The organism is Mesorhizobium sp. WSM4820 (assembly GCF_055811075.1).
In genome coordinates, this window is record NZ_JBVVQN010000014.1 from 1 (window position 1) to 56782 (window position 56782).

General features: G+C 63.2%; 51 protein-coding genes and 1 pseudogene (1 of these 52 cut by a window edge). 22 read left to right on the forward strand and 30 right to left on the reverse strand.

What is annotated here, in order from left to right:
- Window positions 1-261: 261 nt before the first annotated feature.
- Window positions 262-1125, reverse strand: coding sequence for a DMT family transporter (locus AC0L2R_RS21805; RefSeq protein ID WP_473511480.1), 864 nt, complete (start codon window positions 1123-1125; stop codon window positions 262-264).
- A gap of 106 nt (window positions 1126-1231) precedes the next feature.
- Here AC0L2R_RS21805 and AC0L2R_RS21810 point away from each other — a divergent pair, with 106 nt between their 5' ends.
- Window positions 1232-2635 (forward strand): aminotransferase-like domain-containing protein, encoded by a 1404-nt coding sequence (locus AC0L2R_RS21810; protein WP_473511481.1) that lies wholly within the window; start codon window positions 1232-1234, stop codon window positions 2633-2635.
- 21 nt (window positions 2636-2656) lie between these two features.
- On the opposite strand, the gene AC0L2R_RS21815 is transcribed toward AC0L2R_RS21810, so the two are convergent.
- From AC0L2R_RS21815 to AC0L2R_RS21825, 3 genes are all read right to left on the reverse strand, one after another.
- Window positions 2657-3157 (reverse strand): MaoC family dehydratase, encoded by a 501-nt coding sequence (locus AC0L2R_RS21815; RefSeq protein ID WP_473511482.1) that lies wholly within the window; start codon window positions 3155-3157, stop codon window positions 2657-2659.
- Between the two features lie 223 nt (window positions 3158-3380).
- Window positions 3381-3809: a phasin family protein gene (locus tag AC0L2R_RS21820; protein ID WP_473511483.1), complete on the reverse strand. Its 429-nt coding sequence runs from the start codon at window positions 3807-3809 to the stop codon at window positions 3381-3383.
- 95 nt (window positions 3810-3904) lie between these two features.
- Window positions 3905-5200, reverse strand: coding sequence for a DUF445 domain-containing protein (locus AC0L2R_RS21825; RefSeq protein ID WP_473511484.1), 1296 nt, complete (start codon window positions 5198-5200; stop codon window positions 3905-3907).
- Between the two features lie 198 nt (window positions 5201-5398).
- Between AC0L2R_RS21825 and rirA the strand changes: the two genes are divergently transcribed.
- A complete protein-coding gene (gene rirA, locus AC0L2R_RS21830; RefSeq protein ID WP_091598109.1) occupies window positions 5399-5860 on the forward strand; it encodes an iron-responsive transcriptional regulator RirA in 462 nt (153 codons plus the stop codon).
- A 219-nt stretch (window positions 5861-6079) separates the two neighbouring features.
- On the opposite strand, the gene AC0L2R_RS21835 is transcribed toward rirA, so the two are convergent.
- The 5 genes from AC0L2R_RS21835 to hemP form a co-directional block, all read right to left on the reverse strand.
- On the reverse strand, window positions 6080-6868 hold the full coding sequence (locus tag AC0L2R_RS21835) for a heme ABC transporter ATP-binding protein (protein ID WP_473511486.1): 789 nt from the start codon (window positions 6866-6868) through the stop codon (window positions 6080-6082).
- Between the two features lie 259 nt (window positions 6869-7127).
- Window positions 7128-8222 (reverse strand): FecCD family ABC transporter permease, encoded by a 1095-nt coding sequence (locus tag AC0L2R_RS21840; RefSeq protein ID WP_473511487.1) that lies wholly within the window; start codon window positions 8220-8222, stop codon window positions 7128-7130.
- An 11-nt stretch (window positions 8223-8233) separates the two neighbouring features.
- Entirely contained in the window at window positions 8234-9136 is a 903-nt protein-coding gene (locus AC0L2R_RS21845; protein WP_473511488.1) for a heme/hemin ABC transporter substrate-binding protein, read from the reverse strand.
- 11 nt (window positions 9137-9147) lie between these two features.
- Window positions 9148-10227: a hemin-degrading factor gene (locus tag AC0L2R_RS21850; protein ID WP_473511489.1), complete on the reverse strand. Its 1080-nt coding sequence runs from the start codon at window positions 10225-10227 to the stop codon at window positions 9148-9150.
- Window positions 10228-10238: 11 nt separating this feature from the next.
- On the reverse strand, window positions 10239-10460 hold the full coding sequence (gene hemP, locus AC0L2R_RS21855; protein WP_473511490.1) for a hemin uptake protein HemP: 222 nt from the start codon (window positions 10458-10460) through the stop codon (window positions 10239-10241).
- A gap of 205 nt (window positions 10461-10665) precedes the next feature.
- On the opposite strand from hemP, the gene AC0L2R_RS21860 reads away from it, so the two are divergent.
- The 4 genes from AC0L2R_RS21860 to hmuQ all read left to right on the forward strand — a co-directional run bounded on the left by AC0L2R_RS21860 (window position 10666) and on the right by hmuQ (window position 14812).
- A complete protein-coding gene (locus AC0L2R_RS21860; RefSeq protein WP_473511492.1) occupies window positions 10666-12900 on the forward strand; it encodes a TonB-dependent hemoglobin/transferrin/lactoferrin family receptor in 2235 nt (744 codons plus the stop codon).
- Window positions 12901-12905: 5 nt separating this feature from the next.
- Complete coding sequence (locus tag AC0L2R_RS21865; RefSeq protein ID WP_128166777.1) at window positions 12906-13349, forward strand: hypothetical protein; 444 nt, start codon at window positions 12906-12908, stop codon at window positions 13347-13349.
- Between the two features lie 93 nt (window positions 13350-13442).
- Window positions 13443-14429, forward strand: coding sequence for an energy transducer TonB family protein (locus AC0L2R_RS21870; protein WP_473511493.1), 987 nt, complete (start codon window positions 13443-13445; stop codon window positions 14427-14429).
- Between the two features lie 68 nt (window positions 14430-14497).
- Window positions 14498-14812 carry a heme-degrading protein HmuQ gene (gene hmuQ / locus AC0L2R_RS21875; RefSeq protein WP_473511494.1) on the forward strand — a complete coding sequence of 105 codons (315 nt, stop codon included), beginning with the start codon at window positions 14498-14500 and terminating at the stop codon, window positions 14810-14812.
- 278 nt (window positions 14813-15090) lie between these two features.
- Here the strand turns inward: hmuQ and putA are convergent, their stop codons facing one another.
- The gene (gene putA, locus AC0L2R_RS21880) at window positions 15091-18702 is read right to left on the reverse strand and encodes a bifunctional proline dehydrogenase/L-glutamate gamma-semialdehyde dehydrogenase PutA (protein WP_473511496.1); all 3612 of its coding nucleotides are present in this window, start codon (window positions 18700-18702) and stop codon (window positions 15091-15093) included.
- Between the two features lie 162 nt (window positions 18703-18864).
- Here putA and AC0L2R_RS21885 point away from each other — a divergent pair, with 162 nt between their 5' ends.
- Window positions 18865-19317, forward strand: a complete 453-nt coding sequence (locus AC0L2R_RS21885) for an Lrp/AsnC family transcriptional regulator (protein WP_023803583.1) — start codon at window positions 18865-18867, stop codon at window positions 19315-19317.
- 232 nt (window positions 19318-19549) lie between these two features.
- Here the strand turns inward: AC0L2R_RS21885 and AC0L2R_RS21890 are convergent, their stop codons facing one another.
- Window positions 19550-20752, reverse strand: a complete 1203-nt coding sequence (locus AC0L2R_RS21890) for a cytochrome-c peroxidase (RefSeq protein ID WP_473511497.1) — start codon at window positions 20750-20752, stop codon at window positions 19550-19552.
- Window positions 20753-20765: 13 nt separating this feature from the next.
- Window positions 20766-21230 carry a FixH family protein gene (locus tag AC0L2R_RS21895; protein WP_473511498.1) on the reverse strand — a complete coding sequence of 155 codons (465 nt, stop codon included), beginning with the start codon at window positions 21228-21230 and terminating at the stop codon, window positions 20766-20768.
- Between the two features lie 209 nt (window positions 21231-21439).
- Between AC0L2R_RS21895 and AC0L2R_RS21900 the strand changes: the two genes are divergently transcribed.
- Window positions 21440-22360: a sugar kinase gene (locus tag AC0L2R_RS21900; protein WP_473511499.1), complete on the forward strand. Its 921-nt coding sequence runs from the start codon at window positions 21440-21442 to the stop codon at window positions 22358-22360.
- A gap of 56 nt (window positions 22361-22416) precedes the next feature.
- On the opposite strand, the gene AC0L2R_RS21905 is transcribed toward AC0L2R_RS21900, so the two are convergent.
- Window positions 22417-23451 carry a class I SAM-dependent methyltransferase gene (locus tag AC0L2R_RS21905; protein ID WP_473494561.1) on the reverse strand — a complete coding sequence of 345 codons (1035 nt, stop codon included), beginning with the start codon at window positions 23449-23451 and terminating at the stop codon, window positions 22417-22419.
- 334 nt (window positions 23452-23785) lie between these two features.
- Here AC0L2R_RS21905 and AC0L2R_RS21910 point away from each other — a divergent pair, with 334 nt between their 5' ends.
- The 10 genes from AC0L2R_RS21910 to AC0L2R_RS21955 all read left to right on the forward strand — a co-directional run bounded on the left by AC0L2R_RS21910 (window position 23786) and on the right by AC0L2R_RS21955 (window position 32752).
- Window positions 23786-25759 carry a putative bifunctional diguanylate cyclase/phosphodiesterase gene (locus AC0L2R_RS21910; protein WP_473511664.1) on the forward strand — a complete coding sequence of 658 codons (1974 nt, stop codon included), beginning with the start codon at window positions 23786-23788 and terminating at the stop codon, window positions 25757-25759.
- A 222-nt stretch (window positions 25760-25981) separates the two neighbouring features.
- On the forward strand, window positions 25982-26317 hold the full coding sequence (locus tag AC0L2R_RS21915) for a hypothetical protein (RefSeq protein ID WP_473511501.1): 336 nt from the start codon (window positions 25982-25984) through the stop codon (window positions 26315-26317).
- A 91-nt stretch (window positions 26318-26408) separates the two neighbouring features.
- A complete protein-coding gene (locus AC0L2R_RS21920; RefSeq protein ID WP_473511502.1) occupies window positions 26409-27890 on the forward strand; it encodes a multicopper oxidase family protein in 1482 nt (493 codons plus the stop codon).
- Window positions 27891-27916: 26 nt separating this feature from the next.
- On the forward strand, window positions 27917-28357 hold the full coding sequence (locus AC0L2R_RS21925) for a DUF411 domain-containing protein (RefSeq protein WP_473511503.1): 441 nt from the start codon (window positions 27917-27919) through the stop codon (window positions 28355-28357).
- Window positions 28358-28392: 35 nt separating this feature from the next.
- Window positions 28393-28527 (forward strand): hypothetical protein, encoded by a 135-nt coding sequence (locus AC0L2R_RS21930; RefSeq protein WP_287219350.1) that lies wholly within the window; start codon window positions 28393-28395, stop codon window positions 28525-28527.
- Window positions 28524-28973: a c-type cytochrome gene (locus AC0L2R_RS21935; RefSeq protein ID WP_287219349.1), complete on the forward strand. Its 450-nt coding sequence runs from the start codon at window positions 28524-28526 to the stop codon at window positions 28971-28973. The genes AC0L2R_RS21930 and AC0L2R_RS21935 overlap by 4 nt, the downstream gene beginning before the upstream one ends.
- Window positions 28970-29515 carry a TlpA family protein disulfide reductase gene (locus tag AC0L2R_RS21940; RefSeq protein WP_473511505.1) on the forward strand — a complete coding sequence of 182 codons (546 nt, stop codon included), beginning with the start codon at window positions 28970-28972 and terminating at the stop codon, window positions 29513-29515. Before AC0L2R_RS21935 ends, AC0L2R_RS21940 begins: the two co-directional genes overlap by 4 nt.
- The gene (locus AC0L2R_RS21945; protein WP_473511506.1) at window positions 29512-30156 is read left to right on the forward strand and encodes an SCO family protein; all 645 of its coding nucleotides are present in this window, start codon (window positions 29512-29514) and stop codon (window positions 30154-30156) included. The genes AC0L2R_RS21940 and AC0L2R_RS21945 overlap by 4 nt, the downstream gene beginning before the upstream one ends.
- A gap of 260 nt (window positions 30157-30416) precedes the next feature.
- Entirely contained in the window at window positions 30417-31544 is a 1128-nt protein-coding gene (locus tag AC0L2R_RS21950; protein WP_292601920.1) for a multicopper oxidase domain-containing protein, read from the forward strand.
- A complete protein-coding gene (locus AC0L2R_RS21955; RefSeq protein ID WP_473511507.1) occupies window positions 31541-32752 on the forward strand; it encodes a ZIP family metal transporter in 1212 nt (403 codons plus the stop codon). Before AC0L2R_RS21950 ends, AC0L2R_RS21955 begins: the two co-directional genes overlap by 4 nt.
- Window positions 32753-32957: 205 nt before the next feature.
- Here the strand turns inward: AC0L2R_RS21955 and AC0L2R_RS21960 are convergent, their stop codons facing one another.
- The 3 genes from AC0L2R_RS21960 to AC0L2R_RS21970 all read right to left on the reverse strand — a co-directional run bounded on the left by AC0L2R_RS21960 (window position 32958) and on the right by AC0L2R_RS21970 (window position 36131).
- A complete protein-coding gene (locus AC0L2R_RS21960) occupies window positions 32958-33152 on the reverse strand; it encodes a DUF411 domain-containing protein (protein WP_419693617.1) in 195 nt (64 codons plus the stop codon).
- Between the two features lie 288 nt (window positions 33153-33440).
- Window positions 33441-35597, reverse strand: a complete 2157-nt coding sequence (locus AC0L2R_RS21965) for a heavy metal translocating P-type ATPase (RefSeq protein WP_473511509.1) — start codon at window positions 35595-35597, stop codon at window positions 33441-33443.
- Between the two features lie 51 nt (window positions 35598-35648).
- Window positions 35649-36131 carry a methyltransferase family protein gene (locus tag AC0L2R_RS21970; protein WP_473511510.1) on the reverse strand — a complete coding sequence of 161 codons (483 nt, stop codon included), beginning with the start codon at window positions 36129-36131 and terminating at the stop codon, window positions 35649-35651.
- Between the two features lie 75 nt (window positions 36132-36206).
- Here AC0L2R_RS21970 and AC0L2R_RS21975 point away from each other — a divergent pair, with 75 nt between their 5' ends.
- Complete coding sequence (locus AC0L2R_RS21975; RefSeq protein WP_287342711.1) at window positions 36207-36620, forward strand: MerR family transcriptional regulator; 414 nt, start codon at window positions 36207-36209, stop codon at window positions 36618-36620.
- A 203-nt stretch (window positions 36621-36823) separates the two neighbouring features.
- On the opposite strand, the gene AC0L2R_RS21980 is transcribed toward AC0L2R_RS21975, so the two are convergent.
- The 10 genes from AC0L2R_RS21980 to nanR all read right to left on the reverse strand — a co-directional run bounded on the left by AC0L2R_RS21980 (window position 36824) and on the right by nanR (window position 47676).
- On the reverse strand, window positions 36824-37612 hold the full coding sequence (locus tag AC0L2R_RS21980) for a DUF899 domain-containing protein (RefSeq protein ID WP_473511512.1): 789 nt from the start codon (window positions 37610-37612) through the stop codon (window positions 36824-36826).
- 411 nt (window positions 37613-38023) lie between these two features.
- On the reverse strand, window positions 38024-40003 hold the full coding sequence (locus tag AC0L2R_RS21985; protein WP_473511514.1) for a D-apionate lactonase family protein: 1980 nt from the start codon (window positions 40001-40003) through the stop codon (window positions 38024-38026).
- Window positions 40000-41094, reverse strand: a complete 1095-nt coding sequence (locus tag AC0L2R_RS21990; protein ID WP_091598167.1) for an ABC transporter ATP-binding protein — start codon at window positions 41092-41094, stop codon at window positions 40000-40002. Before AC0L2R_RS21990 ends, AC0L2R_RS21985 begins: the two co-directional genes overlap by 4 nt.
- A gap of 11 nt (window positions 41095-41105) precedes the next feature.
- Window positions 41106-41954, reverse strand: a complete 849-nt coding sequence (locus tag AC0L2R_RS21995; protein WP_473511516.1) for a carbohydrate ABC transporter permease — start codon at window positions 41952-41954, stop codon at window positions 41106-41108.
- A complete protein-coding gene (locus tag AC0L2R_RS22000) occupies window positions 41954-42895 on the reverse strand; it encodes a carbohydrate ABC transporter permease (protein ID WP_287242094.1) in 942 nt (313 codons plus the stop codon). The genes AC0L2R_RS21995 and AC0L2R_RS22000 overlap by 1 nt, the downstream gene beginning before the upstream one ends.
- A 112-nt stretch (window positions 42896-43007) precedes the next feature.
- On the reverse strand, window positions 43008-44663 hold the full coding sequence (locus AC0L2R_RS22005; protein ID WP_473511518.1) for an extracellular solute-binding protein: 1656 nt from the start codon (window positions 44661-44663) through the stop codon (window positions 43008-43010).
- 114 nt (window positions 44664-44777) lie between these two features.
- Complete coding sequence (locus AC0L2R_RS22010; RefSeq protein WP_473511519.1) at window positions 44778-45830, reverse strand: NAD(P)-dependent oxidoreductase; 1053 nt, start codon at window positions 45828-45830, stop codon at window positions 44778-44780.
- Window positions 45831-45907: 77 nt separating this feature from the next.
- Entirely contained in the window at window positions 45908-46594 is a 687-nt protein-coding gene (locus tag AC0L2R_RS22015) for an HpcH/HpaI aldolase family protein (protein ID WP_473511521.1), read from the reverse strand.
- A gap of 69 nt (window positions 46595-46663) precedes the next feature.
- A complete protein-coding gene (locus tag AC0L2R_RS22020) occupies window positions 46664-46969 on the reverse strand; it encodes a putative quinol monooxygenase (RefSeq protein ID WP_473511522.1) in 306 nt (101 codons plus the stop codon).
- Window positions 46969-47676, reverse strand: a complete 708-nt coding sequence (gene nanR, locus AC0L2R_RS22025) for a transcriptional regulator NanR (RefSeq protein ID WP_473511523.1) — start codon at window positions 47674-47676, stop codon at window positions 46969-46971. Before nanR ends, AC0L2R_RS22020 begins: the two co-directional genes overlap by 1 nt.
- Window positions 47677-48284: 608 nt before the next feature.
- On the opposite strand from nanR, the gene AC0L2R_RS22030 reads away from it, so the two are divergent.
- The 3 genes from AC0L2R_RS22030 to AC0L2R_RS22040 are packed head-to-tail and all read left to right on the forward strand — an operon-like array spanning window position 48285 to window position 52633.
- The gene (locus tag AC0L2R_RS22030; protein ID WP_473511666.1) at window positions 48285-49271 is read left to right on the forward strand and encodes an ABC transporter substrate-binding protein; all 987 of its coding nucleotides are present in this window, start codon (window positions 48285-48287) and stop codon (window positions 49269-49271) included.
- A gap of 2 nt (window positions 49272-49273) precedes the next feature.
- Window positions 49274-51556, forward strand: coding sequence for an ABC transporter permease (locus AC0L2R_RS22035; RefSeq protein ID WP_473511528.1), 2283 nt, complete (start codon window positions 49274-49276; stop codon window positions 51554-51556).
- Window positions 51557-52633 carry an ABC transporter ATP-binding protein gene (locus AC0L2R_RS22040; protein ID WP_091598197.1) on the forward strand — a complete coding sequence of 359 codons (1077 nt, stop codon included), beginning with the start codon at window positions 51557-51559 and terminating at the stop codon, window positions 52631-52633.
- On the opposite strand, the gene AC0L2R_RS22045 is transcribed toward AC0L2R_RS22040, so the two are convergent.
- The 4 genes and pseudogenes from AC0L2R_RS22045 to AC0L2R_RS22060 form a co-directional block, all read right to left on the reverse strand.
- A complete protein-coding gene (locus tag AC0L2R_RS22045) occupies window positions 52623-53393 on the reverse strand; it encodes an inositol monophosphatase family protein (RefSeq protein WP_091598200.1) in 771 nt (256 codons plus the stop codon). The genes AC0L2R_RS22040 and AC0L2R_RS22045 overlap by 11 nt on opposite strands.
- A gap of 110 nt (window positions 53394-53503) precedes the next feature.
- Window positions 53504-54076: a histidine phosphatase family protein gene (locus AC0L2R_RS22050; protein WP_473511530.1), complete on the reverse strand. Its 573-nt coding sequence runs from the start codon at window positions 54074-54076 to the stop codon at window positions 53504-53506.
- Between the two features lie 116 nt (window positions 54077-54192).
- A pseudogene (locus tag AC0L2R_RS22055) lies at window positions 54193-54477 on the reverse strand (aldose epimerase family protein); the annotation flags it as partial.
- Between the two features lie 80 nt (window positions 54478-54557).
- Window positions 54558-56782: the 3' portion of an adenylate/guanylate cyclase domain-containing protein gene (locus tag AC0L2R_RS22060; protein WP_473511532.1), read on the reverse strand. Its footprint extends 244 nt past the window's final position; only the last 2225 of its 2469 coding nucleotides appear in the window; the start codon falls outside the window, past its right edge; its stop codon occupies window positions 54558-54560.

Genomic DNA, 56782 nt, shown 5'->3' on the forward strand with positions numbered 1-56782 from the left:
ACACGATCGACCATCCGAATCATCTCCCTCTCTTCCTTACCCCCGGAATCATCAATCCGATTCTGTGCAAAGGCCTCCTTGTGGGAGAAGGGGGCCGCCCACGGGTCTTGCCTCCGGCAAGCCCGAGGACAGGCTCCGCGGCCGGATGAGGGGTGCTCCAGCTTGGCACCAACAGCACTCCGGCCAGCACCCCTCTTCCGTCTTGGCGCTGCGCGCCAATCCACCTTCTCCCACAAGGGGAGAAGGAAGAAAGGCCGCCGCCTACCGCGCATATTTCTTCGCACCGACCACGCAGAGCACGACGGCGGCGGTGACCGCGATCATGGCGGGGCTGACTTGCTCGTGCAGCAGCATTGCCGCCAGCCCGAGGCCGAAGAAAGGCTGCAGAAGCTGCAACTGCCCGACCGCGGCGATGCCGCCTTGCGCCAGCCCGCGATACCAGAACACGAAACCGATCAGCATGCTGAACAGCGAGACATAGGCCAGGCCGATCCAGGCGGCCTTGCCTACGTTTTCGAGCGACGGTGGCATGGTGACGAGCGTCAGCGCCAGCATGACCGGCAGCGACAACACCAGCGCCCATGAGATCACCTGCCAGCCGCCAAGCTTGCGCGACAGCGTGGCGCCTTCCGCATAGCCCAGTCCGCATACGATGATTGCCGCCAGCATCAGCATGTCGCCAAGCGGCGACACCGAGACACTTTGGGTCACCGCAAATCCGGCAACCAGGGCGCTGCCAAGGCATGAAAACAGCCAGAAGGCCGGTTTGGGGCGATCGCCGCCGCGAATGACGCCGAAGATCGCGGTCGCCAGCGGCAACAGGCCGATGAAGATGATGGAATGGGCCGAGGTGACGTGCTTGAGCGCCAGCGCGGTCAGCAGCGGAAAGCCGACCACGACGCCGAGCGCGACGATGGTCAGCGACAACAGATCCTGCCGTTCCGGACGCTTCTGGCGAAAGACGAGCAGAAGCGCCAGGCCGAGGATGCCTGCCGTGGCAGCGCGGGCGACGGTCAGGAAGGCCGGATCGAAATCCATCACCGCAACCCGCGTTGCCGGAAGCGATCCGCTGAAAATCAGTACTCCTACGAATCCGTTGATCCAACCGCCCGCCGTCTTGTCCATCGCATGCCCCTGATGTTCTCGCCCTCTATCGGGCCGGACCTATGGCGCCGCCAGAGACAATGAGGTACAGTTTGATGAAACTGTCATGGCAAATTGAGCAGTACGGATGGACGAGCAGACGACGGCAAATGTGGGCAGCGGGACGCTTGTCGAAAGCGTGATGGCGACGATCAGGCACAGGATCGCCGCGCGCAGCCTGACACCCGGAACACGATTGCCTTCGATCCGGGCTTTCGCGAAAACCATGCAGGTTTCGAAATCCACAGTGGTCGAAGCCTATGAGCGTCTTGCCGCAGAAGGCGTCATCCGCTCGCGTCCAGGTTCGGGCTTTTATGCCGCCGGACCGTTGGCTCCCTTGTCGCTGGCCGAGATCGGCCCCACGCTTGACCGTGCCGTCGATCCGCTCTGGGTTTCGCGCCAGTCGCTGGAAGCCGGCGACGGCGTGCTCAAACCCGGTTGCGGCTGGCTGCCGGCCGCGTGGATGCCGGAGGCCGGATTGCGCCGGGCGCTGCGGACAATGGCACGCGGCGATGATGTCACGCTGACCGATTACGGCACTCCGCTCGGGCTGCCGCCGCTGCGGCATCTGCTCGCCCGGCGCATGGCAGAGCACGGCATCGAGGCGTCTCCCGACCAGATCATGCTGACGGAATCGGGCACTCAGGCCATCGACCTCCTGTGCCGGTTCCTGCTCGAACCGGGCGACACGGTGCTGGTGGACGACCCCTGCTATTTCAACTTCCATGCCCTGTTGCGCGCTCATCGGGCCAAGGTGGTCGGCGTTGCCTATACGCCGTCGGGACCGGATATCGAGCTGTTCGCGCAGGCGCTGCTCGAGCACCGGCCGCGCCTCTACATCACCAATTCCGCGCTTCACAATCCAACGGGTGCAATTCTGTCGCCGGTCGTCGCCCACCGATTGCTCAAGCTCGCCGACCAATCGGATCTGACGATCATCGAAGACGATATCTTTGCCGACTTCGAACACACCCCGGCACCCAGGCTGGCGGCGTTCGACGGTCTTGGTCGCGTCGTCCATATCGGAAGCTTCTCCAAGACGCTTTCGGCGTCGGTGCGCTGCGGCTTCATCGCGGCTCCGCGCGACTGGATGGAAGGACTGACCGATCTCAAGATCGCCACGTCATTCGGCAGCGGCAGGCTTGCCTGCCAACTGGTGCTGACGCTGCTGAAGGACGGCAGCTATCGCAAGCACGTCGATCTGCTGCGCACGCGGCTTTCCCGCGCCATGGCTGAGACAAGCACCCGCCTGAAGGCGATCGGCATCGTGCCGTGGATCGACCAGCCGACCGGCATGTTCTTGTGGTGCAGACTGCCGGAAGGCGTCGATGCAGCTGATATAGCCCGCCGCGCCTTGCCGGCCAATGTCGTTCTGGCGCCCGGCAATGCGTTCAGCCTGTCCCAAACCGCCAGCCGTTTCCTGCGCTTCAACGTCGCGCAGTCGGCGGACGAGAGAATTTTCAGGACGCTCGAAGAGGCGATGTCGCGTTGATTTTTCGCGGCGCTTCGCCCCTCACGGCCCTGCCCGCCTGCGCCGCCGCTCATAGAGCATGACCAGCGTTTCGGCGGTCAGCGCAGGCTTCTTCTCACCTTCGATCTCGATGATGTTGGCGGCCTTCATCAGATACTGGCCGGGGCCCTTGTCCTCCATGGACAACAGCGTGATCCGCAGCCTGATGCGCGCGCCGGCCCTGACCGGCGCCAGGAACCGCACCTTGTCAAAACCATAATTGAAGACGGCTTGCGTGTTTTCCGGCACGATGCCCATGTCGAGCGCCAGCGCGCCGATGATCGACAGCGTCAAATAGCCATGCGCGATGGTGGCGCGGAACGGGCTCTGCCGCTTCGCCCGCTCTGGATCGACATGGATCCATTGGCGGTCGCCGGTGCATTCGGCGAACTGGTCGATGCGGCTCTGGTCGACCGTCGTCCAGTCCGACACGCCAAGCTCCTGCCCTGTCATCGTCCTGAGCTGTTCGTAGGTCGGCGGCGGCCTCAGCCGTATTTGCGTCATTCCTGCTTTCCCGATCGCTTGCCTTGCCTCCGGACCACGAACCGGCCGCCTCTGTCAATTCGCTCAGTGTGTTCCGCCGCGATATCCTCGGCCGGATCGCGCCAGTGGCGGTGTAGAGCTGAATTATCGAGCAAGAGGAACTTTGTGCGCCTCGGCGGGACCAACACCAAGGCTTTCGCCAGCCGGGATGACGACAGAAAAGTCCAGCGGCTTGGGAAACAGCCTACTCCTTGTCGTAGCCGCTGCGGATTTCCTCCATCGCCTCCTTGATGCGCTCGCGCAGGATCTCGACCGATTCGGTGCCGGATTTCCTGGCCAGCTCGGCCACCTCGCCGGCATTCTTCAATGCGGTTTCGAAGGATTTCCTGGCGAACGCCGTTTGCTTGGCCATCAGCTCCCGAGGATCGCCCGGCGCCCTGTAGTCCTGCGCCATGTCGGCGATCTCGTGCAGCGTGTCTTGCAGCATCTCGCGTTGCCTGGAGAGCATCGACGACGCTCCGGCAGCACTTGCCCTGGCCGACTTTTCGAGTGCCTCGAGGTTCTTGCGATGATGGCTGAGGATCGCCTCGACATCGACGTTCGGCAGCTTCAGGTCGCGGCCGAACCTGCCGAACATGTCGATGAAGGTGTCGGATTCCGGTCGCTTTGCCATGGTGGTTTTCCTCTGTTGCTGCGAATTCGGCAGCTGAAGAGAAACAATAGAACAGCGGAGCTTCGCGGTCCATTCGGCCGCGCACACATCGCGCCTCAGCCGACGAGGAACAGCCGTTCCAAAGTGTGGAGCACGACGCCGGCCAGGCCGCCGATGACCATGCCGTTGAAGCGGATATATTGCAGGTCCCTGCCGATGTTCATTTCGATCAGCCTGGTCAGTTGCGCAAGGTCCCAGCGCTTGACCTGATCGGCGATGAATTTCGAGACGCCGCTCTTCTGGCTTTCGACGAACGACGACAGCGCAACGATAAACCCCTGGTTCATGTCGGCCCTGATCTGGGCGTCGCCGGCAAGATGGCGGCCGACCTCGACGAACATGCTGGCGAGATGGGCGCGGATCATCGAACTCGGCGCCTTGGCGTCCTGCTCGATGAACACACTCAGGCTTTCCCACATGTCGCCGGCCAGCGCCTTCAGCTCCGGCCGGGCGAGGAAATCGCGCTTCAGTTTCTCGGCGCGCTTGGCGTATTGCTTGGATGTCCTCAGCCGCTCGACGAAGCTCAGGACAAAACGGTCGAATTCGGCGCGCATCGGGTGATCGGGATCGGCCCGCACCTCGTCGAGCAGCGATCCAGCCGAGGCGACGATCTTCTTCAGCAGATAGGCGTCGGCGCGAAACAGGTTGAACAGCGACGGCAGTTCCTCGCGGATCTTCTCGCGCATCGTCGCCAGCGCCTGCTCGTCGCTCAGGAAGCGGCCGACGACCTTGGTGAATTCGTCGAACAGTCGTTGGTGGCGGCGGTCGTCGGTCAGCGCCGACAGCAACTCGGCGGCGAGCGGTGCCAGCGGCACCTTTTCGATCTGCTCCAGCATGCGGCTGGTGACGAAGCCGCGCAGGCCGGATTGCTCGATCGCCGCCAGTGTCTGCGGCACCAGCCTGCCGACGAAATGCGACAGATCGGCGGCGCGGTTGGGGTCGGCCAGCCAGTCAGCGACGAGTGCGGAAAAATCGACCTCGGCAAGCTTTTCGCGCACCGGCTCGGGCGCCAGGAAATTGACCTCGATGAAGCGGCCGAGATTGTCGGCGATGCGGTTCTGGTTCTCCGGGATGATTGCGGTGTGCGGGATCGGCAGGCCGAGCGGTCGCCTGAACAGCGCCACCACCGCATACCAGTCGGCCAGCCCGCCAATCGTCGCCGCCTCGGCGAAAGCAGCGACGAAACCCAGCCACGGATAGTGGCCCTCGAACGACTTGGCCACCGCAAAGATGAGGACGCAGAGCGCGAGCGTTGCGGTGGCGACGAACTTTGTGCGCCGAAGCGCCGAAAGCTTGGCCTCCGCGTCGGCATCGAACCGGGCGGATGCCAAAGTCGGTGCTGATTGTGACATGGATGAACTGCTCCTGGTCGATGTCGCGGAGTTAACTTAGTGATCCGCCCACCCGAATGCGCGCCATATCAGGGTCATGGTCCGCACGACCGCCCACACAAAGCTGACAGAAATATTCAACTATCATGCGATGCTTGTCTGGAATTATTCCAAGGTATAGGCCATATTAGGGTTGAGCTACTGCTTCGTGAGGACACAATGCGGCTGACACGCCAGACCAACTACGCCATGCGCATCCTGATGTATTGCGCCGCGAATACCGACCGGCTGAGCCGTATCCCGGAGATCGCTGCCGCCTACTCGGTGTCCGAGCTCTTTCTCTTCAAGATCCTGCAGCCTTTGGTCGAGCATGGTCTGGTCGAGACGGTGCGCGGCAGGAACGGCGGCGTCAGGCTCGGCCGGCCGGCCGAATCGATCACCCTATTCGACGTCGTGCGCGTGACCGAAGAGAGCTTCGCCATGGCCGAATGCTTCGAGAACGACGCCGCCGAATGTCCGCTGGTCGACAGTTGCGCACTGAATTCGTCGCTGCGCGAGGCGCTGAACGCCTTCTTCGCCGTGCTCGAGCGCTATACGATCGCCGACATGGTGGCAGCGCGCCCGAACGTGCGCCACCTGCTCGGCATCGACATGCTGGTGCAAAGGGCGCCGGCCGCCTGATCCGGGTCGAGCCATAGCCGAACAGCGCTTGCAACTCTCCCTTCTCCCCTTGTGGGAGAAGGTGGCCTCGCGAAGCGAGGTCGGATGAGGGGTGTTCCAGCTTGGCACCAACAGCGTCCCGTCCAACACCCCTCAACCGTCTTGGCGCTGCGCGCCAATCTTCCTTCTCCCACAAGGGGAGAAGGAAGAAGGGGCGGCGCCGATCTTGCCAGCTGGAACTTACGCCGCTGACTGCGGCAGGACGAACGGCATGTCTCCAGCCGGCAGCACGCCGACCCTCAGCCGGCAATCGAACACTTTTTCGATCAGATCGTCGCTCAGCACGTCCTGCGGTGAGCCGGTGGCGGCAAGCCTGCCGCGGTGCATGACGAAGATCCGGTCGGCATACATCGCCGTCAAATTGAGGTCATGCAGGATCGCGACAACGCCGCCGCCCCGCCTAGTGAAATCGCGGGCGATGTTCATGATGATCAATTGGTGCTTGATGTCGAGGCTGGAAACCGGCTCGTCGAGGAAGAGGTAGCGCGGTTTGCCGTCGAGGACCGGCGCCCAGACCTGGCAAAGCACACGGGCCAACTGCACGCGCTGCTGCTCGCCGCCCGAAAGCTCCTGGTAGAAACGGCCGGCAAAGCCGTCGAGATCGACGCGCGCCAGCGCCCGTTCGGGCAGGCGCGCGTCCTCGCCGGGCGGCGCGCCCGAGCGCCCGCCGAGCAGGCCAAGCTTGACGATCTCGCGCACCGTGAACGGAAACGACAGCGTCGTCGCCTGCGGCAGCACGGCGCGCAGCATGGCGGCCTCGACCGGCTTCATCACCGACAGGTCGCGACCGTTGATGGTGACCTCTCCCGAATAGGCAAGATCGCGGGACAGCGCCCTCAGGAAGGTCGTCTTGCCCGAACCGTTGGGACCGACGATGGCCGCGATCTCACCGGGCCGCATGTCGAAATCGACATTGGCGACGATGCCCTTGCCGCCGATCGCTACCGAGACATCCCGCGCTTCGATCATGCAAACCCCTCTCACAGACCGTTTCGAAATTCGCTCTGGCGAGTCATATGGTGGTGGTTTCGAGAACCGGAACGCAGCGTACATTAGAGCGCCGCGCGTCCAATTGGACGCGCAAAGGACGCTCTAACACTTTGCATTTGCGCATGATCCTTTCCGGGACACCGAAATCGGTTCCCGGGGTCATGCGCGGGTACGTGAGTACCGGAAGCGCAGAAAACGCCATCGGATGGCCGCCAGAGTAGAGTTTCCAAATGGTCTGTCATAGGTCGATGACGCCACGCTTACGCAGCAGGATCCAGAGGAAGAACGGGGCGCCGGCGATCGCGGTGACGATGCCGATCGGCAGCTCGGCCGGCGCCACGATGGTGCGGGCGACGGCGTCGGCCAGCAGCAGCAGGCAAGCGCCAAGCAGGGCCGAGGCCGGCAGCAGATAACGATTGTCCGGGCCGATGGCCAGGCGCAGCAGATGCGGCACGACGATGCCGACAAACCCGATGCCGCCGCTGACGGCGACAGACGCCCCGACCGCCGCCGAGACGCCGATGATGGCCGTGTATTTCAGCCGCTGAACTGGAATGCCGAGATGGCCGGCGGTGGCTTCGCCCAGCGCCAGCGCGTTGAGGCCGCGCGCCAGGAACGGCATCGCCGCCAACGCCAGCACGATCACAGGCCCAACGGAGCCGATTTTTTGCCAGGTCGCGCCGGCGATCGAGCCGAGCTGCCAGAAAGTCAGGTCGCGCAACTGCCGGTCGTCGGCCATGAAGATCAGGATACCGGTCAGTGCCATGGCAAGGGCCGCCAGCGCGATGCCGGCGAGCAGCATGGTGGCGACCGAGGTTTGGCCGCGCCGGGTGGCCACCTGATAAAGCACCAATGTCGTCGCCAGCCCGCCGCAGAACGCCGCCAGCGGCAGAGCGAGTGTGCCCAGCATCAAAGTCATCGGCGCCAGCACTGTGGCGCCAAGCACGATGACGGACACCGCGCCGAGGCTCGCTCCGGCCGAAACGCCGATGAGACCGGGGTCTGCCAGCGGGTTGCGGAACAGCCCCTGCATCACCGCGCCGGAGACGGCCAGTGCTGCGCCGATCAGCACACCGAGCGTGACGCGCGGCAGGCGGATGTCGTAGACGATCAGGCGGTCGCGCGCGCTCAGCGCCTCATTGCCGGGTGCTGCACCCAACAGCCAGTCGCCGACGACGCTCACGGCCGAGGCATCCGATGCGCCTGAGGTCAGCGAAAACAGGACGGCAACGGCAAGTCCGAGGCACAAAGCCAGGATGACGATGCGCGCGCGCCCCGAGCGGTCGCCGTCGGATGCTGTAGCCATAGTGCCCGCGATCGATTGATCCACCATCGGGCGCCCGCTCAGTCCGCGGCCTGCCCGCCGTAGAGCGAGGCGGCAAGGTCGTGGATGACGTCGGCGGTGCGCGGCCCGAAGCCGAGCAGATAACCGCCATCCATGCGGACCACCTTGCGCGCCGCGCCCGCCGGTGTCGACCGGATGGACGGGTTCGCGAACAATTCGTCGTCCGATACGCCGGGGCCGGCATTGTTCATCATCAGGATCACGTCGGGCCTGGCGGTGATGACAGCCTCGTCGGACAGTTGCTTGTAGCCGGAGAAGCCGTCGATCGCATTGACGCCGCCCGAAAGTCTGATGATGCCGTCGGCCGCGGTGTCGCCGCCGGAAGCGAGGATCTTGCCGCCCCGCATCGACAGCACGAACAGGACGCGTTTGCGGTCCTTGATCGAGGCGGTCTGCTTTTCGGCGGCCTTCAGCTTGACACCGATCTCGGCTGCCAGCGCAGCGGCCTTGGCGTCGGCGCCAAGCGCCTTGCCAACGATGCGGATCTTTTCGAGAATGCCTTCGTGGTCGTAGCGCTCGGGCACCTCGATGAACGGGATGCTCGTCTTCTTCAGCACGTCGACGGTTTCCTTCGGCCCGCTGCCGTGCAGCGCCAGGATGCCCGACGGATTGACCGACAGCACGCCTTCCGGCGACAGCTGGCGCATGTAACCGACGTCAGGCAGCTTGAGCGCCGCCTCGGGATATCGGCTGGTCGAATCGCGAGCGACCAGCCGGTCCTGCTCGCCGAGCGCAAAGGCGATCTCGGTGATCGAACCGCCAATCGCCGCTATCTTCGACGGGTCCGCAAAGACCTCCGTGCCTTCGGCAGCGCGGGCCGGCAGCGCGAAGGCCACGGCAAGGCACATCGTGGCCCCAAGCGCCATTCCAAAAACACGCGCCCGTTCAAGCAAAGCAGCCATTGTCGTTGTCCTCAGGCTGCGGTCGGGCTTGGAATGCGCGGCAGGTTCTCTGCCAGAAACCGCCAGTCCTCGCGCTCGCTTTCGCCTTCGTGGCGCTTGCCGAAGAACTGGATGATCATCTTGCCGTCGGCGCCATAGGCTTCGAGAGACGTGACATGGCCATCCTTGGTCGGCTTGCGCACGCCCCAGACCTCTTGGATGTGGTCGGTCCGCAGATGCAGGTGGAAGGTCTCGTCCAGCACGTTGATCCACGGCCCCATCGGCTTGATCGACTTGATGGGGCCCGAATGGATCTGGATGCAGCCGCGATTGCCGACAAAGCACATGATCGGCATCTCGCCCTCGGCGGCATGATGGAACATGGCGCTGACGGCATCGTGGTCGAGCAGCCAGGCGTAATCCTGGCCAACCATGCGCAGCGCCTGGCGGCGGTCGAGCTTCAGCGTCTTCAGCATGCCGAAGAACTGATGCACGTCGGTCAGACGGCTCCAGCGGTCGCGCAGATCGTCGACGTCAGCGGAAGCGGCGGAAGCCTCGGCCTCGCTTTCAGGCCCGGCTTCTGAGACCGACCCTTCCTCTGAAATCGCGACGCTCGACTCCTGGTTCGGCGATTCCAGCTCGGCCACCAGCTTCTGATAGGCATAGAGGTTCGACGCCGGCCGCAGATGCACCTTGTGCACCGCCTCGCCTGCCGCATCGAAGAACTGCAGGCTGCGCCTGATATCGCCGCCGACGCGCTTTTCGACGGCAAAGCCGTGCGCCCAGGCTTTCGGAAAGATGCGCAGGTCGATGTTCTCGCCGAGCACCATGGCATTGTGGTTGCCGGTCACGACCTTGTCGTAGACGCCGATCTTCTCGTGCACGGCGCTTTCATTGCGCGTGAGCGCCATGACCTCGCCGACGGCCTCGAGGCCGGTCAAAAGATCGTTGACGCGCGGCTCGACGCGGAGGACGCCGTCGCCGCAATGCGCGGCGAACAACTCGGCCTCCGAAATGCCAAGCTGGGCGGCGAGATCGCGCTCGCGCGTCTTCGGATTGTCAGCCCGTGCCCGCCGGATCTCGTGCGGCGCGGGCCTTACGCGCTGGTCCATATTTTTATTACCTACTTGTTGAGGATGAGCTTGCCCTGGCGGGTGATTTTTAGCCGGTAGAGCGCTCCGTGATGCTCGATGCTGATCTCGTGCTCGCCCTGGAACAGCGCGTTGCTGGACAGGGTCCTCACCGTCAACGGGACCCGATCGAAACGAGCCGAATTGTCGTCGGAACGGCGAACGCGATCGCGAAAGTCACTGGGCCGAAAGTCCTTGGGATTGTGCGTGTTCATCTGGTTCGATCCCTTTCCTGGGCCGGGCCTGGTTCGGCTGGCGGCGGTGCGTGAAATGCCGATTCATTTCTTGACTTGAATACTCATGTTTACTAGTCAGTGCAATACCGGAGTAGATGAGTCAAGATTTAAGAGCCGGACACGACGAAAAATGCCGGCGGCGTCAAGCCAGCCAGCATCGAACCAGGATTTTTGGAGTTGGGGCATGGGGTTGGGGACTTGGGGACGGCTGGGTCTGGCGAATAGCAGCCCAGATCCGGGACATCGATCAATGGCAAAGGGCATGGCAGCATTGCTGGCGAGCGCTGCGGCGATCGCGCTGCTCACCCCGTCGGCCCATGCTCAGTCGGCCAATGCTCAACAGGCCGGCCAAACTGCAACAGATCGGCAGCAGGCCGAACAGGCGCAGGCGCCTGAACAGCCGGCCGCGGCAGGCGCAACGCTGCTCGACCAGATCCTGGTCGTCAGCCGCACCGGCGAGACGGCGATCGATTCCCTGGCTTCGGTCAGCCATGTCGATCAGGAGCAATTGCAACGCCGCATGGCGACGACGCCCAACGACATGCTGTTGGGTGTGCCGGGTGTAGCGGTCCAGGCCGACGCGAGGCGCGTCTCCTCCAGCATCAACATCCGTGGCTTGCAGGATTTCGGCCGCGTCGCGGTGATCGTCGACGGTGCGCGGCAGAATTTCCAGCGCTCCGACCACGGCCCGCAATCGACCTTCTATATCGACCCGGAACTCATCAAATCCGTCGACGTCATTCGCGGCCCGGTCGCCAACACCTACGGCTCGGGCGCCATTGGCGGCGTCGTCCTGTTCGAGACCAAGGACGCGGACGACTATCTTCGCGACGGCGAGACATGGGCGGCGTCCGCGACCGGGCGCTATGAGAGCAATGGCGAAGGCTGGACGACCAGCGCTGCCGGCGCCTACCGTTTCAACGAAAATTGGGATGTCCTCGGCAACATCGTCTATCGCGACTACGACGACTACAAGGATGGCGGCGGCGATACGGTCGACGGCACCGGCTTCGACGTTTTGAGCGGCTTGCTGAAGACAACCATCCGCCCCAACGAAAACAGCGAACTGAAGCTGGGCTGGAATGGCACGAGCGACGGCTGGAACGAGGTCAGCGGCGGCACGCCGGTGAATGACGTCGACCTCGAGGCGAATACCTTCACGGCGCGCTACAACATCACCGATGAGGACAAGAGCTGGCTCGATCTCCACGTCAACGCCTCCTACAACAAGACCAACATGGAGATGACGAGCCTGGTTGCGCAAAACCGCTTTGATCCGGTCACCGGTCTTCCCATCGTCCTGCCGGCGGGCTCGATGTCGACTTTCGATGTCGGAACTTCGGGCATCGACATCTGGAACACCTCGCGGTTCGAGACCGCCGGCATTGCGCACGAACTGACCTATGGCGGTGACTGGGTTGGCGACGACGTCGAGACGGGTGGCGACGCAGGCGGCGCCAGTTTCTATACCCCTTCGGGCAAGCGAAATGTTTCCGGCGCCTACATCCAGGACAGGCTCACCTGGGACTGGCTCGAAATCATCGCCGGGCTGCGTTACGACAACTACAAGCTCGAAAGCGATGTCGGCGAAACCTCAGGCGACCGGCTGTCGCCGCGCATCACCGTCGGCGTCTCGCCGTTCGAAACCGCCGGCCTTGCGGGACTGCAATTCTACGGCACCTATGCCGAGGGATATCGCTCTCCGTCGCTGTCGGAAACCCTCATCAGCGGCAACCATCCGGCAGGCGTCAGCTTTCCCTTCCTCCCCAATCCCGATCTGAAGCCTGAAACCGGCAAGACCGTCGAATTCGGTGTCAACTACAAGCGCGACGACATCGTTGAGGCCGGCGACGCGTTTCGTTTCAAGGCCGCCTACTTCAACAACGACGTCGAAGACTACATAGCAGATGTAACGCTATCGGCATTCGACCCGACCAGCGGCTGCCCGTTCGGCCCCGGCATCCCGATCTGCGTCCAATACCAGAACTTTGCAGAAGCCAGGATCCGCGGCTTTGAAATGGAAGGCGTCTATGACGCCGGCTGGGGTTTCGTCGGGCTTTCCGCGTCGATCATCGATGGTCACACGATTTCCTACGACGGCGAGCGGGCAGACCTTGTCACCGTCCCCTCATCGCAGGTCACCGGGCAACTCGGCTTCCGCTTTCTGGAGGACAAGCTGACCGTCGGCGGCGAGGTGCAGTATAATGGCAGGCCGAAGGGCAATCCGGTGGCCAGGGACTACACGCTGGTCAACGTCTTCGCCAGCTACCAGGCGACCGACAATCTCAAGGTCGATTTTCGCGCTGACAATTTGTTCGACGTCAAATACACCAACCCGTTGAATGCACCAGCCACTGTTGTAGTTTACGAGCCCGGCGTCACGCTGAAGCTGGCGGCGACAATGCGATTTGGAGGCTGACGACAATGACAAGCTTGACGGCATCGCTTCGCCTGCTGACCTCGGTGCTGGCCATGCCGCTTGCGATGGGTCCGGCGTGGGCGCAACAGTCTGCGCCGGCCCCTGCTCTCACGCTTGAACTCAATGGCGCGCAGGCCTCCGAAAAAGGCTGCCGTCTGACCTTCGTGGTCAACAACACGCTCGGCGCCGATCTCTCGAAAGCAGCGTTCGAGATCGCGCTGTTCAACGAGGCCGGCGTCGTCGACCGGCTGACGGTGCTCGACTTCAAGGACCTGCCGGCGGGCAAGACCAAGGTAACGCGTTTTGATCTTGCCGGCGCCGACTGCGCCAAGGTCAGCCGCGTGCTGATCAACAGCTCGACCGAATGCGCCGGCACCGGCATCCAGCCGGACGCTTGCATGCGTGGACTGAAGACCGAGACCAAGACCGGCATCGCCTTCGGGGTCTGAGAAGGCAGACCGCGCTGGCCGCCTGTTGCCGCCAGGGCAAATGATGTTGATTTGACAAGTCCGCGCCGGTTGCGGCAGGTCTCGCCGCGAGCCATGCAGAACATCAGTCCCCTCCCCGACGCCGATGGCGAACTGGCGATTGTGCCGACCGGATCGCTTGCGCCGGCCCGACCGTCAGCCATGAGCCGCAAATGGACGGCGGCGATCGTCGCCTCCTGCCTGTTTCATGCGGCGGTGGCGGCCGCTTTTCTCGTCGCACCTGCCGGCACGTTTGATGCCGGGGACGCAATCGAGGTGGAAGGCGCCGATCAAACCGGCGCCAACGTGGTCGGCAGCGCCTTGGATAGTCAGGGTGCGTTGAACGTCACCCTGGTGCCCGACCCGCGGCCAGCCAAGCCTGAGGTCAAGCCCCAGATCAAGCCAGAGCCGCCTGCCGACCGGCCCACCGGTGACCGGCCGATCAGGGAAATGGCCACGCAGCCGCCCGCGCCCTTGCCGCAGATTGTCGAGCAACCCACTGCCACGCCAGACGTGCTGATGGCCGAAACCCCACGGCTGGACGAGCAGAGCGTGGCTCCGAAGATCGAAACGCCGGCAGAGCCGGCTGCTCCGGCGCAAAGCATCGAGGCGCCTCCTGCCGATATCGGACAGCCGCCGATCCCGACGCCAAGGCCGAGCGTGACACCAGGTCCTGGCAGGGCCGGCGAAACGAACGATCCCCGCGGCGCCGCGGATGGCGAAGAACGCGAAGCGGTGACGTCCAGCAAGGGCAAGGAGCAGGCAGCGGCAGGCAATGCGATCGAATCCGGCTACAGCGGTGAAGTCCAGAAGAAGCTTGCCCGCGCCAACCGTCATGTTTCGAAAGCGATACAGGCGAGCGCTCGCAACAATGCCAGGGTCGTTTTCGTTGTCATGGCCGACGGCAGCATCAGCGACATACAGCTAGCCGAGAGCTCAGGTTCTGCGGAGCTTGATCAATTCGCTTTGACACTGGTGCGCAAGCAGGCGCCGTTCCCTCCCATTCCAAGCGAAACCGGCAAGTCAAGTTGGGTGTTTAAAGCGCGGATCGGTCCATTTTAACAGCCGGCGCCTCATCGCTTCAGGCATTCCAACACACATCATAAACTGCAGTCACGAAAGGACGGCCAATGTACCTCGCCATGAATCGCTTCAAGGTCCAGAATGGCTCGGAAGCCGCTTTCGAGGACATCTGGAAGAACCGTGATTCCAGCCTGTCCGAAATGAAAGGTTTCAAGGAATTTCATCTGCTGCGCGGTCCGGTCAACGAGGCCGAAGGCTACACGCTGTTCGCTTCGCACACGGTGTGGGCGAGCCATGAGGATTTCGTTGCCTGGACCAAATCCGAAAATTTCCGCGCCGCGCACCGCAACGCCGGCTCCACCAAGGTGTACTATCTCGGCCATCCGCAGTTCGAGGGCTTTTCGGTCGTCGAGGGCGCGTAAGCAGGTCGCCGCCGGCGAAGCTGCCGATCTCCCCCCTTGCGGGGGAGATGCCCGGCAGGGCAGAGGGGGGTGCTGTCCCGCCGACCTATCAAACTGTCACAGCCACGCCCTCAGGCGAATTTCCGGTTGGGAGTGGCTAAAGTCGAAAGTTGGCGATCCTTCACACCCCCCTCTGTCCTACCGGACATCTCCCCCGCAAGGGGGGAGATCGGCAGCTTCGCCGGCAGCGCAAACCTGAAGTGATTGCCCTGCCCGAGATGAGCGCACCCGGCCTTCCCTTACGCCGCGGCCAGCAGGCTGGCATTGCCGCCGGCTGCCGTGGTGTCGACGCAGACGGCGCGCTCATGCGCATAGGCGGCCGGGTTGAGCACTTCGCTGACCAGCGGCACGATCGGGCCGGCGCGATCGGCGATCACCTTGCGCACGATGCGAGCGGCCTCGGGCGTGCCGGAAAAGGCAACGACGTCGACACGCAGCGCGCGTGCCTCGACCGGGTCGGGCCGGCCGTCAATGGCCGCCAGCGGCAGGCCCTTGCCGGTCAGTGATGACAGTGCTGCCGGCGCACCCGGCGCGACGGCGAGCACCGCATTGCCGGCGGCGAGCGCCTGGATGGTCTGGGCAAGCAGCGTGTCGGCGTCCGGTCCGAGGCAGAGCACGCGGCCGCGCGGCGACAGCGACAGCGTGTTGGCCTCGCCGGTCGGCCCGGGCAAATCGACCTGGCCGAAATCGATGCTTGCGGCAGCACCGATGGCCGCGGCACCCTTGCCGCGCAAATGCTTCCTCAGCACGGCAACGCGGTCCGCCCGCGTCGACCAGCCGCCAAGCGTCGGGTCCGGCAGATTGTCGGCGAGTTCGGTCGCCGTCACCTTGCGGCCGTCAAGAACAGGCGTGCCCGCCTGCGGCCCCTTGCGGAACCGCCTGAGATAGTGCGGCCCGCCGGCCTTCGGCCCGGTGCCGGAAAGTCCTTCGCCGCCGAACGGCTGCGAGCCGACCACGGCGCCGATCTGGTTGCGGTTGACATAGATGTTGCCGGCATGGATGCCGTCGACGAAATGCTGGGCGCGGCCTTCGATGCGGGTGTGCAGGCCGAAGGTCAGGCCATAACCCTTGCGGTTGATCGCGGCGATGACCCCGTCGATATCGTCGGCGTCGAAGCTGGCGACATGCAGCACCGGCCCGAACACCTCGCGCTCGATGTCCTCGATGCCCTTGACCCGAAACACATGCGGCGCCACGAAGCGGCCATCCTTCGGCGCTTCGAGCTTGGCGATCAGCCGGCCCTGCAGGCCCATCTCAGAGCAATAGTCGCGGATCGATTTTTGTGCCTCGTCGTCGATGACCGGGCCGACATCGGTCGATATCCGCCAGGGATCGCCGAGGCTGAGCGCTTCCATCGCGCCCTTCAGCATCTCCAGCATCTTCTTCTCGACGTCCTTCTGCACGTAGAGGACGCGCAGCGCCGAGCAGCGCTGGCCGGCGCTCTGGAAGGCCGAGGCCAGGATGTCGCGCACCGCCTGCTCGGGCAGCGCGGTGGAATCGACGATCATCGCATTCAACCCGCCGGTCTCGGCGATCAGCATGGCGTCGGGCGCGGCGGTCTGGGCCAGCTGCTTTTCGATCAGCTTGGCGACCTCGGTCGAGCCGGTGAAGCAGACGCCGGCAATGCGCGGGTCGGCGGTCAGCGGGCCGCCGACCGAGGGACCGTCGCCGGGCAGAAGCTGGATGACGTCTTCCGGCACACCGGCTTCGCGCAGCAATTCGACGGCGCGGAAGGCAATCAGCGGCGTTTGCTCGGCCGGCTTGGCGATGACCGAATTGCCGGTGACGAGTGCTGCCGCAATCTGGCCGGTGAAGATGGCGAGCGGAAAATTCCATGGCGAGATGCACGCGATCACGCCGCGCGCCTCGGTTCCCGTTTCGGCATTGGCCGCCTCGGTCGCGTAATAGCGCAGGAAATCGACCGCCTCGCGCACCTCAGCAACGCCGTCGGCCAAGGATTTGCCGGCCTCGCGTGTGGCGAGCGCGAAGAATTCGATGGCGTTGGCCTCATAGAGGTCGGCCGCGCGGTTGAGGATGGCGGCGCGCTCGGCGACGGCGCGCTTCGCCCAGGCCGGTTGCGCCTCCACCGCGATGCGCATGGCGGTCGCAACCTGTTTGGCGGTAGCCTCGCTGACCGTGCCGACCACTTCCTCGGGCTTTGCCGGATTGACCACCGGACGCTGATTGCCGTAGCCGGCGGCACGGGTGATCGGCCTGGCGTGCCAGCGGTCCGGCCCGGCGAATTCAGCCCTGGACTTGTCGATCGCGGCCAGCGTCACCGGATCGGTGATGTCGAACCCCTTCGAATTGCGGCGGGCCGCACCGAAGATCGCCGACGGGCTTGGAATCGCCGGATTGGCGACCGGCCCCTGTTTCTCGACGGTTTCGAGCGGGTCGCGGGCAATATCCTCCGGCTCGACCTCCTCGTCGGTGAGTTGGTGGACGAAGGAGGAGTTGGCGCCGTTTTCGAGCAGCCGGCGGACCAGATAGGCAAGCAAGTCGGAATGCGCGCCGACCGGGGCATAGATGCGGCAGCGCGTGCCCTCGGTCCGCCGCACCGTCTCGTGCAGTGCCTCGCCCATGCCGTGCAGGCGCTGGAACTCGAAGGAGTCGCGATCGCCGGCCATCGACAGGACGGCGGCGACGGTGTGGGCGTTGTGGGTGGCGAATTGCGGATAGATGCGGTCGGTCATCGACAGCAGCTTTTTCGCGCAGGCCAGATAGGACACATCGGTGTTGGCCTTGCGGGTGAAGACCGGATAGCCGTCGAGCCCGAGCGCCTGCGCCCGCTTGATCTCGGTGTCCCAATAAGCGCCCTTAACCAGCCGCACCATGATGGTGCGGTCGTGCTTCTTCGCCAGCGCATAGAGCCAGTCGATGACGAAGGCGGCGCGCGGACCGTAGGCCTGGACGACGACGCCAAAGCCGTTCCAGCCGGCAAGCTCCGGCTCGGCCAGCACCCGCTCGATGATTTCGAGCGACAGGTCGAGGCGGTCGGCCTCCTCGGCGTCGATGTTGAGGCCCATGCGCGAATGGCGCGCCGCCAGCGCCAGCGACAAAAGCCGCTCGGCCATCACAGGCAGCATCTTTTCCTTCTGCGTCGCCTCGTAGCGCGGATGCAGCGCCGACAGCTTGACCGAGATGCCGTGATTCTGGCGGATGTCGGGGCCGTTGGCGCCGGCATCGAGCGACGAGATGGCGTCGGCATAGGCCTTGAGATAGCGCAGTGCGTCGGCCTCGGTGCGGGCCGCTTCGCCCAGCATGTCGAAGGAATAGAGATAGCCTTTCTGGGTCATCGGCCGGCCGCGCTTGACGGCCTCGGCAATGGTGCGGCCGAGCACGAACTGCTCACCCATTTCGCGCATGGCGGCGGCGACCGCCCTGCGGATGACCGGCTCGCCCAGACGGCGCACCATGGCGCGCAGCGTGCCTTCGATGCCGTCCTCGCCTTCGTCGAGCACCCGGCCGGTCAGCATCAGCGCCCAGGTCGACGCATTGACGAAGATCGAGCTCGAGCCGCCAGAATGCGCCGACCAGTCATGCGGCGCGATCTTGTCGGCGATGAGGTCGTCCATCGTCTCGGTGTCCGGCACCCGCAGCAGCGCTTCGGCCAGGCACATCAGCGCGACGCCCTCCTTGGTGGACAGGCCGTAAGCGGACAGAAAAACTTCCATCAGCCGCGGATCGGACGAGCCGCGCACCGCCCGCACCAGATCGGCGGCGCGGGCCGAGATTGCCTTGCGCTCTTTCGTCGAAAGCCCTGTCGCCTCGGCCAGCCGCTTCACGGCCTCGTCTTCGTCAGGCAAGTAATTGGCACGGATCTGCTGGCGGATGGCTTCGAGCGCTGGCATGACGGTCCTGTGGAGCGAGCATCAGTGAGCGGTCCGGCGGTCACCGGACCGAATGACGCAAGCTAGCACAAAGCGTAGTTCCGATCGGTCCAAAGAAATCGACAGGAGAGATCGATTGATCTATCATTCGGCCCAATTTCCTCCAATTTGACCAGATATTTGATGACAGAAGACCAATTGGACCGCATCGACAGGAACATCCTGTCGGCGCTGGGCAGCGACGGCCGGCTTTCGATGTCGGAACTCGCGGCAAAGGTCGGCCTGTCGAAGACGCCGGTGCAGGCGCGGGTCAAGCGGCTGGAAAAGGACGGCATCATCCGAGGCTACCAGGCGATCGTCGACCGTGAGCGGATGGGCGAAGGCCATGTCGCCTTCGTCCAGGTGAAACTGTCGGACACCCGCTCGGCCGCGCTCGACGCCTTCAACCGCGCAGTGCAGGCGGTGCCGGAGATCGAGCAATGCCACATGATGGCGTCGAGCTTCGATTATCTGCTGAAAGTCCGCACCACCGACATCGCCGCCTACCGCCGCGTGCTCGGCGAGCGCATCTCCGCCCTGCCCCACGTCGCCCAGACCTCGACCTTCGTGGCGATGGAGACGGTCAAGGACCGGTAGGCGCTGCGGTGCGGTAAGAACCTTCGATGCCGGCGGGACAGCGCCCCCCTCTGTCCTGCCGGACATCTCCCCCACTTGGGGGGAGATCGGCGGCTTCGGCGACAGTGCCCTTTTTCTTCAATGTTGAAAATTGGCGAAAGCCGAGGGGACAGCCAATCTCCCCACTCGTGGGGGAGATGTCCGGCAGGACAGAGGGGGGCGCGAAGGATCGCTACCGAGCAGCTGAGTCCCTTCACTCCGCCAGCGTCTTCAAGAACGCCACCAGCGCCGCGCGCTCGCGGTCCGAAAGCTGCAGCGGGTGGATCTCGGATACACCCTCGACGCTGGCAGGCGCCTTCGAATAATGCGCCACAACCTCCTCGAGCGAGGAAAACTGCCCGGCATGCATGTAGGGCGCACGGGTGGCGGCGCCGCGCAGCGACGGCGTCTTGTAGGCGCGCACGAGTTCCGGCCCGGCCTTGACCATGAAGCGCAGCTCGCCGCAGGCGCTGGCGCCGCCATCGCGAAACACGCCGAAACAGTTGAACGGATCGGCCTCGACTTGGCGTGCCGCATCTATGCGGCCGCGATCCGGCGGCAGGTTCGCCACCGACGGCACGCCGGTGTTGTGAAAACCGCCGTCCGTAAAACGCGGCCCGTTATGGCAGGTCACGCAATTGGCCTTGCCGATGAACAGCTTTAGCCCGAGGATTTCTTCGGGCGACAAGGCATCGTCGCCTGGCAGTGCCTGTATACCGGTATCCAAAGCGGCAGCGAACCGGTCGAAGCGCGTCTGCGGTGGCGCGATGGATCGCTCGAAGGCGGCGATCGCCTTGCCGATATTGGCGAAGACGCGGTTGACGTCCTCGGCTTGCGCACCGGACATGGCATTCCAGGCAGCCTTCTCGGCATCGCTGCCGAGCGGACTGGCATTGGCCGGCACATTTGAAAGGTCGGGCAGCGGCCCGAAGATGTGCTCGTAGCGCTCGCCGAATCGCGCCTTGATGTAATGCGCGTAGGCGGCGCGGTTGCCGGCCTGCTCCAGCGGATTTTCCAGCGGCGCCAGCGCCTGCGCCCAGAGACTGTCGCGCCGCCCGTCCCAGAAGAACCATGCGTCATGCGCAACGCCGGCCAGCGGCATGGTGCGCCGGTTGGTGCGGCCGACACCGACCGCTCGCGGCAGATCGTCCTGGAACTGCCGGTCGATCTTGTGGCAGGTCGAGCAGGAAACCTTGCCGTCGCCGCTCATCCCGGCATCGAAAAACAGCGTCGCGCCGAGCGCGGCGGCGGCCGGCACGTCGGCGAAGCGGTTGGTGGTGTCGGTTTTCAGCGGCGGCAGGGCTGACAGCGCCAGCGAGGCGATGGTCTTCTTTTCGGCATCGGAAAACTCAGGCTTGCCGCAGCCGGCAAGCACTGCCATCGCCAGCAGCGCGAAAAATCGCGAAAAGCGGTTCATCTTGCTCCAGCGCTCAGAGCAGCACATTGAAGACCACCGTGTCGGATCCGGCCGCCGCGGAAATGGCGAAATGCAGTTGCCACAATCCGCTCATTGTGAATTTCACCCCGCCGATGCGATAGCGGCCGTCGCCCAGATAATCGGTCGCATGCGGGCTGGTCGGCAGACCGTGCCTGTGCTGCGGCATGCCGCCGGATATCGAGATCGCAGCGCCCTCCACCGGGGTGCCCGCATTTGTCTTCAGGGTCAGCAGCCAGGATTGCAGCTCGCCTTGACGGACAACGCCCCGCTCCGGCTCGAAACTGGCTACGAACAGGCCGTTCGCCGTCTCTTTCGAACGGGCAATCTCGGAGCCGGCCATCTCGGAACCGGCAAGCCGAGGCGCTTGCGGCGCGGTCACATAGACGGCGGTGAGAATGCCGGCCAGCAAGGCAGCCAGGCCAAGACCTGCCAGAACGTAGCGCCATAACGATGCCAAACCGGTTCCTCTTCCAGAAATAACGTCTCACTGAGCGGATCGCGTCCCGCCGCGCAGCTGAGAAAACGCCGCCGGCGGAAAAATCCGCTGCCGCCAAGCATGGCGCTGGCGCCCGCAAAAAGCTACAGCACCGGTCTTTGGTTTTGTGCATGTCGTTATCCCAAAACCGCTGCGCAAGCTGTGGGCGACATGCACCGGGAGAGAGATACATGGCAGGAAACGGCGTCGCCTCGATCGGTGAATGCATGCTCGAGCTTTCAGGCCAGGCCGGGCCGAACTGGCGCATGGGCTTTGCCGGCGACACATTCAATATGCTGTGGGCGCTGCATGCGCTGAGCGGTGACCGGCCGGCGACCTATGTGTCGGCCTTCGGCGACGACCCGTTCTCGCGCGACCAGATCGATTTCTTCGCGCAAAACGGCATCGGCATCGGCGCCAGCCCGATTATACCAGGCGCCCGCCCCGGCCTTTATGCAATCACGCTGACCGGCGCCGAACGCTCCTTCACCTACTGGCGCGGCGACGCCGCCGCGAGGCAGCTTGCCTCCGACGCGGTCGCTTTGGCGAAAAGCCTTGAAAATCAGGCGCTTGTTTACTTTTCTGGAATCACTTTGGCAATCCTGGACGACGCCGCGCGCAAGACACTTTTGGCGGCGGTGGCCAAGGCGCGCGCCGCCGGCTCGCTTGTCGCCTTCGATCCCAATTATCGGCCGCGGCTGTGGCGCCGGCGCGAGGATGCACAGACCGCGATCCTCGATGCGCTGGCAGTCACCGACATCGCGCTGCCGACCTTTCCCGACGAGCAGATGCTGTTCGGCGACGCAGCGCCGCAGAAAACCGCGGAACGGCTGCGAAAGCTGGTCAGCGAAGTCGTCGTCAAGAACGGCGAGGAGCCGGCGCTGATCGCCGCAAGCGGGACCCTGCAACCCGTTCCGGCCGTGCATGTCGCCGCCCCGGTCGACACCACTGGCGCCGGCGACTCCTTCAATGGCGCCTATCTCGCCGCCCGGCTTGCCGGCCATGTCCCGACCGAGGCGGTGCTGCGCGCGCATCGCGTCGCCGCCGCCGTCGTCCAGGTGCGCGGCGCGCTGGCGCCATTCGAGACGTTAAGGGCGGCGTTCGAAGATTAAACGCAATCGGACTGGCTGCCGCCAACCGCCGACAAGCTTGCAGCCCAAGGCGGTCGTTATCCGCGCTTTTCGATGACGCCGTAGAGGACGTTGCGGTTCTCGCCAAAGAACACCTGCGCCTCGACGGTGTTTCGGTCGACGCTGGCATTGATGATGTTCCACATATCGGCCTCCGACCGCAGCAGCAACACCCAGTTCATGAACGTCTCCCGGTAGCCGGCGTCAGGGTTGCCCTCGGCGTAGTTCGCGAAGAGGAATGTCCCGTTCGGCTTCAACATCTGCAGGCAGGTTTTCGTGAGCTTCACGGCGACGTTGTGCGCAAGGTAGTCGTAAAGGCCGGAGGCATAGATGAAATCGAACTTGCCAAGCTTGTGGCCTCTCGTGAGCATGGTTCGCACCGAGCCGTCGATGGCCTCTACCGCAGTGCCCTGAAAGTCGCGCGTGATCAATCCAACGCTCTGAGGATCCTGATCGAGCGCAACCCAGCGCTTGAGACGGCCCTCCTGTAAGGCGGCCGAGCGATTGGCCTCCCTTAAATGGCCGGCCGCAATCGCCAGGACCTCGGTTTGAGGCCCATTCCTGGTCGCAATCTCATCGACATATCGGGTCAAAAGATCGCGTCGTTCGCGCGCCGCGACGCACGACGGCACATCCTTGGTATGCCTGTAGAGCGCCTTGCCGACCTCCGAGGCGTTTGCCACGCTCTCCGCCACGTGCGGATCACAATAGATGTAGTCGAGCAACTGTGCGTCGCCGGAATAACCTCTGGGCTTGTCGTGGGACCACCGCGTGAGCGGATCTTCAAGAAAGTACTCCAGGACCGGGTGGTTCCGCACCACCGGTATCAATGCTTGCCAAACGTCCGGATGAACCTTGATACGCATTGCTTCGAGATGCGACATCAGACGGCGAATGACCTCCGCGGGGTCCTTCTGCTGCTCGATCTGCTGGTGCGTGATGTGGAGAATGAGTGCAAGCTCGACGCGGGCGGTTTCGAACGCTTCGCTATGAGGCTCGAGCTTTCTTCGAGGGAGACTGGCGGCGATCATCTCGGCAGTAATCAGACTTTTGCCATCGAGGATGGTTGCCACCGCAGAACTCCATAATTACATTTAACTAGATATAGTTAGATATTGCCTAAAATTTTATCTTTGCCAAGACACATCTCCGGCATTTTAGCGGTGTCGTTAAATTCCCGCCAACCATGCTGATTTTTTGGACGCCTTGCGGGTCAGATTCCCGATACGAGTTAACGCAAACCTATATGCGCGACTGCATATTGCTTGCGAGGCGCCGCAATTCGCTGTCGCGCCTGAGGAGTCGGCCGGCGTGGGGGCAGAAGCTAGAAATGAGTTCGGCATGCAAAGCCCGGTTCAAATGGGGCTTAGGGTGACGAACGAATATGCGTCATCCGCATTGGCCGATATGGCCCATGCGGAACCGCTTGAGCGGCGCTACGAGCCGCGGTCCGACGAGCTCCGCAAACTCTACCGAGAGGAAGGCCAGGCGAAGCGAAGAATGGACGCCAGGCCGGGGCTTTGGATCGCCGTTACCATCTACCTGCTGTTTTCGGCAACGGATCTGCTGCTGATACCGGATGTCGCACTCTATACGATCACGGCCCGCTTCGCGGTCGGAGTGACGGCGCTGTTAACCCTGGAAGCACAACTTCGCCGGGGGGTCGCCACGGAATGGATTGACGTGACTTGCGCCGCTGCCATCATCTTTGGCTATGTTGGTTGGTTGTCCCCAGCGGTTATGGGCGCGGACAAGGAAAGCGTCTCTTATTACATGGTCTTCGGCACCATCTTTATGATGAGCGCAAATCTATTTTTTACGTTTAAATTCAGCCTGTCTATCGTGACTTCAAGTATAATTCTAATAATACTGTATATTGTAAACTACTTTGTGCCTTCCGCATTAGCATACAAGATGGTATTTGGAACTTTCTACATATCATGCTTCACATTTACATCTTACGTAAACTGGAAGCTGAACGAGGAACGTTACAACGTCTTCCTCAACGCCCTCGAAGCCAAAATCCAGCACAAGGAAGCCACCGAGCGCGGACAGGCGCTGTTGAGTCTGTCGAGAACCGATCCGCTTACGGGTCTGGAGAACCGGCGGGCGATTGACGAGAAGCTGCGCGACTACTGGAGCGACTGGCAAAGGCATGGCAGCGGTTTTGTGGCGATACTCATCGACGTGGACTTCTTCAAAAGGTTCAACGACTACTACGGACATCAGGAAGGCGACCGCTGCCTGATACTTGTCGCCAATGCCCTTGCCGAAATGATCAAGCACCACAATGGCTCAATCGGCCGCTACGGCGGGGAAGAATTCATCGTCCTGGCTCGCATGGAGAAAAAGGAACAGGTTGCAGGTCTCGCGGAAGCCATTCGAAGCACGGTGGAGAACCTCGCGCTTCCCCACCAGCAGCGCAGGGACGGCACCTCGGTGGTGACGGTGAGCGTTGGTGCTGCCTTCACCAGGCCGCAGACCGGCGCCAAGCTGGAGAAGATCATCCACGAGGCCGATCGTGCGCTCTATCTGGCAAAAGCAGGCGGTCGCAATTGTACCTGGCTGTTCGATCCAAACGATCCCCAGAGCAGCGACGAGAGCGAGAATATTGCGGCTTTGCTGAAGATCGCGATCGGCCAGGATCTCGTTTCACTCGTCTATCAGCCGATCCAGAATGTGGCGTCTGGCCGGGTTGAAGCCGTCGAGGCTCTGATGCGCCTCAAAATGCTGGACGGCACATCGGTTCCGCCGAGTCTGTTCATTCCTGTTGCGGAACGAACCGGCGCGGTCCTGGAACTCGGGCGCTGGGCCATAAGGACAGTGTGCACTGAACTCCTGGCGGACGATCACGTCCGTGTCGTCAGCGTCAACGTCTCTCCAATTCAGCTCAAGACGCCCGGCTTCGCAGCTTCGGTTGCGACGATTTTGAGCGAGACCGGCGTCGCCGGCAGCAGGCTGGCCCTCGAAATCACCGAAGGGCTGGAGATGGAGATGCACTCCGACATTCTGCGCTGCATCAGCGACCTGAAGCTGCTGGGGGTCAGGGTATGGCTTGACGACTTCGGGACGGGCTTCGCGGGCCTCTCATGGCTTCGCCTCATCGATTTCGATACGGTGAAGATCGACCGCTCGTTCCTGCATGACTGCGGCACCCCAAGGGGCAAGGCGATGCTGCAGGACATTATTGCCCTGGTGCGAAATCGCGGCCATAAAATCCTGATCGAGGGGGTGGAAACCGACGAGCAGCTGGCCCTTATCCGCGAATTCGACATCGATAAGATCCAGGGCTTTCACGTCGGCCGCCCTGCTCCCGCCGCGAATTTCCGCACCAAACCGGCCACCTACAAACGCACATTGTCGATCGTCAAGTCGGCATGAATAGCGGCGAGCGGCTGCCGCGGGCCGTCATCGTTCCGTACACGCAGTGGTTTAGGCGTCGAAGCCGACTACCGCCCATTAATCGCCTTACGCATCCCCGCTGACTCCGGCGCCATGAAGTTGGCCAACGCGATGATCCGCTGGTCGCCCGGATAGGCAGCACGTTCGGCGGTGGCCACCGAATATGGACACATTGCATAGGTAGCACTACTGTCCACTCTAATGAGCAAGCTGGTTCGCATCCTCGCAGTCGTCTTCCTCGCGGCCTTCGCCACGGGCACGGCGGCGCATGCCGCGGCTTTGACGGACATGTCCCTGAAGATGTCGATGGCTGAGATGGACGGCGACATGCCCGACTGCCAGGACTGTCCCGGCGATGACGGCCAGACGTCGGCATGCGACCAGTTCTGCGTTACCTCGCTTGTCGCGATCTGCACGCCTGCCGCGGCCGAGCTGCCGCATTTCGCCGGTATCGTATCCTTGCCTCCCGGAGAACCGTCCGACGGCCGCACCGGTCCGCCTGAGCCCTATCCTCCCCGAACCACCTTCCTGAGCTGACGCGGCCGCGGCATCCGCTCGCGACCGACCCGTCGACGCGCCCGGCTACGTCCGCGCGTCAAAAAAAGCCTATTCCGGAATGGTTGATCCAATGCCCTATCCACGTGTGCCGGCGCTGACGCGTCGAACCTTCCTCGCATCGGCCGCCGCCGTTTCGGCGGGCGTGGTGCTTCCACCGCGATCCGACGCCGCAGGCCTTCGCGAGTTCCGGATCCGCGCCGGACCGGGACGCGCCCAGATCGCGCCAGAGCCGCATGGCGATACCCCCATCTGGTGCTATGACGGCAGCCTGCCCGGTCCGGAAATTCGCATCCGCCAGGGAGAACGCCTGCGGGTGGCGGTCGAGAACAAACTCAACGAAGAGACGACGGTGCACTGGCACGGTTTGCGGGTCCCGAACGCGATGGACGGCGTGCCGCACCTCACGCAGGCGCCGATCTCGCCCGGCGAGACCTTTGCCTACGAGTTCGATGCCGTCGACGCAGGCACCTTCTGGTACCATCCGCACCATCGCAGTTTCGAGCAGGTCGGCAGAGGCCTCTACGGCCCGCTGATCGTGGAGGAAGCCGATCCCATCCGGGTCGACCGCGAAGTCACATGGGTGCTGTCCGACTGGCGGCTGACCAAAACCGCCGAGATGCGGGAAGACTTCGGCAACCGCCATGACATGATGCACAACGGCCGGGTCGGAAACACGGTCACGATCAATGGCCGCGTGCCGGATGTCTTTCAGGTGCGAAAGGGAGAACGCATCCGGCTGCGGCTGATCAACGCCGCCAACGCCCGCATTTTCGGCCTCGACTTCGGGAACCATCAGCCTGCTATCATTGCGCTGGACGGGCAGCCAGTGGAGCCGCATGCGCCGGAAGGCGGGCTGGTCGTGCTGGGGCCCGCGATGCGCGCCGACCTCATCCTCGACATGACGGCTGACGCCGGAAGCCGGGTTTCCGTGATCGACCGCTTCTACGAGGGCCTCGAATACCGCCTGGTCGACCTAGCCTATGCCGGTAATCCGCTCAGGCAGGCGGCTCCCGACTGGCCTGTCGCCCTCCCGCCCAACCCGCTGCCGGAGCCGGACCTTGCATCGGCCGTCCGGCACGAGGTCACCTTCAACGGCGGCATGATGGGAGCCATGGTCATGCAGGAGATGGGCGGCAGCATGGGCGACACGCGCAAGCATTCCCCCGGCGCCGTTGGCGGCATGATGGGCAGCATGGGCGGCATGATGAACATGATGCACTCCGGCGGCATCTGGTTCATCAACGGCATCGCGGCGGAAGGGCACGTCATGGACCCGATGCTGACGCTTGCGCGGGACAAGAGCCATGCCATCGCGATGACCAACGCGACGGCCTGGCATCATCCGATCCACCTGCACGGCCATTCCTTCCGGGTGATCTCCCGGAACGGCAAGCCGAGCAAGCACCGCGAGTGGCAGGACACGGTGCTCATGTCTCCGCGCGAGCGGGTGGAGATCGCCCTCGTTGCCGACAATCCGGGCGACTGGATGCTCCATTGCCACATACTCGAACACCAGGCCGCCGGGATGATGGGCGTCTTCCGCGTCGCCTGACCAATCCCTCAAAAGGAGAACCGAAAATGCGTACTATCCTGAATGCCGTCGCCCTCGCTTCCTTCGTCTGGGCTGCCGTCCCGACGCTCGCGGGCGAGAAGGACGTCACCCTCTACAAGAACCCGCAGTGCGGCTGCTGCGAAGGCTATGCCGAGTACCTGCGGGAGAACGGCTTCACCGTCACCAGCAAGGCCACCCACGACCTCGCCGAGATGAGCCGCGAGGCAGGCATCGCGGACGAATTCCAGGGCTGCCACCTGTCATTCGTGGACGGCTACGTCGTCAGCGGCCACGTCCCCGTCGGCACGGTCAAGAAGCTGCTCACGGAGCGGCCCGACATCAAGGGCGTGACGCTGCCCGGCATGCCAATGGGCTCGCCGGGAATGAGCGGCACCAAGGAAGCGCCGTTCGAGATGCTGGAGATCACCAAGTCTGGCAGCGTGGGCGGCGTATACGCGCGGGAATAGGCCTGCAACGAGACGCGGAAAAGGAGCCGACAACGATGGACGGCGGAATGATGGAAGGCATGGGCGGCATGATGCTGGGCATGGGTGTGGGCTGGCTCCTGCTCGTAGTTGCGCTCGTTCTCGCGGTCGCGACCTTGGTGAAGTACCTGTTCTTCAGCGGCCGCAAATGAGCAGGCAGGCTGTTATCCTCGGCTTCGCGGCGCTCTTGGGAGTTGCCGCCATCGCCTTGATCTGGTCGTTCGGAGCAAGCGAGGCCGCGGCAATTGCGCGGGGAAGGCAGCTCTATTCCGCGAACTGCGCCTCCTGCCACGGGGCCAGCCTCGAAGGCCAGCCTGACTGGAAGAGGCAGCTTCCCTCGGGACGCATGCCCGCCCCGCCGCACGATGCGTCCGGGCACACCTGGCACCACCCGGACGGGGTGCTGTTCCGGATCACCAAAGAGGGTCCAGCCGCCGTGGTGGGCAACGGGTACGCTAGCGACATGCCGGGATTCGAGGACATTTTGAGCGATGAGGAGATCCGCGCCGTTCTCGCCTTCATCAAGAGCACATGGCCGGAGCGGGAGCGCGCCTACCAGTCGGAGATGAGCCGCCGCGAGCAGGAGAAGACGCAGTGAAGACGATCCTGTCGGCGCTGATACTTGCCGTCGTTGTGGCCGTGGGCAACGCGCACGCGCAGGAACCGACAGTGATGCCGCTGCACGAGGAGCCGCAGCCCATGCCCGAACTCATCCTCGCCGACGAGGCGGGAGAGCCGCAATCTCTCGAAGATTGGCGCGGCAAGATGGTGCTGCTCAACGTCTGGGCGACCTGGTGTGCGCCCTGCCGGGCCGAAATGCCCACGCTCAACCGCCTTCAGGGGCGGCTCGGCGGCGACGGATTCGATGTCGTCGCCCTTTCGGTGGACCGAGCGGGAGCCGCCGCAGTCCGGAAGTTCTTCGACGAGATCGGGGTCAAACTCCCCGTCTTCATCGACCAGGACGGGACTGCGATCCGCGCGTTGGGACTGTTCGGCCTGCCAGCCACGCTTCTGATCGGCCCCGACGGAAACGAGCTCGCGCGGCTCGCCGGACCCGCCGAATGGGACACCCCCGAGATGGTTTCCTTCTTCGAAGGGATCATCGTACGAGAACTCGACCAAACCGGAGAACGGAGATGAACAGAAAAACACTTCTCGCCGCGATGGCCGTCACGTCTGTCCTCGCGCTTCCGGCATTTGCCCATCATCCGGGCGCCGATCTCGACAGGCTTATGGGCAGCGAGGAGAAGTATTTCCAGGCGATCGACGCTCCCGCAGCGCCGGGATTCGATCTGGCCGACGACGAAGGCAATCCGGTCCGCCTCTCGGACTTCGCCGACAAGGTCGTTGTACTCAATTTCGTGTTCGCGAGTTGCACCGACGTCTGCCCGCTGCACTCCGACCTGATCGCCCGCGTCCAGGCGATGGTCAACGAAACGCCCATGAAGGACCTGGTGCAGTTCCTGACGGTGACGACAGACCCGAAGTTAGACACGCCCGAGGTCATGAAGGGATACGGCGAAGCGCACGGGCTCGACCCGCGCAACTGGACCTTCCTGACCACCCGCGAAGGGCAGGCGGAGGATGCGACGCGCAAGCTGTCCGAGCAATACAACGTCCGTTTCGATCCGCTCGAAGGCGGCCAGCAGATGCATGGCTTGGTGACGCACGTGATCGACCGCGGCGGGCGCTTCGCGGCCAAGTTCCACGGCCTCAGGTTCGATCCGCTGAACCTGGTCATGTACGTCAATGGCCTGACGAACAGCGTGAATCGGCCGTGATCAATTGACTTGATCCAGCACTACCGCCGGACGCCCTCGTAGGTTGTCTGGTTGGGGAACAACACGGAAACAGCGCACGGATCGCTCATGAGCCGCCGCGCCAGCGGGGCTGGGACAGGATTCCTGCTTTCGACATCTCCGATCTATCTTTTGCCACCTGATGCCGCTTCGCTCCGCCCTTTTCAGGCTTTGCTCCGATTGCGAAACAATCCGATTGGTGCTAATGCAACTCATTCGCATTTGCATTTATGGTGGCGGTTATGTCCGAGGTCAGCATGTGGTTCCGCGAAAGGATCAGCAGGCGTGGGCTGCTGTGGGGCGGCCTGGCGGCGGCCGGAGGCTCGGCGATAGCGGGAACGGCGGCTGGCCAATCGGTCCATTCCGACCATGGGGCCACGTCGGCCGCGGGCGCTGAACCGCCTCAAGCGCATTTGGCCGCCCACGGATCGATGATCACCGTCGGAGAGGTGGACAACGAGCGCAACGGCTTCGATCCTTCCCGGATGGTGACGGACTGGGAAACGGGCTCGGTGTCGACGCTTCCCGACGGACGAATCCTTCGGACTTTCGAGATCGAGGCGGTCGACAAGGAAATCGAAATCGCGCCGGGGATCATGTTCCCGGCCTGGACCTACAACGGACGCGTTCCCGGGCCTGCGCTCAGGGCGACCGAAGGCGAGCACCTCCGGATCGTCTTCCGCAACTCCGGCTCGCATCCCCACTCCATGCACTTCCACGGCATCCACGCCGCAAGGATGGACGGCGTCCCCGGTGCAGGATTGATCGGTCCGGGAGAAGAATTCGTCTATGAGTTCGATGCCAGGCCGTTCGGCTGCCATCTCTATCACTGCCACGCGCTGCCCCTGAAGCGGCACATTCACAAAGGCATGTACGGATTGTTCGTCATCGACCCGGATCCGGCCCGCCATCCGGAGCTTGCCGATGTTGCCCGTTCCCGCTTGCTCGGCACGCCCGAGAACGCCGAATGGCAGGAATTCGCCATGGTGATGAACGGCTTCGACACCAACTTCGACAACGGGAACGAAGTCTATGCGGTGAATACCGTCGCACACGCGTACATGAAGCGGCCGATCAGGATCGTCCGCAACCGCCCAGTCCGCATCTATCTGGCCAATGTCGTCGAGTTCGATCCCATCAACTCGTTCCACTTGCACGCCAACTTCTTCGACTATTTCGAACAGGGGACGACGCTCACGCCGACGTTGAGGACGGTCGACTTGATCACTCAGGTGCAGGCGCAGCGCGGAATCCTCGAGTTTACCTACAAGGATCACGAGACCGGGCTCTACATGTTCCACCCGCACCAGTCGGAGTTCACCGAACTCGGCTGGACGGGCATGTTCGACGTGGTGGAGGCGGTCGCATGAACGAGGTCTCGCACATCGCCGCGGCCGACCCGACCGCTCCCGTCGGCTCCGGAAAGTCGCGCGCCGCTTTGCTGTGGCTGATCCTGCCGCTGGCCGCCCTCGCCCTGGCGATCACCTGGCTGCTGCTCTCTGACCCGCTCAGAAACTTCGGGAACGGCGCTCCGCCTGTGGAGAGCCTGACTTTCGAGCGGACGGTCCTTTCGTCGGACGGCATACGCGTCCTCGTCCGCGCCGGCGGCTCGGAGCCGATGACGATCGCCCAGGTCCAGGTTGACGACGCATACTGGCAGTTCACGCAGGAACCCGCAGGACCGCTCGCCCGCGGCGCTACCGCATGGATCCATCTGCCCTTCCCCTGGGTGCTGGGGGAGGCGCATGCCATCAACATCGTCACCAATACCGGGGCGACGTTCGAACACGAGATCGCAGTCGCTGTGTCGACCCCGACACGGAACGCAGGGAACCTTGCTTCCCAGGCGCTGCTCGGTGTCTTAGTCGGCCTCGTTCCGGTCGCCATCGGGATGATGTTTTATCCAGCGCTGCGCGGAGTCGGCCGCAGCGGCATGAATTTCCTGCTCGCCCTGACTGTCGGCCTGCTGGCGTTCCTGTTAGTCGACGCAGCGGCCGAAGCTTTCGAACTGGCGGCCGAGTCCGCCGCAATATTCCAGGGACAGGCCATGGTCGTCCTCGCAGCCGTTGCGAGTTTCCTCCTGCTGATGGCGGCCGGCCGCCGGGACGGAGTGCCGACCGGACTTGCGCTCGCCACCTTCATCGCGCTTGGAATCGGCCTGCACAATCTTGGCGAGGGGCTGGCCATCGGCGCTGCGTTCGCGGCAGGCGCGGCCGGATTGGGCACTTTCCTGGTGTTGGGCTTCATGCTGCACAACATCACCGAAGGCATCGGCATTTCCGCGCCGATGCTGAAGAAGCGCCCGCCTCTGTGGACCTTCGTCGGCTTGGCGCTTCTGGCCGGCGGTCCCGCCGTCATCGGACTTTGGATCGGAAGCCTGGCCTATGCGCCGCAGTGGTCGGCGCTGGCTCTCGCGGTCGGAGCGGGAGCCATTCTGCAGGTCATCGTCGAGGTCACTGCGTACCTGATGAGGTCGGACGGGAGAGGCCCTGCGGCGCTCACGGCGCCAGCCACGATGGCGGGGTTGGCGGCAGGCGTTTCGTTCATGTATGTGACCGCTATGCTCGTCAAAGTCTGATCTGCCGCGGCGACAGCTTGTCCGGTCGCTCCTGCCCGATTGTCGCCTGTGAACTGCGGGCGCGGAGATCGGTTGCGGCAAATAGCCGAACGTGAGCACCTGCGCAGCTAGCACAGCGGCTGAAGCCAGGGCTTTGGTCAAACAGCAGGCCAGACGGGCATGGGGCAACACTGTCCGGACCTGCTGCCGAACATTCCGGCCTCCGTCAGGGGTACCGCGCATACACTTCCGTCGTGCCGTCACGTCGCACGAGAAGGACGTCACAGGGATCGGCGTCCGGCCCCGCCTCGCCCATGCCCGGTGACCCGTAGGGCATGTCCGGAACCGTCAGCCCAATCGCATCCGGCCGTTCCGCCCGAAGGCGCTTCACCTCCCGCGCGGGAACATGGCCCTCGATCACATAGCCCTCGATCTACCCGGTGTGGCAGGAGGTCTGGCCGGGTTTCAGACCAGCCCCGATCTTCACCTGCATCAAGTCTGCCATGGGCAGGTTCTTGAGTTCGGCAGCAAACCCGTTCTCCTCCATGTGGCGCGCCCAGCCTATGCAGCAGCCACATCCCGACGTTGTCAGGGCTTCGATGGCCTGCGTCGCCGAAGCCAAGCCCAGGAGGAGACAAAGGCGACCGTCGCGGCTACCCGCCGCACCCACTGTGAGATAACGCCGGATCTGGTCATTGTGCCTGTCCTTTCACTGGCGGCCCCAACTGAGGAGCCGCATTGCGTTCGCCGTCACGAGCACGGTCGCGCCCGTGTCCGCGAGTATGGCGGGCCAGAGGCCAGTGACGCCGATCACCGTCGTCACAAGAAAAACCGCCTTCAGCCCGAGCGCGACCGCGATGTTCTGCTTGATGTTCGCCATTACGGCCCGCGACAGGGTGACCATACGCGAAACGTCTTCGACACGCCCGTGAAGGATTGCCGCATCCGCGGTCTCCAGCGCGACGGCGGTGCCGCCGCCCATGGCGATGCCAATGTCGGCCGCGGCGAGCGCCGGAGCGTCGTTGACGCCGTCGCCGACCTTTGCGACTTTGAAGCCTTCCTTCTGCATCTCGCCGACGATCCGCCGCTTGTCCTGCGGCAGCAACTCAGCGCGCGCCTCGACCCCCAGACCCGCGGCGATCGCTTCCGCGGTCTTGCGGTTGTCCCCGGTGAGCATGACCGTCCTGATGCCTTGCGCCTTGAGCGAGGCCAGCCCCGCCCTGGCGTCAGCCCGCGGTTCGTCCCGCATGGCGATCAGACCCGTGATTGCTTCTCCCGCCAGCAAGACCGAAACGGTCTTCCCTTGGCCGTTCAAATCCTCGATCCGGGCAACCTGGTGCGGAGACAGCGAGGCGCGCTCGGCCGCCGCCTTGGAGGAAGCCAGAAATACCGCCACGCCCCCGACATTGCCTTCCACGCCCTTGCCCGAGACTGTTTTCGCCCCGAAGGCCGGAGGGATCGGTGCCTTGTTCGCCTTCGCCTTCTCGAGGATGGCGACGGCAAGCGGATGGTTCGACCCCTGCTCGAGGGCGGCAGCCATCGACAGCACCTCGCGCTCGGTCCGCCCGTAGGCGACCACGTCCGTGACGACAGGCTTGCCTTTCGTCAGGGTGCCGGTCTTGTCGAAGGCGACGGCTGTGATCTTGCCGAAGCGTTCGAGGACGGTTCCGCCCTTCATCAGCATGCCGCGGCGCGCGCCCGCTGACAGTCCCGCCGCGACAGCGGCCGGAGTGGAGATGACCAGCGCACACGGGCAGCCGATCAGCAGGATGGCCAGACCCTTGTATATCCATTCGTTCCATCCGGCACCGAACAGCAGCGGCGGCAGGGCGGCCACGAGCGCGCCCACCACCAAAACGCCCGGCGTGTAGTAGCGGGAGAAGCGGTCAATGAACCTCTCGGTGGGGGCCTTGCTCTCCTGCGCCTCCTCGACGAGACGGACGACGCGAGCGATCGTGTTGTCTTCGGCCGCGGCGGTCACCCGGACCTTCAACACACCGTCGGTGCTGATCGTGCCCGCGAAGACAGCGTCCTTTTCGGACTTCCGCTTCGGCATGCTCTCCCCGGTCACGGGAGACTCGTCGACGTCGCTCGATCCTTCGACAATTGCCCCGTCCGCCGGAATGCGGTCGCCAGGGCGGACGACGATGAGATCGCCGACGGCCAGCATCGCGGCGGGTACCTCCACTGTTCCGCCATCCCTTTCCACGAGCGCGGTCTTCGGAACGAGGTCAGCGAGTCCCTGGATGCTCGCCCGCGCACGCCCAGCGGCCACGCTTTCGAGCAGCTCACCGATCAAGAAGAGCAGCACAACCATCGCCGCCTCCTCCGTCGCCCCGATCAGCACGGCTCCGACGGCAGCAATCGTCATGAGTGTCTCAATGGAGAATGGCGCACCTGCAAAGGCGGCGGACACCGCGCGCCGACCGATCGGCACAAGCCCGACCAGCAAGGCAGCCAGGAACGGCCAGTGGCCCCCGTCCGGATAGGCAATCCCGATGGCATAGGCCGCAACGAGCGCCGCTCCGGAGGCGACGGTCAGTTTCGCCCGCCCGGAGCGCCACCAAGACTGCTCGGCAACGGTTGCATGTTCGTGCGAAGAGGGACTGTCCCGTTGCCCTTTTGCGGCTTCGCCTTCCCCCCTGTCCCAAGGCGTCGCACCGTAGCCCAGTCGAGAGACCTGCCGCGCGATCGCGTCGCTGGTGAGGGAGTCCGCATGTGTGACCGTCAGACTGCCGGTGGTGACCGAGACGGAAACGTCCGCCACGCCGTCCATCCGCCGCACCGCCGTGTCGATCTTGGACGCGCAGGACGCGCAATCCATGCCGCTGACGCGGTAACGGGTCTGTGTCGACATTCCAAGCATGGTGCATTCCCAGGAGTTCAAGCAGCTAGTGGTTCAAGCGAAATTCTCTGTCTAGAGCCAGCGCCGCACCCGAGCCTTGTAGGCGCGGTACTCGCTGCCGAACTTCAGCTCCAGGTATTGCTCCTCCCGAAGAATGACGCCGCGGCGGATCACGAGGACGGCTGCGGGAAGGAGGGTGAGAGCGATAAGGCTGCCGAGAGCGAGCGCGAGAGCGGCGTAGACAAGGGCCATGCCGACATACATCGGGTTGCGGGTCACCCGGTAAACTCCGCTCGTTACGATGGCGGTGGTCGGTTGCCATGGCTCCGGCCTGGTGCCCGCCTTCCGGAAGAGCCCGAGCGCGCCCGCCAGGAAGACGACGCCTGCTCCGAACAGCAGGACTGCCAGCACCTTCGCCGGGAGTGCAGGCGGAAGCGGCCATCCGCTGGCATACCTGTCGGCAAGCACGCCCGCGGCCCAGGAGCCTGCAAACACCAGGGCCGGAGGAGCGATCACTCCGGGATGGTCATGGGTTTCGCCGGAAGTCGCAGTCATGATCTCACCTGTTGCCATTCTCTGCCAGACAACCTAATTGCTCTGGTGACTAGAGGTTCAAGGGGAAAATGACGGATGTATTCGATTGGAGACCTGTCGCGGCGGACGGGAGTGAAAGCTCCTACCATCCGCTACTACGAGCAGATGGGGCTGCTGGAAGCGCCGGAGCGCTCAGAGGGAAATCAGCGACGCTTCGCGAAGGCCGAGCTAGAGCGATTGGCATTCATCCGTCACGCCCGCGACCTTGGCCTAACGATCAACTCGATCCGGCAGCTCATCGATCTCAGCGGACATGCTGACAGGCCGTGCGCCGATGCAGACAGAATCGCCAAAGAGCAGCTCGCCTCCGTCCGGGAGCGAATTGCAAAGCTGCAGAAGTTGGAGGAAGAACTCGAACGTATCGCTACCTGCTGCACGGGCGAAACCGTCGGAGACTGCTATGTCATCCGCGCCTTGTCCGACCACTCCCTTTGCGGGCACGAGCACTGAAGGTCAGAGGGCGCATCTCATTCGCTTTGTGTAATTTGTTGTGCAGGGAGCCGACCCGTCCGACCGAATTACCGCGCTACGGCGAGCACAGAGCGCCGGCTCCGGACTTCGCGACCGCTCTTCACAGCGGCGCTTCGCGCCACGGTCAATCCGGCCCTCAGACCGACCGTCGCCGCCGTCGATCTCAGCGGATCAGGTCTGGCTCATTGCTTCGTGCTCGCCTCCCGGAACGCCGCCTCTCCGGCCTCCGAAACCTCGGCCCACTTCTTGTCGGCTGCCGGATCCGCGGCGTAGCTGTCGTGCCAGTTCCACCATTTGTAGGCCGGGGTCTGCGGATAGCCCTCGGGCGAGTCCTCCCAGGCCTCCTGCCGGCCCAGCGGCGTGATGTCGAGATAGTTCCAGGTGCCGCCCATCTGCTCGTCGCCGCGGTTGTTGATGAAGTAGGTGCGGAACACGCGGTCGCCGTCGCGGATGAACACGTTGTGGCCGTGCCACTCGTCGACACCGAAGTCGGCGTCGAAGCTGTCGGTGAGGGTGAACCATGGTATCTCCCAGCCCATCCGCGCCTTCAACCGCGCGATATCCGCCTGCGGCGCACGCGAGACAAAGACGAGAGTGGTGTCACGGGCGTTCAGATGGGCGAGGTGGGCGACCTGGTCGGCCACCATGGAGCAGCCGCGGCAGGCATGGTCGGGCCAGCCGAACACTCCCGGCTCGAAGAAGGCGCGGTAGACGATCAGCTGACGCCGACCGTCGAACAGGTCGAGCAGGCTCACCTTCCCGTCAGGCCCCTCGAACGCATAATTCTTCTCCACCGCCATCCACGGCATCCGCCGCCGCTCGGCGGCCAGCGCGTCACGGGCGCGGGTCTGGGCCTTTTCCTTCACGAGCAGCTGCGCGTGGGCCGCTTCCCACTCCTGCGGCGACACCACCGGTGGTGTGCGCATGGCAGTCTGTCCGCTTTTCAGTTCGCTCTTGGCTGCTGAAGTCATGGCTTCCTCCTGATCTGGGCGAATTCCCGCGTCGCTGAAGCACGGCTCATTCGCTGCTCATCGCTGGTTGTTGGGCCTAAAATAGTTTGGCACCGGAAAACGACCAGTGGGAGTAACAAGTGTGACGCTATTATCCCCTCGGCGCGTTGAACCGCGTGGCGCGGCGCGACGGTGCTCCCGCCGCATGCCCCGGGGCGCTGGCGCCATTCAAAATTTTGAGGGCAGCGTTTCGAAGATTGGGCTCAAACTCAAATCAGACTGGCTGCCGCCAATGGCCGAGAACCTTGCTGCTTGAACTGGTCGGCGGGAACTAGCAAAGAGCGCCATAACGGGCATCCGACACTGAACGCAAGAGCGGACGTTGACTCTGTTCTCCGCTACATCAACCCCACCAATCTACCGTCCACCGGGCTATGTCGAAGACGAACGGTGGAGATCGACTCGCGCCACGGCGTAGGCGTCAAGAGAGATGAATTGGTCATCCAACCGTCTTCCGGGACTTTCCATGAAGTTCGGATCGGCTGCCGCCCGCTCGAACTGGTCGGCAGCAAGAAGAGCAATGCGGGCGCTGTTCGGCGTATCCGAAAGCTGCACTGATTGCTTTTTGGCAGTAAGATTCGAGAGCCACAGCGTCGTGCGCCCGTCTTTTTCGGCCGCGATCGCCGCGATGCTGTCAGCTCCGGAAGTTGCCACGGACAGCAGGGTGGCCCCACTGAGTTTTGAGAGGCCTGCCATGACATGGAAAGCGGGATACACCATTCGGCCATCCTGTTCGTCAAACCACGGCTGCACGAAATCGGCCTTCCTGTAGACGTATCCGAACGGGCCGGTGAAGTCGCCGAATGCGACGGCCTCGATTCCCTCGCGCGCGCAGGCCGCGAAATAGCCGACTGTCCAAGTCGCATTGAACAGGCCGCGCTGCCGAGGATCGATGCGGCTCAGACAGACGCGACCGTTCGCTTCATTCGGCGCAGTGGACTTGCCGTAGGGGTTCTCGCGGCAGCCTAGCTGACTGGGACCTATACGCAGGGGCAAGCGGTCGCCCATGAAAGCACGGGTAGAGCGGATCAGATGGGGGATAGCCTGAAGCGTCTCCATTACGGAGACATCATCTGCTGCGTGCACGTTTGGACAGGTGGTGAAGGTTGCGTAGTCGAGCGCTCCGGTTGGCGGACGCTTGCGGTTTAGCTCGGTGAAGTATGCGGCCATGCCGCCGCCCAGCGGCACCCCGGGGAAAGCCCGGCGGGCGGCGGCGTAGTTTTGCTCGAAGGTGGGCATCGCCGGCCACGGTGCTCCCGGCTGCACCGACTTCATGTCCTGCGCCGGAAAGACGGAGACAGCTTCTGGATTGAGGCGAAGGCTTTGGACAGCATCCGCGAGAGGCGCCAATTCGCCGAAAGGATCGAGCGTGCCCTTGGTGATGATCTCAAGTACGACGCCAGCGCCGGTCAACTGTGCCAGGGCGGTGTAACCTTCAAGTTCATCCTGGCCGTGCCCGAACCGGAGATCGACTTGGCAGACCACCCACTGCGGAGCCAATGGTCGAATGAGCTCGGCGACTTCAAACGCGTGCTTCGCCTCGTCGGCAGCGACGCCGATGCCAATGCGGGGCACTCGACCGATGGCTCTGCCAATCGTCAGGTTGATGGATGGATCGGGGTTTTTGGAAGACCCGGCAGGGAGCGTTCCCAACAGCTGAAGTCGGACGGCCTGCGTGAATTTCTCGCCTTTCGGCAATCTGTAGGGCCACGGGCGACGCAGGGGACGGACATAGGTTTTGTAGGAGGCGTCGGACCAATTGCGCTGATCCTCCATCTCAAAGGCGTCACCTTCCATGGTGCATGTGGCCCAGATTCCAGGCACGATCTCGTGCGAAAGCGCGCGAATGTCGGTGAACGGACACCTAGGATCGATGGTGTCCGGAAAAAGCGAGAGTTTTTCGCGACCGTCCTCGTGCAGCACCTTTACCGGCTTGCCGGCCAAACCCTCGATCGGATGCAGCACGACGAAGCCGGTTCTGTTGGTCAATACGTCAGTTTCGGGCTCTGCCTTCACCACAAACGACAGCGCACCGTCGCTCCCGCCTGCGATCCGCGCCTGGTAGACCAGCCGACCGCACGCACCGGCGCATGTTCCACGATAGGCGACGCTGAACGCATCCGGCTTTTCATCGATCTGAAGGTCATCGAGAACGGGCGTCTCGGTTCCCCAGTTCTCGTCCCGTACGAGAAATGAAATCCCGCGCAGAACCTCTACCCCGCCGATCCGTACATAGCGTATCGCCCCATTGTCAAACTCGACCGACAAGGGTCCCGCGCGCAGTGTCCGCAACTGCGGATCGACCTGTTCGGTCCCACACAAGCGGATTCCTCGAGGTGCTGCCGTGGTCAAATCGCTCTCTCGGTCTTGGCGTCGAAAATCGAGGCCCGGTTCATGTTGATGTCGATCGGCAGTCTCTCGCCGGGACGACTGACGTCGTGCGCCTGCAGTTCCGCCATCACTGGCGCGCCGGCCAGGCGGAAGGTCGCATAGCTGCGCGAGCCGGTCGGCTGCAGCAGGTCGATCGTTGCGTCGTAGCGAAACGTGCCCTGCGCAGGTGTCGCAGCATGCGCGCGCGTCAGATGTTCTGGCCGCAGTCCAAGCAGCACCGCCTGTCCGTCAATGGCGCCATTCAGGCTCCGGCCGGGGGCGACCGGAAGCAGCGCCTCGGAGAGCCGGATGGCGGCAGCGCTGCCGTCCAACTTCAGCGTGCCCGGCAGGAAGCTCATCCGCGGCGAACCGAGAAAGCCAGCGACGAAGGTCGAGGCGGGGCGCTCGAACAGCTCGAGCGGCGCGCCCTGCTGCTCGATCATTCCGTCGCGCATCAGCACGATGCGGTCAGCCAGAGTCATCGCTTCGATCTGGTCATGGGTGACGTAGATCATCGTTGTCGCAATGTCCTGGTGAAGGCGCTTGATCTCGCCGCGCATCTCGTCGCGAAGCTGCGCGTCGAGGTTGGACAGCGGCTCGTCGAACAGGAAAATGCGCGGGCTGCGGACAATGGCGCGGCCGATGGCGACCCGCTGGCGCTGCCCGCCGGACAATTGGCGCGGAAAGCGCCCGAGCAGCGGGGTGATGCCAAGCATGCGCGCCGCCTCGGCGACGCGCGTCTCCACCTCCGATTTCGGCATTTTTCGCGCCTTTAGGCCGAAGCCAATGTTTTTCGCCACGTTCATGTGGGGATAAAGCGCATAGTCCTGGAACACCATCGCCACGTCACGGTCGCGCGGTCGGAAATCGTTGACCACTTCGCCGCCGATCTCGATCGTGCCTTCCGAACTCTCCTCCAGCCCTGCAATGGTCCTCAGCAGCGTACTCTTGCCACAGCCGGACGGGCCGACCAGCACGGTGAACTCGCCGTCGCGAATGTCCAGGTCTATGCCGCGCACGGCATGGAAGGCGCCGTAGCGCTTGTGCAAGCCGGTGATCCTGACTTCGGCCATGCCGACCCTTTCTATCCGCGAATAGCGCCGAGCGTGAGCCCGCGCACGAGATGTCGTTGGGCAAGTACTCCCAGCGCGATCGACGGTACGAGGGAGACGATGGCCAGGGCTGCCGCCTCGCCATATTGCGCGCCCTGGAAACCGATGAAGGCGCGAAACACCGTTGGCAGCGTGAAAGCAGTGCGGCTGGTCAGAATCAGCGCGAAGAAGAACTCCGTCCAGCAGGCGATGAAGGCGAAGACCGCCGCCGCGACGATGCCTGGCGCGGCGAGCGGCACTGCGACGCGCCAGAACGCCTCCCACCGCGTGCAGCCGTCGACAAGGGCCGCCTCCTCCATCGATTTCGGCATGCCGCGGAAATAAGCGAACATCATCCATACCGACACCGGCAGCGTGAACACCGTATAGGCGATGATCAGGCCAATATGCGTGTCGTAGAGGCCAACGCCGCGGTAGATCAGGAACACCGGCAGCACGATGCCGATGGGCGGCAGGAAGCGCTGTGACAGCACCCAGAACGACAGATGCTGGCCGCCGGTGTTGTAGCGCGCCAGGCTGTAGGCCATCAGCGTGCCGAACAGGGCCGAGAGCACCGTTGCCGACAGCGAGATGATCAGGCTGTTGATCAGCCCGTCGAGGCCGCGATAGGCGAACAGCGCAGCTTCATAGTGGACAAGGGTGGGTGCGGTTGGGAACCAGACGGGCGGCACGGTGAGATAGTCGTCGCTCGGCTTGATCGAGGTGTTGAACATCCAGTAGAGCGGCCACAACACGAAGACCAGGAAGAAGCCGAGCAGCAGGATGCGGCCGACCGGTATCGACCGGCGTTTCGGGCGACGGACAGGCGCGACGGCCGCCATCAGACCGGCTCCGTCTTCAAAAGCCGTCGCACCAGCAGCATTACCACGAGCGCGGTGAAGATCAGGAACAACCAGCTTCCGGCGGTCGCCTGCGACAGATGGAATTGGGTGAAGCCGACCGTGTAGAGATAGTAGGAAGCGGTGTAGGTCCGCGTGCCTGGCCCGCCGCCGGTCATGATGAAAATAGTATCGAACATGCGGATTGCATCGAGCAGCCGAAAGGTCAGCGCCAGCAGCATCATTGGCGCAAGATGCGGCAGGGTTATCGCCCAGAACGCTTGCCAGGCATTGACCCCGTCGAGTTCCGCCGCCTCGTAAAGGTTCGGGGGAATGGCGGTAAGCCCGGCGAGCAGGATGACGAACATGAACGGTGTCCACTGCCAGACATCGGCGATGATCAGCGAAACATAGAGCCATGGCGATTCGGTCATCCAGCCGATCGTCACCTCCTGCCCCAGAAGTTGCGTCAAGATGTAGTTGGTCGGCCCGAAAGGCCGCTGCAGCAGCAGCGTCCAGGCCTGGCCGACGATGACCGGGCTGATGAACAGCGGCACGATCAGGATCGACATGATCACGCCGCGGCCCGGAAAGCTGCGAACCATGGTCAGCGCCACGAGAAGTCCGAGAACGAATTCGATAGCGACGCTAATCCCCGACAGCCACGCTGTCAGCAAAAGCGACCAGCGCGCGACGGGATCGAACACGACGCGCTCGAAATTCTTCAATCCGACAAAGGCGTGGCCCGGCACCTGGAAATCATAGTTGATGAAAGACACGACCAGCGAGAACAGCAGCGGATAGACCGAGAGCGCCAGGATCAGCAGTACTGCTGGCGCCACCAGCAGCCATTTGAAGTGGCGGTCCGCCCAATTTGCGAAGCCCGACAGCCGTGGCGGGGCGCCGGCGGCCTTCAAGCGACTGATGGTTGCGGTATGCTGCATCGATTACATCCCAAAACCTGCCTGGCGGTTGCGACGAGGTGTTGCGGACCAAGCGCCCGCAACACCGATTTTGGTCAAGAATGCCGGCCGGCGTCCCTGAGGCAGGCCGAGCTCAGAGGGTGACCGCCATGCCGAGCTTCTCCACCGTGTTGTCGGCAGTAGCACCCGGCAGTTTCAGGAACTCGGTGTAGAATGCCTTCTGCGAATCGACGCCGAGCCGGTCGGTCGTCTCATTCCACTCGGCCGCCGCTGTTTCTAGCGACGCCTTCGGATCCGCACCGGCCCACACAGCTGTGCACATGCGGTCGATGCTTAGGAAATAGTCCTGTGCGCCGGGCATGATCGGGTCGAGGAGGCCGACATTGGCCGAGTTGTTAAGATTGCTCAGATACTCCTTGGCGCTCGGGAACAGCGCGCCGTAAAGCTCGGATTTGAAGTGGGAGATGCGGTAGGGATCGCGCAGGGCGTAGGGCAGCATGCAGCGCGCAAGCGAGACGGGTGGCGAGCAGGCCCATTGCATGAAAAGGTAGGCCGCTTCGGGGTTCGCCGAATCCGCCGACAGCGCCTTGTTGTAGCCGGTCGCATGGTCAGGATTGCCGGGCACGACCGCGTAGCCGACCTTGCCGGCGATCTGCGATTGCGGGATGAAGTTGATTGCGGTGGCCGACTGCGAATAGTTCGCGGCCATGCGGCCAGACGGCGGCCAGGAGTAGATCATCGCTACCTTGCCGGTCAGGAACGCCGCCCACAGCGAGACGGCGTCGAGTTCATTGTTGCCGGGGATCGACGCCGCATTGGCTGCAATCATGTTCTGCAGCGTCTTGACGCCGGCATCCGAAGCCAAGCCGGCCTTCATGTCGTCGCCGAACAGTTTTCCACCGTTGGCGCGGTACTGCTGCAGAAAGTCGAACTGGTTGCCGGGACTGCCCGCCTTGCGGAAATGGCCGGCGCCATAAACGTTCGGCGCCATCTGGTCTGTGATGAACTGGGCGATCTGGGCATATTCCTCCCAGGTCTTCGGCGGCGCCAGCTTGGCGTTGAACTTGGCCTGGTAGGCCTCCACCATCTTCGGATCCTCGAAGATGTCCTTGCGGTAGTAGAGGGCGAACATGTCGCCGTCGTCGAAGAAGCCCCAGATCTTGCCCTTGTAGGTCGGCAGCGCCTTGTAAAGAGGATGATAGTCCTCGAGGTCGGCCGGGTTCATGTATTTGGCGATGTAATCGTCGAGGGGTGCGATGACGCCGCCATCGGCTAGCGACGGCGTCCAGGCTGGCGAGATGTCGAGGACGTCATAGGCGCCTGAGCCGGCAATGTGCTCGGCAACCGCCTTGGAGTACTGGTCCGGGTTCGACAGTTCGACCACGTTCGACTTCATGCCCGTAAGCTGCTCCCACATCGGTCCACTGAAATTGCGCGGGTCGAGAGCCTGCAGGCCTGCCTCGTAGGTCATGTTCAGCGTGACGCCCGAATGCGCCTTGGCCGCCTCGACGGCGCGGAAGGCGGAACCATCCGCCGGGCCTTCCATCGACGCCTTCATGGCCGCCGCCTGCGCCTGGCCGAGCGGTGAAGCGGCGTCTGCCAGTTCGAGCTTCTGCTGCGCCAGCGCCCAATCCGTCATCATGGCGAGGATCGGTCCGGACGCCGCCAGCATGCCGGTCATCTGGCCGAAGCGGGTTATGAAAGTTCGGCGGGTGGTTTCGCCGCGCATAAAGGCGTCGACCTCTGCTTCGAGGCCTGCCTGAAAGTCACGTTTTTCATGATCGTTCATAGTACTTGGTCCTCCCATTTTCGTTTGCCTTCACTCGTCCGCGGGCGCGGCGGTCGAGCATTCCTCTCGTGAAGCCGCCGCGAAGGCGCGGCGGCGCGCCGAATGCTCGTACTCCTATGTCCCGAAGCGGGCGGCGAAACCAGCCAGCCGATTCTTCCATGCCTCGCTTGAAAGCACCTCGCGATTGACCACGCCGCGCGGCTCGCGGCCGTGCTGCACCTCGATGACCGCTTTGACATCCGCAGCACCGTTTCCGGCAAAACACTGGTCGGTCCAGCAGAGCGCGTGCGGCGTCAGGATAATGTTGTCGAGCTTGAGGATCGGGTCGTCGGCATCCGGCGGCTCCTGCTCCAGCACATCGAGCCCCGCGCCGGCGATGCGGCGCTCCTGCAGCACTTTCGTCAGCGCCACCTGGTCGATGATCGGACCGCGCGCGGTGTTGATCAGGTAAGCCGTCCGCTTCATCAGCGCGAGCCGCTCGGCATTGACGATGTGGTGGGTCTGAGGCGTTAGCGGGCAGTTCACCGACAGCACATCGGCGCGGCGGAACAGATCCTCCAGCTCGACCAGTTCGATGCCCAGTTCGGCAGCGACTTTGCTGTCGGCGAATGGGTCATGGGCGATGAAATTCATATCGAAGGGCTTGGCCAAGCGAAAGACCTCGGCGCCTATATTGCCGATGCCGAGCGCCCCCAACGTACGCCCGACGAGACCAACGCCCATATGATCCGAACGCTGATTGAACCCGGCAGGCCCCTTGCGGGTCAGCGCGTCCTTGGTGAGCAGTTTGCCGGTCATTGCCAACATGAAGGTGATGACGGATACGGCGACCGGCCGCCGCACCCCGTCGGGCGTGATGACAAGGGCGATGCCGGCGGCGGTGCAGGCCTCGACGTCGACGGTATCGTAGCCGACTCCGAAACGGGCAACGACGGCGAGGCGGCCGCTCTTGGGGACACTGGTCGCATCGAAGCGATGGCTGAGCAGGATCAATGCATCGAAGTCCTCAAGCTGATCGCCGCGCAGCGGATTGTTCGGCTCCAGGAACGCCATCTCGATGCCGGGCGCATTGCGCAGCGGCTCCAGGTCGAAGTCGGGATAGGTCGGCGCGCCGTCCGGCTTGCGGAAATCACCGGAGAGCGCCACCCTGAACATTGTGTTGGCCATCGTCTCCTCCGCCTCACTCGCACCCGGCCCGGATCTTCGAGACCGCGTCGGCCATCGCATCGTGCAGAACCCAGACGTCACCCGAATAACAGATGAAATCGAAGCCTTTCGCGTAAAAGTCGTGACCCTGCTGGACGGTTGGTACCAGGCGTCCAAGCGATTTGTTGTGCTTCTTGGCGGCGGCAACGATCTTGTCCATCGCCGCGGTGAAGATCGGATGGGCGAAGTCGCCGGGAACCGAGTGAGACCGACAGATCGAAATGTCCGACCCACAGACAGTCGACCCCGTCCAGTCCCGCGATGCCGTCGATGTTCTTGACGCCGTCGGCGGTCTCGATCAGGCAGATAAACACCGAGCGCTGGTTGGCCGTTTCGAATTTATCTGTGACCGAGCCCGGACGGTAGCGGTCATGCGCGATCTGTAGCGCTACGCCGCGAGCGCCAGCAGGATGGTATTTCATCGAATTGATGATGTGCTGAGCCTGTTCGACCGTACTCACCATCGGCGCGATCAGCCCTTCAGCGCCCATGTCCATGGCGCGGGCGAGGAAATGGTAGTCCTGCGACGGCACACGCACCATGACCGGCAGGTCGGCCGCCTCGAAATAGCGGATCGCGCTCTTCACCGTTTCCAGGCTGAAGCCCGAATGCTCCATATCGAAGAAGACGAAGTCGCAGCCGGCGGATTTCAGAATGTGCCCGATTCCCGGCGTCGCGAATTCGGCGACGAGCGTGCCGAGCTTGACCCGTCGGTGCGCAGCCAACCCCTTGAGACTAGGCTCTGACATACATTTCTTCCCCTTCGCCCAAAGAGCAATCCGGCTATGCTTTCTTCAAGGCGTAGCTTCGAGAACGAGGTCGCAGATCGTCACCAACTTGGTGTCGACGAGCGGCGCGCTGTGCGTGTTGAATTCATCGAAATGCGCCGTCCGGCAGTGTTCGTTGAAAGCGGCCTCGCTGTCGTAAATCTCGTAGAGCACGACCCGGTCCGGTTCGCCGCGCGCCTCCGTCACGTCAAAGCGGCGGCAGCCGACCTCGTTGCGCACCGACGCGGTCGCATTGGCGTCGACGAGCTTTCGGAAGCTGTTTCGGGCGCCCGGCTTGAGGCGGAAATCGACCCAGACGACGAAGCTGGTCATCACTTGGGCCTCGCGATTTCCAGATAGCGCCTCGACACATATTCCAGATGCCTGCGCATCGCCGCTTCGGCCCCGTCCGGATCGCGCGCCGCGATCGCCTCGAAGATTTCGCGATGGGCCTCGTAGGCCTTGCGGTCTTCACCTTCGGCCAAAGTCGTTCGCCGCTGTTCAAGCAGCCATTCGGCCAACGCCGCATGGATAGCTGTGAAGATTCGATTGCGGGTGATCACCGCCAGCACGTAGTGGAAGTCCACGTCAGTGCGTTCGAAGCGCGTGAGGTCGCCGATCGATTGCCGGTTCATCTCTAGCGCCGCCTTGAGGCTTTCAATGTCCTCTGGCGTGGCATTCACAGCGGCGTTGCGGGCAAGCCCGACCTCGAAAAACAAACGTGCGCTCTGGAAGTCCTGAACCCCGCCCGGGGCCGAAATCATGTGTCGCGCCGGGCCTGAGAGGGCGTCGAGTACGAATTGGGGTGTGGGGCGGGTGACGCGGGCACGCTCACCGGACCTCACCTCGACAAGGCCCATCTTGCTCAGATGCAGCAGCGCCTCACGGATTGAGGGGCGCCCGACCCCGAATTGCCGCATGAGTTCCCGTTCCGACGGCAGCCGCTCGGCTTCGGCCAGTTCTCCCTTGCGGATCATCCGCTCGAGGCGTTCTGCAACCTCGTCCGAAAGCTTCCGCTGCTTGATCAGGACACCGATCACTTGGCATACCTTTGATACCAGTTAAGCACGCTATTGCCATAGCGCCCCCATGTCAAACACAACTCAAATCGACAGACGCCCGCCTTCAAGCGCAAACAAGCGAGCGAGGCTTTGGCTCTTTTCCTACAAGCAACTTGCTCACTAGCTGAGCGATCAGCCAACGCTGTCAGTTCGCGTCAGGATCATTTCGGATCGAACGAGATTGATCGGCAGCGGACGTCGACAATTCCGGTCGGTGGCATCGCAAACCTTGCGGACTAGCCGAAACACCCCTCCACTTCGTCATCCCGGGCGGCGCAAGGAGCGAGGCGACGCGGCGCAGCCCTGGGATCCATCATGCCGTTATCTCAGCCGAAGAATGCAGCAGACCAGAACCGAACGCTACCACCCCGTGAAAAAGCTCGAACCACTCTGGATTGGACGGTCCGTTGCGGGAGAATATATGGACAGCCCTGTTCCAGCCGCCGCCGACTCGATTTGCAAATCGGCGCAAAAGCTCCCAATCTGGTCGCCGCCGCAGCAATGCTTGATACTTGTTAGACGGCGAAATAATGGGAGGAAATTCGCACATGAAAAAGACCTGTGTCCGTCTGGCGGCAACGGCAGTAATGCTCGTCTGTGCCGCCAGCTCGGCTTACGCCGACAGCCTCACCCTCTATTGCGCCGCCGACGAGGCCTGGTGCCAGCAAATCAAGACCAGCTTCGAGGAAAAGACCGGCATCACCGTCGACATGACCCGCAAGAGCTCAGGCGAGACATATGCCCAGGTGCGCGCCGAGGCCGGAAACCCAAAGGGCGACGTTTGGTGGGGCGGCACCGGCGATCCTCATCTTCAGGCCGCCGAGGAAGGACTGACCGAGGAATATACGTCCCCGAAGCGCGGCGAACTGCACGACTGGGCGATCAAGCAGGCGGAAGCCGCCAACAACAAGACGATCGGTGTTTACTCCGGTGCGCTCGGCTTCGGCTACAACAAGGATCTGTTGGCCAAGAGCAACCTGCCGGAGCCGAAATGCTGGGCCGACCTGACCAAGCCGGAATACAAGGGCCACATCCAGATGGCCAACCCAAACTCATCGGGCACCGCCTATACAATGCTCGCGACGATGGTTCAGCTGATGGGCGAGGACAAGGGTTTTGAGTACCTGAAGGCGCTCCACGCCAACATCAACCAGTACACCAAGTCCGGCTCCGCTCCGATCAAGGCCGCGGGTCTCGGCGAAACGACCATCGGCATCGTTTTCATGCATGATGCGGTGACGCAGACGGCAGCCGGCTTCCCGATCGTCACGGTGGCGCCTTGCGAAGGCACCGGCTATGAGATCGGCTCGATGTCGCTGATCAAGGGCGCCCGCAACCCGGAAGCAGCGAAGCAGTTCTACGACTGGGCGCTGACCGCCGAGATGCAGTCGAAGGCCAAGGACGTGAAGTCGTTCCAGTTGCCGTCGAACAAGAACGCCACCGCGTCCGAACTGTCGCCTGACCTGTCGACCATCAAGCTCATCGACTACGATTTCAAGAAGTATGGATCGAGCGCCGAGCGCAAGCGCCTGCTGCAGAAGTGGGATACGGAGGTCTCGACCCTGCCGCAGTGATCATGCGCGTCCGCACTGCCACGAGCGCGCTTCACCCGACCGTCGTCCTGTGGACGGCAGTCGGCTTGCTCGGCTATGCGCTGCTGCCTTGGTACGGGATGGACAGCAATCTCTTCACCCTGTCCTGGCTGCTGGACGGCTATCCGCTTGACGATGACGTAGCGCCGGCGCTTTTTCTGGTGCTGCAAGGCGACAAACTCTGGCTCGCCCCCATCGGCCCGCTGCTTCTCGCGCCGCTCCTGCTATGGGGGCGGCGCAAGTCCGATCCTTTCTTTGGCTATTTGCTGATCGCCGTCGGCGCGACCGGCGGCGCCTATTTCCTGCTTCAAGGCTTCGGCATTGGCCTGCGTGGCTTCCAGTGGCAATGGCTGAACTCGCTCTTTGGCGAACTTGACGACCGCCAGTTTGGCATGGGCTGGGGAGCACTGCTGGCAGGCTGCGCGTTCTTGTTCCTGTTCACCCTCGGGCTTGCGGCTCGCGGCGCGGTGGCCGGCGACGAATTCGTCTCCGGCTCGATCGGCTTCGTTGTCGCTGTTGTCGCCATCTTCATCTTCATGCCGATCGGTCAAATGCTGGGGAGCGCGCTGCTCACGCAAGAGGGCGACTATTCGCTTCCCGTCTTTCTCGCGAAACTCTCCAGCGACCGGCTCTGGAGCCTCGGCTGCCTCACCGGGGGCCCGCGCTGCGGCGTCGCCTGGAATTCGCTCCTTCTCGCCGTGCTCGTCGGCGTGACGACCACCGCGCTCGGCCTTGTCTTTGCCCTGGTGGTGACCCGTACCGGCTTTCGCTACGGCGCGCTGTTGCGCGCGTTGACCGTGCTGCCGATCATCACACCACCCTTCGTCATCGGCCTCGCCATCATCCTTCTGTTCGGCCTCTCGGGCGCCATCAATCTGGGCTTCGCCGAGCTGATCGGCGTCCAACCGACGCGATGGGTCTACGGCCTGCCTGGCCTGCTGATCGCCCAGGTGCTCGCTTTCACGCCGATCGCTTTTCTGGTGATGATCGGTGTGGTCGAGGGTGTGAGCCCATCCATGGAGGAGGCCGCGCAGACCCTGCGCGCCAATCGCTGGCAGACATTCATCACCGTCTCCCTGCCGTTGATGCGGCCGGGTCTGGCCAATGCTTTTCTGCTCGGCTTTATCGAGAGCATGGCTGATTTCGGCAATCCGCTGGTGCTCGGCGGCAATTTCGATGTGCTGTCCACCGAGATCTTCTTCGCGATCGTCGGCGCGCAATACGACCAGGCGCAGGCGGCGATCCTCGCCCTCGTGCTCCTGTTCTTCACGCTCGGGGCTTTCTACGCCCAGCGATTCTGGCTCGGAAAAAAGTCCTACACGACCGTCTCCGGCAAAGGCGACGCCGGCGTTCACCCGCATCTGCCGGCAAATTTGCGCAACGTCGTCTTCGCGGTCGCCGCCGTCTGGACGCTTTTTACCTTGCTGATTTACGTGACGATCTTCTACGGCAGCTTCGTCAAGCTGTGGGGCGTCGATTTCTCTCTGACTTTTGAACATTACGTCACGGCGTTCTCCATCGGCTGGAACGAGTTCGGCATCCACTGGCGCGGGTCGGCCTGGAGTTCTTTCTGGACGACCATGGAAATAGCGATGATCTCCGCGCCGCTGACCGCGGCCATCGGACTCTTGACCGCCTATCTGCTGGTCCGCCAGGACTTTGCCGGCAAGGATACCTTCGAATTCGCTACGATGCTGTCCTTCGCCATTCCCGGCACTGTGATCGGCGTGTCCTATGTGATTGCGTTCAATGTGCCGCCGATCGAGCTCACCGGCACCGGCATTATCCTGGTGCTCTCCTTCATCTTCCGCAACATGCCGGTCGGGGTCCGCGCCGGTGTCGCATCGATGTCGCAGATCGACCGCAGCCTTGACGAGTCCTCCCTCACGCTGGGAGCCAACTCCTGGCAGACGTTCCGCAAGGTGGTGCTGCCGCTGCTGCGGCCGGCCATCCTTGCCGCGCTGGTCTATTCCTTCGTTCGCGCCATGACCGCCATCAGCGCCATTATCTTTCTAGTCAGCGCACAGTACGACATGTCGACCAGCTACATCGTCGGCCGCGTCGAGAATAACGAATATGGCATCGCCATCGCTTATTCCGCCGTCCTGATCGGCGTCATGCTGGCGGTGATCGGCCTGATGCAGCTTGCGGTTGGCAGCCGCATGATCGGCCGGCGCGGTCTCGACGGCGATCTGGCGCAGTCGCGCACCAATGTCAGCCAGGCGGTCGTGGCGCGTCCACAGCCGGCGATCTCGGGAGGCGGATGAATGGCCGAAATTCGCGGCAATGCCGCCTCAGTAGAATTCAGGAATGTCACCAAGATCTACGGCAAGAGCAAGGCGCCCGCCGTCAACGACATCTCGCTGTTCATCGAGGCCGGGAAGCTGGTCACCCTGCTTGGACCGTCGGGCTGCGGCAAGACGACCACCTTGCGCATGATAGCCGGACTGGAAATGGTAACGAGCGGCCAGATCCTGATCGGGGGCGCCGACGTCACCCGGCTGCCGGCCACTGATCGTGATGTCTCCATGGTGTTTCAATCCTACGCGCTTTTCCCGCACATGACCGTGACCCAGAACGTCGAATACGGCCTGGGCTTTTCCGGATTCGACAGGAAGGAGACGGCCGAGAGGGCCAGAGCCGGGCTTGAACTGGTCGGCCTCTCCAATTTCGGCGACCGCCTGCCGAGCCAGCTTTCGGGCGGACAGCAACAGCGTGTCGCGGTGGCGCGGGCGTTGGTTCTGGAGCCGCAGGTGCTGCTCTTCGACGAGCCTTTGTCGAACCTGGATGCCAAGCTCCGCCGGCGCGTGCGCGAGGAAATCCGCGAGATCCAGCAGAAACTCGGCCTGACCGTCGTCTACGTCACCCACGACCAGGAGGAAGCGCTCGCCGTCTCCGATCGCATCATCGTCATGAACAATGCGGTGATTGCCCAAGACGGCACGCCACGCGACCTCTACGAGCAGCCCGCGAATGCTTTCGTGGCCGACTTCATCGGCGAAGCCAACATGTTCCAATGCGAGGTCGTGTCGGTCGAGGGCGACAGCGCCACTGTGCATCTGGGACCTGCCGTGCTGAAGCTGCCGGCTCGCGGCCGCAAACCGGGGCCGGCCAAGCTGGCGGCGCGACCGAGCCGCCTCGAGATTGGCGAGCCGAATGCGCCAGGCGCCTTGCCTGGCACGCTTGAAAAAGTGACCTATGTCGGCAGCCACCTCGAGTTCGTAATTGCCACGCAATTCGGCGAAGTCTTCGTGGTCTCGCCGGATGTCGATACCGCGTTTCGAGCGGGGCAGCCGGTGAGCATCGGCTTTCCCGAACGCGGACCCGTGCTGATCACAGACTGAACGCCTCTTTGCAGAGCGCGTGGACCTTGTCGAACACGCCCTTGCCGCCCGCGATGACCAGTGTTCCTTCCTCGAGAACCGTTTTCGGGTCGGGCGTGACGACCGACCCGCCGGCCTCTTCGACCAGAAGCATGCCGGCGAGGCAGTCCCAAGCATTCATATGCTCCTCGACATAGGCGAGCAGCCTGCCCGAGGCGACGTAGGCAAGCATAAGCGCACCGGATGCATTGCGGAAAAACACGCCGCCCTCCTGAAGCAGGAGATCGATCAGCTTGGCGACGGTGCGCGCTTCACGACGATTGGAGAAGCCGGTTCCGACCGAGCCTTGCGTCAGGCTCTTCGTCGGGCTTGTCTTGATGGGCCGGCCGTTGAGGAAAGCGCCACCGCCGCGGCGTCCATAAAATGTCTCGCCGGTAGAGGGTTCATGGATAACGCCCACGACCGCCACACCCTCCTTGACGCAGGCGATGACGACGGTCCAGGCCGGGATGCCGCGCAGAAAATTGGCAGTGCCGTCGATTGGATCTATCACCCATGTGTAACCCGATCCGCCGGCGAGTGCGGCGTGTTCCTCTCCGATAACACCGTCTTCAGGATATTGCGCCGCAAGCTCCCGGCGGATGAACGTCTCGACATTCCGGTCGGCCTCGGAGACCAGGTCCTGATGACCCTTGCTCTCGATTGTGAGTGTCTCCAGTTGTCGGAAATATTGCAGGCCGAGTTCGCCGCCGCGCCGCGCCAGCGCAGTCGCAAACAGCATCCGATCGTTATCGTCACCATTCACGCAGTGAATTCCGTCATTGTTTCTGCTTTCCATTCGTTCTCTGGCTCTTTGTATTCAAGGCCCAGTTATGCAGCGAAAGGTTGAGGTTAACGCTCGGCGACAGGTTGCCATTCGTGGATGATCTTGAAACCCGGCAAATCGAAAGCGAAGAAATGACCTTGGAAAGGTTGATCCCGACTGCGCGAAATTGGCGCATTCAGCAGCTTGCAAAGCAGGAGCGTGCCCACGCCGCCATGCGAGACGAAAGCAATGTCGCCGTCGTGATGGGTCGCAAGAATGCGAAACACGGCCCGCGCGACGCGATCCTGGGCATCGAGCGCGCGCTCCCATCCGCAAACGCTCTCATGTGGATTGGCGAAGAAGGCGTCAGCAACTCGTTCGAAATCGACGGGTGGAAGGAAACCGGTCGCGGAGCGGTCGTTCTCGCCAAGGTGCTCATCCACTTGGACGGGCAAACCAAATCCCGCCGCCAGCAGGCCAGCCGCTTCAATAGCCTTGGCCTCGGAGCTCGACCAGATGGACGTCAGGCCGGACAGCACCGCACAGCCCACGAAAGCCCTCATCCGGGTGACGCCGCGGTCCGAAAGCCGCCAAGCTGGAACTGGCGTGGCGGGATCAACGGAAACTTCCGGATGAGTGATAAAGAAGGCCGTCGGCATGCCGTTGCGCTCCGATAAAATCCTTCCGACGCCTAACAGAGCTGATCAAGCGCAGGAAGTATCAACACACACCAACCACATCATTGCACGGGCACTTTTCACAGCCTCAATGGATATCAGAAACAGGAACGTCTGTATCGCGCTGCCATGAGCGGACCTCCGGCCATCATAACCGCTACATTGTCTCCAAACTCGTCGCAGTTCATTCCGCGCACCGGTCTGCGATTGGCGTAGCGCCCGATCAAGGCGCCGAAATAGGGGGGCAAGGATTCGTAGTCGGCGAGTTCCTTGAAGCCGAGCACGACGTTGTCGAGCTTGCCCCAGCGGTCGGGCACATTGATCGCGGTGATTATACCCGCCATAGCGATGAACTTGATGGACGCGCCTCTGTCGTTGATGAGCGTGTAGAGATCGACGGCTTTGCCGTCCTGCGTGTTTCAGAATGGGGACTTGTCCACAGAGCCGATGCCGACGATCCCTCCTACCCGGGCTTGTAACAAAGTCGATCGAGCACGTCTCGAAGCGCAGTTGCGGCTTGGTCACGCTCGTCAGCAGACATCAGCTCGGGCTCAGCTTCCAGTCTGAGATGCGGCAGTTCGGTTCGAACGGCGCGACGGGCAGCGACAAGATTGGCCTTCACATCGATGACGCGATAAGTGGCGACCGGATAGGCGATCCCTTTGACGTGGATGCGCCCCAGTTCGTCGCAGTCAATCGTGTCCTTCACTTGCGCAAACGTCTCATAAGAAATGAGCACGGTCCCTGGCTGCGCCTCCTGCTCAAGACGTGAGGCGAGATTCACGGCGCCGCCGATTATCGTGTAGTCCATCCGGTCCTCGCTGCCGAAGTTGCCGACAGTGCAGTAGTCGGTGTGGATGCCGATGCGGCAGCGCAGTGGTGTTTCAATTCCAATGTCGCGCCAGACTTCGGCAAGTTCGCTCATCCGCTTCTGCATGGCGAGAGCCATCTGCACACCGGCGAGCGCGTCCTCCTTGACGCCGCGAGTTTCCGGATCGCCGAAAAACATCAGAATCGCGTCGCCGACATACTTGTCGATCGTCGCGCCATGATCCGAAGCAATTTTCGACATTTCCGTCAGATAGTGATTGAGGAGCTGGGTGAGGTCCTCCGACTCCATCTTGTCGGTGGTCTCGGTAAAGCCGGCGATATCCGAGAAGCATATTGTCAGCTTCTTCCGCTGGCTGGCGATCCTGACCTCCTGACGGCCGGTGAATATCGAGTTGTACACCTGGGGCGCCAGGTATTTCGCCAGCTTGCTGGAAAGCGCCTCGAGAGCCGCGGATTTCTCGGCGAGGTTCTCCTCCCGTAGCTTCAGCTCGGTGATGTCCGAGTAGACCGCGACTGTGCCGCCGCCGGTGATCCGCCGCTCGCTTATCATGATCCATCTTCCGTCGCCTCGCCGCTGCTCCCACGGTTCGCCAGGGTTGCGGTGCCGGGAGAGCCGCTCGGCGACCCATTCCTCGAATCGTCCCTCGGCATCCCTGATGTAGCCGCGCTCAGCGGATCGGCGGATGATGTGCTCGAATGTCGTACCGGGCGTCAATTCGATCGCAAGGTCGCTGTAGAGCAGTTCGCGGTAGCGGCTATTGCTAAGGATGAGCCGGTCCTCGCGGTCGTAGAGAGCGAATCCCTCGGAGATGCTCTCGATGGCATCGATGAGCCGCTGGCGCGCTTCGGCGACCTCGCGCAGGTTCTTTTCTTCGACCTCGACTGCAGTGTCCCGGAAGAGCCTGAGCGCCTCGGCCATGCGGCCGATTTCGTCGTGGCCCGCGGCAGGCAATGGCGCACGAAGATTGCCGCCGGCGATTGCGAGCATGCTTTGGCTCACCCCTCCCAGGCGGGCGAGGAGGCTGCGGTCGACATAGAGCCAAACAACAAGAACGGAACTCAAGAGGCTGAGAAAGGCGGAGCCAAGGACAACTCCGGTCCCGAATCGCTGGACGACCGCGGCTTCGAGACCAGATGCGGTGATCTCGCGGTCTGCCGCGGCGACCAGGCGATCGACGGCAGCGGTAAGACTGCGCGACAGCTGATTGTTTTCGGCCAGAAGCTCTTCGCCCTGCGCCAGGACGGCGAACTCGTCCTGCCGCGCCTTCGGGATGCTGTTTCCGCCGTCGATCAGTGCCTTGAACTCGTTGACCCGCTGCTGGAAACGGGTTCGCAGCCTATCGTCGATCTCGTTGGAAATCGTGTCCAGAACGGCGAGTGACCGGCGCAGCGGAAACAGGATCAACGCCAGATCGCCTGGCGTCGGCGCGTCCGCCGTGTTGACCAGCGCGTCATTGACCGCCGAGATCTCCTGCTGCGCCTTCTGCTGCGGGATGTAGGCCGCTATCGACTGGACCAGGTCGGCCGTCGCCTCCGCGCCTCGATCGGACGCGAGCGGCGTGTCGGCCGTGACCGCCCGCCATTGCTGGAGTTTGGAATTCATCACGAGCATGCCGGGCGCCACAAGGCGCTGGCTTGCATTTGTCGTAGCCGACAGGCGACGTAACAGTTCCTCTTTGCGCGCCACCACGGTGAGGCGGGCGGCGACAAGGTCGTCGAGGGCGTTGAGATTGCGCCGCAGACCAAGCACCGCAGCCTCGATCTCAGCCACTACCGCCGTGCTAGGCTTGGCGCCTTTGAGAGCGGCAAGCAGTTCCTCGAGGCGCGTCATCTCTGCCGCGATCGCAGTCGAGACCT

Excerpts from the sequence above, each read along its gene's own strand:
- AC0L2R_RS22050 (WP_473511530.1), bottom strand. The coding sequence starts at position 54,076 with ATGCCGACGGCCTTCTTTATCACTCATCCGGAAGTTTCCGTTGATCCC.
- AC0L2R_RS22010 (WP_473511519.1), bottom strand. The coding sequence starts at position 45,830 with ATGGCCAACACAATGTTCAGGGTGGCGCTCTCCGGTGATTTCCGCAAG.
- AC0L2R_RS22035 (WP_473511528.1), top strand. The coding sequence starts at position 49,274 with ATGCGCGTCCGCACTGCCACGAGCGCGCTTCACCCGACCGTCGTCCTG.
- AC0L2R_RS21840 (WP_473511487.1), bottom strand. The coding sequence starts at position 8,222 with ATGGTGGATCAATCGATCGCGGGCACTATGGCTACAGCATCCGACGGC.
- AC0L2R_RS22000 (WP_287242094.1), bottom strand. The coding sequence starts at position 42,895 with ATGCAGCATACCGCAACCATCAGTCGCTTGAAGGCCGCCGGCGCCCCG.
- AC0L2R_RS21865 (WP_128166777.1), top strand. The coding sequence starts at position 12,906 with ATGACAAGCTTGACGGCATCGCTTCGCCTGCTGACCTCGGTGCTGGCC.
- AC0L2R_RS21885 (WP_023803583.1), top strand. The coding sequence starts at position 18,865 with ATGACAGAAGACCAATTGGACCGCATCGACAGGAACATCCTGTCGGCG.
- AC0L2R_RS21975 (WP_287342711.1), top strand. The coding sequence starts at position 36,207 with ATGTATTCGATTGGAGACCTGTCGCGGCGGACGGGAGTGAAAGCTCCT.
- AC0L2R_RS21945 (WP_473511506.1), top strand. The coding sequence starts at position 29,512 with ATGAACAGAAAAACACTTCTCGCCGCGATGGCCGTCACGTCTGTCCTC.
- AC0L2R_RS22005 (WP_473511518.1), bottom strand. The coding sequence starts at position 44,663 with ATGAACGATCATGAAAAACGTGACTTTCAGGCAGGCCTCGAAGCAGAG.
- AC0L2R_RS21965 (WP_473511509.1), bottom strand. The coding sequence starts at position 35,597 with ATGCTTGGAATGTCGACACAGACCCGTTACCGCGTCAGCGGCATGGAT.
- AC0L2R_RS22040 (WP_091598197.1), top strand. The coding sequence starts at position 51,557 with ATGGCCGAAATTCGCGGCAATGCCGCCTCAGTAGAATTCAGGAATGTC.
- AC0L2R_RS21915 (WP_473511501.1), top strand. The coding sequence starts at position 25,982 with ATGAGCAAGCTGGTTCGCATCCTCGCAGTCGTCTTCCTCGCGGCCTTC.
- AC0L2R_RS21970 (WP_473511510.1), bottom strand. The coding sequence starts at position 36,131 with ATGACTGCGACTTCCGGCGAAACCCATGACCATCCCGGAGTGATCGCT.
- AC0L2R_RS21860 (WP_473511492.1), top strand. The coding sequence starts at position 10,666 with ATGGGGTTGGGGACTTGGGGACGGCTGGGTCTGGCGAATAGCAGCCCA.
- AC0L2R_RS21820 (WP_473511483.1), bottom strand. The coding sequence starts at position 3,809 with ATGGCAAAGCGACCGGAATCCGACACCTTCATCGACATGTTCGGCAGG.
- AC0L2R_RS21910 (WP_473511664.1), top strand. The coding sequence starts at position 23,786 with ATGGCCCATGCGGAACCGCTTGAGCGGCGCTACGAGCCGCGGTCCGAC.
- AC0L2R_RS21935 (WP_287219349.1), top strand. The coding sequence starts at position 28,524 with ATGAGCAGGCAGGCTGTTATCCTCGGCTTCGCGGCGCTCTTGGGAGTT.
- AC0L2R_RS21955 (WP_473511507.1), top strand. The coding sequence starts at position 31,541 with ATGAACGAGGTCTCGCACATCGCCGCGGCCGACCCGACCGCTCCCGTC.
- AC0L2R_RS21950 (WP_292601920.1), top strand. The coding sequence starts at position 30,417 with ATGTCCGAGGTCAGCATGTGGTTCCGCGAAAGGATCAGCAGGCGTGGG.
- AC0L2R_RS21980 (WP_473511512.1), bottom strand. The coding sequence starts at position 37,612 with ATGACTTCAGCAGCCAAGAGCGAACTGAAAAGCGGACAGACTGCCATG.
- AC0L2R_RS21995 (WP_473511516.1), bottom strand. The coding sequence starts at position 41,954 with ATGGCGGCCGTCGCGCCTGTCCGTCGCCCGAAACGCCGGTCGATACCG.
- hmuQ (WP_473511494.1), top strand. The coding sequence starts at position 14,498 with ATGTACCTCGCCATGAATCGCTTCAAGGTCCAGAATGGCTCGGAAGCC.
- AC0L2R_RS21835 (WP_473511486.1), bottom strand. The coding sequence starts at position 6,868 with ATGATCGAAGCGCGGGATGTCTCGGTAGCGATCGGCGGCAAGGGCATC.
- AC0L2R_RS21930 (WP_287219350.1), top strand. The coding sequence starts at position 28,393 with ATGGACGGCGGAATGATGGAAGGCATGGGCGGCATGATGCTGGGCATG.
- AC0L2R_RS21920 (WP_473511502.1), top strand. The coding sequence starts at position 26,409 with ATGCCCTATCCACGTGTGCCGGCGCTGACGCGTCGAACCTTCCTCGCA.
- putA (WP_473511496.1), bottom strand. The coding sequence starts at position 18,702 with ATGCCAGCGCTCGAAGCCATCCGCCAGCAGATCCGTGCCAATTACTTG.
- AC0L2R_RS21815 (WP_473511482.1), bottom strand. The coding sequence starts at position 3,157 with ATGACGCAAATACGGCTGAGGCCGCCGCCGACCTACGAACAGCTCAGG.
- AC0L2R_RS21890 (WP_473511497.1), bottom strand. The coding sequence starts at position 20,752 with ATGAACCGCTTTTCGCGATTTTTCGCGCTGCTGGCGATGGCAGTGCTT.
- AC0L2R_RS21900 (WP_473511499.1), top strand. The coding sequence starts at position 21,440 with ATGGCAGGAAACGGCGTCGCCTCGATCGGTGAATGCATGCTCGAGCTT.
- hemP (WP_473511490.1), bottom strand. The coding sequence starts at position 10,460 with ATGAACACGCACAATCCCAAGGACTTTCGGCCCAGTGACTTTCGCGAT.
- AC0L2R_RS21990 (WP_091598167.1), bottom strand. The coding sequence starts at position 41,094 with ATGGCCGAAGTCAGGATCACCGGCTTGCACAAGCGCTACGGCGCCTTC.
- AC0L2R_RS21805 (WP_473511480.1), bottom strand. The coding sequence starts at position 1,125 with ATGGACAAGACGGCGGGCGGTTGGATCAACGGATTCGTAGGAGTACTG.
- AC0L2R_RS21845 (WP_473511488.1), bottom strand. The coding sequence starts at position 9,136 with ATGGCTGCTTTGCTTGAACGGGCGCGTGTTTTTGGAATGGCGCTTGGG.
- AC0L2R_RS21810 (WP_473511481.1), top strand. The coding sequence starts at position 1,232 with ATGGACGAGCAGACGACGGCAAATGTGGGCAGCGGGACGCTTGTCGAA.
- rirA (WP_091598109.1), top strand. The coding sequence starts at position 5,399 with ATGCGGCTGACACGCCAGACCAACTACGCCATGCGCATCCTGATGTAT.
- AC0L2R_RS22045 (WP_091598200.1), bottom strand. The coding sequence starts at position 53,393 with ATGCTGTTTGCGACTGCGCTGGCGCGGCGCGGCGGCGAACTCGGCCTG.
- AC0L2R_RS22020 (WP_473511522.1), bottom strand. The coding sequence starts at position 46,969 with ATGACCAGCTTCGTCGTCTGGGTCGATTTCCGCCTCAAGCCGGGCGCC.
- AC0L2R_RS21870 (WP_473511493.1), top strand. The coding sequence starts at position 13,443 with ATGCAGAACATCAGTCCCCTCCCCGACGCCGATGGCGAACTGGCGATT.
- AC0L2R_RS22030 (WP_473511666.1), top strand. The coding sequence starts at position 48,285 with ATGCTCGTCTGTGCCGCCAGCTCGGCTTACGCCGACAGCCTCACCCTC.
- AC0L2R_RS21850 (WP_473511489.1), bottom strand. The coding sequence starts at position 10,227 with ATGGACCAGCGCGTAAGGCCCGCGCCGCACGAGATCCGGCGGGCACGG.
- AC0L2R_RS21925 (WP_473511503.1), top strand. The coding sequence starts at position 27,917 with ATGCGTACTATCCTGAATGCCGTCGCCCTCGCTTCCTTCGTCTGGGCT.
- AC0L2R_RS21825 (WP_473511484.1), bottom strand. The coding sequence starts at position 5,200 with ATGTCACAATCAGCACCGACTTTGGCATCCGCCCGGTTCGATGCCGAC.